General features: G+C 63.7%; 58 protein-coding genes (1 of these 58 running past the window's edge). 31 read left to right on the top strand and 27 right to left on the bottom strand.

Features of this window, described 5'->3' with window-relative positions:
- Positions 1-60: the 5' portion of a flagellar basal body P-ring protein FlgI gene (locus tag BM190_RS37585; RefSeq protein WP_026202627.1), read on the bottom strand. Its footprint begins 1,065 nt before the window's first position; the window shows 60 of its 1,125 coding nt (coding positions 1-60); its start codon is at positions 58-60; the stop codon falls past the left edge of the window.
- Positions 61-344: 284 nt separating this feature from the next.
- Here BM190_RS37585 and BM190_RS37580 point away from each other — a divergent pair, with 284 nt between their 5' ends.
- Positions 345-758 (top strand): flagellar assembly protein FliX, encoded by a 414-nt coding sequence (locus BM190_RS37580; RefSeq protein ID WP_018321841.1) that lies wholly within the window; start codon positions 345-347, stop codon positions 756-758.
- Positions 759-939: 181 nt separating this feature from the next.
- Here BM190_RS37580 and BM190_RS37575 read toward each other — a convergent pair whose 3' ends face one another.
- Positions 940-1,311, bottom strand: coding sequence for a winged helix-turn-helix transcriptional regulator (locus BM190_RS37575; protein ID WP_018321842.1), 372 nt, complete (start codon positions 1,309-1,311; stop codon positions 940-942).
- Positions 1,312-1,460: 149 nt separating this feature from the next.
- Here BM190_RS37575 and BM190_RS37570 point away from each other — a divergent pair, with 149 nt between their 5' ends.
- The 5 genes from BM190_RS37570 to BM190_RS37550 all read left to right on the top strand — a co-directional run bounded on the left by BM190_RS37570 (position 1,461) and on the right by BM190_RS37550 (position 6,609).
- A complete protein-coding gene (locus BM190_RS37570) occupies positions 1,461-2,072 on the top strand; it encodes an NAD(P)-dependent oxidoreductase (protein WP_092262741.1) in 612 nt (203 codons plus the stop codon).
- Positions 2,073-2,287: 215 nt separating this feature from the next.
- Complete coding sequence (gene dksA, locus BM190_RS37565) at positions 2,288-2,653, top strand: RNA polymerase-binding protein DksA (RefSeq protein WP_008554760.1); 366 nt, start codon at positions 2,288-2,290, stop codon at positions 2,651-2,653.
- Between the two features lie 261 nt (positions 2,654-2,914).
- Positions 2,915-3,715, top strand: coding sequence for a phytanoyl-CoA dioxygenase family protein (locus BM190_RS37560; RefSeq protein WP_092262738.1), 801 nt, complete (start codon positions 2,915-2,917; stop codon positions 3,713-3,715).
- A 441-nt stretch (positions 3,716-4,156) separates the two neighbouring features.
- Positions 4,157-4,936, top strand: coding sequence for a 2-keto-4-pentenoate hydratase (locus tag BM190_RS37555; protein WP_092262735.1), 780 nt, complete (start codon positions 4,157-4,159; stop codon positions 4,934-4,936).
- 506 nt (positions 4,937-5,442) lie between these two features.
- Entirely contained in the window at positions 5,443-6,609 is a 1,167-nt protein-coding gene (locus tag BM190_RS37550; protein ID WP_092262732.1) for a PcfJ domain-containing protein, read from the top strand.
- Between the two features lie 133 nt (positions 6,610-6,742).
- On the opposite strand, the gene flgH is transcribed toward BM190_RS37550, so the two are convergent.
- From flgH to flgF, 4 genes are read right to left on the bottom strand one after another with little or no spacing between them, the layout of a single operon-like run.
- The gene (gene flgH / locus BM190_RS37545) at positions 6,743-7,504 is read right to left on the bottom strand and encodes a flagellar basal body L-ring protein FlgH (RefSeq protein ID WP_018321847.1); all 762 of its coding nucleotides are present in this window, start codon (positions 7,502-7,504) and stop codon (positions 6,743-6,745) included.
- Between the two features lie 9 nt (positions 7,505-7,513).
- Positions 7,514-8,650, bottom strand: a complete 1,137-nt coding sequence (flgA, locus tag BM190_RS37540) for a flagellar basal body P-ring formation chaperone FlgA (RefSeq protein ID WP_177237520.1) — start codon at positions 8,648-8,650, stop codon at positions 7,514-7,516.
- Between the two features lie 10 nt (positions 8,651-8,660).
- Positions 8,661-9,449 carry a flagellar basal-body rod protein FlgG gene (gene flgG, locus BM190_RS37535; RefSeq protein ID WP_018321849.1) on the bottom strand — a complete coding sequence of 263 codons (789 nt, stop codon included), beginning with the start codon at positions 9,447-9,449 and terminating at the stop codon, positions 8,661-8,663.
- 16 nt (positions 9,450-9,465) lie between these two features.
- Positions 9,466-10,230 carry a flagellar basal-body rod protein FlgF gene (gene flgF / locus BM190_RS37530; RefSeq protein ID WP_092262724.1) on the bottom strand — a complete coding sequence of 255 codons (765 nt, stop codon included), beginning with the start codon at positions 10,228-10,230 and terminating at the stop codon, positions 9,466-9,468.
- Positions 10,231-10,607: 377 nt separating this feature from the next.
- Here flgF and fliL point away from each other — a divergent pair, with 377 nt between their 5' ends.
- From fliL to BM190_RS37500, 5 genes are all read left to right on the top strand, one after another.
- A complete protein-coding gene (gene fliL, locus BM190_RS37525) occupies positions 10,608-11,108 on the top strand; it encodes a flagellar basal body-associated protein FliL (protein ID WP_018321851.1) in 501 nt (166 codons plus the stop codon).
- Between the two features lie 30 nt (positions 11,109-11,138).
- The gene (gene fliM / locus BM190_RS37520) at positions 11,139-12,341 is read left to right on the top strand and encodes a flagellar motor switch protein FliM (protein ID WP_018321852.1); all 1,203 of its coding nucleotides are present in this window, start codon (positions 11,139-11,141) and stop codon (positions 12,339-12,341) included.
- Positions 12,338-12,775, top strand: a complete 438-nt coding sequence (locus BM190_RS37515; RefSeq protein WP_092262721.1) for a DUF6468 domain-containing protein — start codon at positions 12,338-12,340, stop codon at positions 12,773-12,775. Before fliM ends, BM190_RS37515 begins: the two co-directional genes overlap by 4 nt.
- A 10-nt stretch (positions 12,776-12,785) precedes the next feature.
- On the top strand, positions 12,786-13,550 hold the full coding sequence (locus tag BM190_RS37510) for a MotE family protein (protein ID WP_018321854.1): 765 nt from the start codon (positions 12,786-12,788) through the stop codon (positions 13,548-13,550).
- 601 nt (positions 13,551-14,151) lie between these two features.
- Positions 14,152-14,349: a hypothetical protein gene (locus BM190_RS37500; RefSeq protein WP_018321856.1), complete on the top strand. Its 198-nt coding sequence runs from the start codon at positions 14,152-14,154 to the stop codon at positions 14,347-14,349.
- Positions 14,350-14,370: 21 nt separating this feature from the next.
- On the opposite strand, the gene BM190_RS37495 is transcribed toward BM190_RS37500, so the two are convergent.
- On the bottom strand, positions 14,371-18,513 hold the full coding sequence (locus BM190_RS37495) for a VCBS domain-containing protein (RefSeq protein WP_244550884.1): 4,143 nt from the start codon (positions 18,511-18,513) through the stop codon (positions 14,371-14,373).
- 398 nt (positions 18,514-18,911) lie between these two features.
- Here BM190_RS37495 and BM190_RS37490 point away from each other — a divergent pair, with 398 nt between their 5' ends.
- From BM190_RS37490 to BM190_RS37480, 3 genes are all read left to right on the top strand, one after another.
- Positions 18,912-19,538 carry a FecR family protein gene (locus tag BM190_RS37490; protein WP_312009933.1) on the top strand — a complete coding sequence of 209 codons (627 nt, stop codon included), beginning with the start codon at positions 18,912-18,914 and terminating at the stop codon, positions 19,536-19,538.
- A 104-nt stretch (positions 19,539-19,642) separates the two neighbouring features.
- Entirely contained in the window at positions 19,643-20,545 is a 903-nt protein-coding gene (locus BM190_RS37485; protein ID WP_210310959.1) for a tetratricopeptide repeat protein, read from the top strand.
- Positions 20,546-20,723: 178 nt separating this feature from the next.
- Positions 20,724-24,446 carry a tetratricopeptide repeat protein gene (locus BM190_RS37480; protein WP_177237519.1) on the top strand — a complete coding sequence of 1,241 codons (3,723 nt, stop codon included), beginning with the start codon at positions 20,724-20,726 and terminating at the stop codon, positions 24,444-24,446.
- Between the two features lie 38 nt (positions 24,447-24,484).
- Here BM190_RS37480 and fliP read toward each other — a convergent pair whose 3' ends face one another.
- Positions 24,485-25,243 (bottom strand): flagellar type III secretion system pore protein FliP, encoded by a 759-nt coding sequence (fliP, locus tag BM190_RS37475; protein ID WP_018321860.1) that lies wholly within the window; start codon positions 25,241-25,243, stop codon positions 24,485-24,487.
- On the bottom strand, positions 25,240-26,211 hold the full coding sequence (locus BM190_RS37470) for a flagellar biosynthetic protein FliO (protein ID WP_092262715.1): 972 nt from the start codon (positions 26,209-26,211) through the stop codon (positions 25,240-25,242). Before BM190_RS37470 ends, fliP begins: the two co-directional genes overlap by 4 nt.
- Before the next feature lie 350 nt (positions 26,212-26,561).
- On the opposite strand from BM190_RS37470, the gene flgB reads away from it, so the two are divergent.
- The 10 genes from flgB to BM190_RS37420 all read left to right on the top strand — a co-directional run bounded on the left by flgB (position 26,562) and on the right by BM190_RS37420 (position 35,817).
- Positions 26,562-26,966: a flagellar basal body rod protein FlgB gene (flgB, locus tag BM190_RS37465; protein WP_018321862.1), complete on the top strand. Its 405-nt coding sequence runs from the start codon at positions 26,562-26,564 to the stop codon at positions 26,964-26,966.
- Positions 26,967-27,006: 40 nt separating this feature from the next.
- Complete coding sequence (gene flgC / locus BM190_RS37460) at positions 27,007-27,432, top strand: flagellar basal body rod protein FlgC (RefSeq protein WP_092262712.1); 426 nt, start codon at positions 27,007-27,009, stop codon at positions 27,430-27,432.
- A gap of 16 nt (positions 27,433-27,448) precedes the next feature.
- The gene (gene fliE / locus BM190_RS37455; protein WP_092262708.1) at positions 27,449-27,757 is read left to right on the top strand and encodes a flagellar hook-basal body complex protein FliE; all 309 of its coding nucleotides are present in this window, start codon (positions 27,449-27,451) and stop codon (positions 27,755-27,757) included.
- Positions 27,758-27,849: 92 nt separating this feature from the next.
- Positions 27,850-28,113: a flagellar biosynthesis protein FliQ gene (gene fliQ, locus BM190_RS37450; protein WP_018321865.1), complete on the top strand. Its 264-nt coding sequence runs from the start codon at positions 27,850-27,852 to the stop codon at positions 28,111-28,113.
- A 17-nt stretch (positions 28,114-28,130) separates the two neighbouring features.
- Positions 28,131-28,907 carry a flagellar biosynthetic protein FliR gene (fliR, locus tag BM190_RS37445; RefSeq protein WP_018321866.1) on the top strand — a complete coding sequence of 259 codons (777 nt, stop codon included), beginning with the start codon at positions 28,131-28,133 and terminating at the stop codon, positions 28,905-28,907.
- A 4-nt stretch (positions 28,908-28,911) separates the two neighbouring features.
- Entirely contained in the window at positions 28,912-29,991 is a 1,080-nt protein-coding gene (flhB, locus tag BM190_RS37440; protein WP_092262705.1) for a flagellar biosynthesis protein FlhB, read from the top strand.
- Between the two features lie 155 nt (positions 29,992-30,146).
- Positions 30,147-32,726 carry a cell cycle histidine kinase CckA gene (gene cckA / locus BM190_RS37435; protein WP_092262702.1) on the top strand — a complete coding sequence of 860 codons (2,580 nt, stop codon included), beginning with the start codon at positions 30,147-30,149 and terminating at the stop codon, positions 32,724-32,726.
- Positions 32,727-33,058: 332 nt separating this feature from the next.
- Positions 33,059-34,078 (top strand): Tim44 domain-containing protein, encoded by a 1,020-nt coding sequence (locus tag BM190_RS37430; RefSeq protein ID WP_092262698.1) that lies wholly within the window; start codon positions 33,059-33,061, stop codon positions 34,076-34,078.
- A gap of 144 nt (positions 34,079-34,222) precedes the next feature.
- On the top strand, positions 34,223-34,906 hold the full coding sequence (locus BM190_RS37425; protein WP_018321870.1) for a hypothetical protein: 684 nt from the start codon (positions 34,223-34,225) through the stop codon (positions 34,904-34,906).
- Between the two features lie 203 nt (positions 34,907-35,109).
- On the top strand, positions 35,110-35,817 hold the full coding sequence (locus tag BM190_RS37420) for a glutathione S-transferase (protein WP_092262694.1): 708 nt from the start codon (positions 35,110-35,112) through the stop codon (positions 35,815-35,817).
- 340 nt (positions 35,818-36,157) lie between these two features.
- Here the strand turns inward: BM190_RS37420 and BM190_RS37415 are convergent, their stop codons facing one another.
- The 3 genes from BM190_RS37415 to BM190_RS37410 form a co-directional block, all read right to left on the bottom strand.
- Entirely contained in the window at positions 36,158-36,832 is a 675-nt protein-coding gene (locus tag BM190_RS37415; RefSeq protein ID WP_092262691.1) for a methyltransferase family protein, read from the bottom strand.
- Positions 36,833-36,944: 112 nt separating this feature from the next.
- The gene (locus BM190_RS40865) at positions 36,945-37,118 is read right to left on the bottom strand and encodes a hypothetical protein (RefSeq protein ID WP_018321873.1); all 174 of its coding nucleotides are present in this window, start codon (positions 37,116-37,118) and stop codon (positions 36,945-36,947) included.
- A 343-nt stretch (positions 37,119-37,461) separates the two neighbouring features.
- Positions 37,462-37,935: a hypothetical protein gene (locus BM190_RS37410; protein ID WP_092262688.1), complete on the bottom strand. Its 474-nt coding sequence runs from the start codon at positions 37,933-37,935 to the stop codon at positions 37,462-37,464.
- A gap of 211 nt (positions 37,936-38,146) precedes the next feature.
- Here BM190_RS37410 and BM190_RS37405 point away from each other — a divergent pair, with 211 nt between their 5' ends.
- Positions 38,147-39,802, top strand: coding sequence for a fumarate hydratase (locus BM190_RS37405; RefSeq protein ID WP_092262685.1), 1,656 nt, complete (start codon positions 38,147-38,149; stop codon positions 39,800-39,802).
- Between the two features lie 256 nt (positions 39,803-40,058).
- Here BM190_RS37405 and BM190_RS37400 read toward each other — a convergent pair whose 3' ends face one another.
- From BM190_RS37400 to BM190_RS37375, 6 genes are all read right to left on the bottom strand, one after another.
- Entirely contained in the window at positions 40,059-40,979 is a 921-nt protein-coding gene (locus BM190_RS37400) for an SH3 domain-containing protein (protein ID WP_092262681.1), read from the bottom strand.
- Between the two features lie 14 nt (positions 40,980-40,993).
- The gene (locus BM190_RS37395; protein ID WP_018321877.1) at positions 40,994-41,290 is read right to left on the bottom strand and encodes a hypothetical protein; all 297 of its coding nucleotides are present in this window, start codon (positions 41,288-41,290) and stop codon (positions 40,994-40,996) included.
- A gap of 106 nt (positions 41,291-41,396) precedes the next feature.
- A complete protein-coding gene (locus BM190_RS37390) occupies positions 41,397-41,951 on the bottom strand; it encodes an inner membrane-spanning protein YciB (protein WP_018321878.1) in 555 nt (184 codons plus the stop codon).
- Positions 41,952-41,963: 12 nt separating this feature from the next.
- On the bottom strand, positions 41,964-42,539 hold the full coding sequence (locus BM190_RS37385) for a hypothetical protein (protein WP_092262678.1): 576 nt from the start codon (positions 42,537-42,539) through the stop codon (positions 41,964-41,966).
- A gap of 75 nt (positions 42,540-42,614) precedes the next feature.
- Complete coding sequence (locus tag BM190_RS37380; RefSeq protein ID WP_092262675.1) at positions 42,615-42,887, bottom strand: hypothetical protein; 273 nt, start codon at positions 42,885-42,887, stop codon at positions 42,615-42,617.
- Positions 42,888-42,968: 81 nt separating this feature from the next.
- The gene (locus tag BM190_RS37375; RefSeq protein WP_092262670.1) at positions 42,969-44,366 is read right to left on the bottom strand and encodes a carotenoid oxygenase family protein; all 1,398 of its coding nucleotides are present in this window, start codon (positions 44,364-44,366) and stop codon (positions 42,969-42,971) included.
- Between the two features lie 106 nt (positions 44,367-44,472).
- On the opposite strand from BM190_RS37375, the gene BM190_RS37370 reads away from it, so the two are divergent.
- Together BM190_RS37370 and BM190_RS37365 are read left to right on the top strand one after the other, a co-directional pair.
- Positions 44,473-45,204, top strand: a complete 732-nt coding sequence (locus BM190_RS37370; protein ID WP_092262666.1) for a TetR/AcrR family transcriptional regulator — start codon at positions 44,473-44,475, stop codon at positions 45,202-45,204.
- Positions 45,205-45,252: 48 nt separating this feature from the next.
- Complete coding sequence (locus BM190_RS37365; protein WP_092262659.1) at positions 45,253-45,885, top strand: DUF6321 domain-containing protein; 633 nt, start codon at positions 45,253-45,255, stop codon at positions 45,883-45,885.
- Here the strand turns inward: BM190_RS37365 and BM190_RS37360 are convergent.
- Complete coding sequence (locus tag BM190_RS37360; RefSeq protein ID WP_092262762.1) at positions 45,882-46,487, bottom strand: hypothetical protein; 606 nt, start codon at positions 46,485-46,487, stop codon at positions 45,882-45,884. The genes BM190_RS37365 and BM190_RS37360 overlap by 4 nt on opposite strands.
- A 162-nt stretch (positions 46,488-46,649) precedes the next feature.
- On the opposite strand from BM190_RS37360, the gene BM190_RS37355 reads away from it, so the two are divergent.
- Positions 46,650-47,216: an SET domain-containing protein gene (locus BM190_RS37355; RefSeq protein ID WP_092262759.1), complete on the top strand. Its 567-nt coding sequence runs from the start codon at positions 46,650-46,652 to the stop codon at positions 47,214-47,216.
- 44 nt (positions 47,217-47,260) lie between these two features.
- On the opposite strand, the gene BM190_RS37350 is transcribed toward BM190_RS37355, so the two are convergent.
- Together BM190_RS37350 and BM190_RS37345 are read right to left on the bottom strand one after the other, a co-directional pair.
- Positions 47,261-47,659: a hypothetical protein gene (locus BM190_RS37350; RefSeq protein ID WP_092262655.1), complete on the bottom strand. Its 399-nt coding sequence runs from the start codon at positions 47,657-47,659 to the stop codon at positions 47,261-47,263.
- Between the two features lie 38 nt (positions 47,660-47,697).
- Positions 47,698-47,928 carry a hypothetical protein gene (locus BM190_RS37345; RefSeq protein WP_177237518.1) on the bottom strand — a complete coding sequence of 77 codons (231 nt, stop codon included), beginning with the start codon at positions 47,926-47,928 and terminating at the stop codon, positions 47,698-47,700.
- A gap of 272 nt (positions 47,929-48,200) precedes the next feature.
- On the opposite strand from BM190_RS37345, the gene BM190_RS37340 reads away from it, so the two are divergent.
- Entirely contained in the window at positions 48,201-49,583 is a 1,383-nt protein-coding gene (locus BM190_RS37340) for a tyrosine-type recombinase/integrase (protein ID WP_092262648.1), read from the top strand.
- A 20-nt stretch (positions 49,584-49,603) separates the two neighbouring features.
- On the opposite strand, the gene BM190_RS40085 is transcribed toward BM190_RS37340, so the two are convergent.
- Entirely contained in the window at positions 49,604-49,768 is a 165-nt protein-coding gene (locus BM190_RS40085; protein ID WP_143109171.1) for a helix-turn-helix domain-containing protein, read from the bottom strand.
- A gap of 1,202 nt (positions 49,769-50,970) precedes the next feature.
- Between BM190_RS40085 and BM190_RS41675 the strand changes: the two genes are divergently transcribed.
- Positions 50,971-51,105 (top strand): hypothetical protein, encoded by a 135-nt coding sequence (locus BM190_RS41675; protein WP_283806144.1) that lies wholly within the window; start codon positions 50,971-50,973, stop codon positions 51,103-51,105.
- Positions 51,106-52,191: 1,086 nt separating this feature from the next.
- Here the strand turns inward: BM190_RS41675 and BM190_RS40860 are convergent.
- The 5 genes from BM190_RS40860 to BM190_RS37315 form a co-directional block, all read right to left on the bottom strand.
- Complete coding sequence (locus tag BM190_RS40860; protein WP_177237517.1) at positions 52,192-52,353, bottom strand: hypothetical protein; 162 nt, start codon at positions 52,351-52,353, stop codon at positions 52,192-52,194.
- A 244-nt stretch (positions 52,354-52,597) separates the two neighbouring features.
- The gene (locus BM190_RS37330) at positions 52,598-52,858 is read right to left on the bottom strand and encodes a PepSY domain-containing protein (protein WP_092262643.1); all 261 of its coding nucleotides are present in this window, start codon (positions 52,856-52,858) and stop codon (positions 52,598-52,600) included.
- A 28-nt stretch (positions 52,859-52,886) separates the two neighbouring features.
- The gene (locus BM190_RS37325; protein WP_092262755.1) at positions 52,887-53,069 is read right to left on the bottom strand and encodes a hypothetical protein; all 183 of its coding nucleotides are present in this window, start codon (positions 53,067-53,069) and stop codon (positions 52,887-52,889) included.
- Positions 53,070-53,560: 491 nt separating this feature from the next.
- On the bottom strand, positions 53,561-54,058 hold the full coding sequence (locus tag BM190_RS37320) for a YkgB family protein (RefSeq protein WP_092262639.1): 498 nt from the start codon (positions 54,056-54,058) through the stop codon (positions 53,561-53,563).
- 298 nt (positions 54,059-54,356) lie between these two features.
- On the bottom strand, positions 54,357-54,818 hold the full coding sequence (locus tag BM190_RS37315; protein ID WP_092262636.1) for a MaoC/PaaZ C-terminal domain-containing protein: 462 nt from the start codon (positions 54,816-54,818) through the stop codon (positions 54,357-54,359).
- A 365-nt stretch (positions 54,819-55,183) separates the two neighbouring features.
- Here BM190_RS37315 and BM190_RS37310 point away from each other — a divergent pair.
- A partial coding sequence (locus BM190_RS37310) for a hypothetical protein (RefSeq protein WP_092262751.1) occupies positions 55,184-55,511 on the top strand: 328 nt, incomplete at its 3' end.

The raw sequence follows: 55,511 nt of genomic DNA, 5'->3' as shown, positions 1-55,511 counted from the left end.
CAGCGCCGACAGCGCGGCGCAGGCCACCCCAACAATCCTCACCCAACGAACGCTTGGCATCCTCTGCTCCCCAAGGATCCTCAAAAGGCTCCTCAAATCGGAAGGACCTGCACGACACTCCCATGACGAGCTGGTCCGGCGCTGTCCTTGCGAGGGCTGTGCCAACCCGGGGCGGAAGGGATAGGCCGCTGAATAGGTTGAATAAATCTGTTTCGACCGGTGTCAGCGAGCGTTGTCCCTGAGGAGCGAAACTGCCGCCCGTCGGCAGATTTTGCCGGGCCGTTTACGCGCCGTTAACCATAAGACGGCGAAGGTGACCGCATCGATCACCCGGATTCCCTCCGATGCGCATCTACGGACCGAACGGCACGACGCTTGGAACGCCGGCCAACCAGGCCAGGCGGACCGGCTCCGGCACCTTCGTGTTGCCCGACACCTCGTCGGCGCAGGAGACCCGGAGCGCTGCCGCACCGAAGGCCGCCACCAACATCGACGGGCTGCTCGCGCTGCAAGGCGTCGAGGAGGATCCGGTCGAGCGCCGCAAGCGCTCGGTCACCCGCGGCAGGACGGCGCTCGACGTGCTCGACGATCTCAAGATGGGGCTATTGGCCGGTAATCTCGACGCCTCGACCGTGATGCGCTTGCGCGATGCCGCGGCGAACCTGAAATCGTCCTCGGGCGATCCCGGTCTCGATGCGGTGCTCTCCGAGATCGAGCTGCGCGTCGAGGTTGAACTCGCTAAGGCCGGACGGGCTTAATCGTCATCCGTCACCCTGAGGTGCGCGCCCTGCAATGCAATTGCAGGGCAAGCCTCGAAGGGCGACGGGCCCGCTGAAGCATCTCGGCCGTGCATCCTTCGAGGCTCCCCATGGGACGCGTTGCGTCCCATGCCTCGCGCCTCAGGATGACGGGACTGCTATTGCATCTTCGCCGCACCCCTTACGCCGCTTCCTCCTTCTGCTGCGCGTCGTAGCGGCGCTGGGCGGCGAGAACGTCTTTCAGATTCTGCTCGGCCCAATCGCGCAGCGGATCGACTGCGCCGGCGAGCGTCAGCCCGAGCTGCGTGATCGAATATTCCACCGTGACCGGCACGGTCGCGATGGCATGGCGCTTGATCAGCCCGTCGCGTTCGAGCGATTTGAGAACCTGGCTCAGCATCTTCTGCGAAATGCCTTCGATCGTGCGGCGCAAATGATTGAAGCGCATCGGCTCCTCGCGCAGCAGCAGCAGGATCAGCACCGCCCATTTGTCGCCGATGCGATCAAGGATCTGGCGCGTGGGGCAGTTCGCTGCATAGACGTCGGGTTTCATCGTCGGTCCTCGGAATCCCTGTTCGTCGCTTGCCCTACGCGTGGCGGTTACCCTTGCGTAATCAGGTAAGCACAAAGTGCGCTCTTAACACCAGCATTCTTTGCGATATCTAGTCACTGCTAGTTACCATAGAAGCAAAGGAGCCTTCCATGAAAATCGCAGTTGCCGGCGCCTCGGGTCGGGCCGGGTCGGAGATCACCAAGGAACTGTCCCGCCGCGGCCATGCCGTCACGGCCATCGCCCGGAACCCCGAGAAGATCGCGGCCCTGCCGAACGTCACGCCGACCAAGGGGGACGTGCTCGACCAGGCGGGTCTTGCCAAGCTGTGGGCTGGGCACGACGTCGCCGTGAGTTCCGTGCACTTCCTGGCCAGCGACGCGCGGAAGTTGATCGGTGCGGCGAAGGACGCCGGGGTTGGTCGTTACCTCGTCGTCGGCGGCGCCGGCAGCCTCGAGGTCGCGCCGGGCGTGAAACTGGTCACGACTCCCAGTTTCCCGGCCCAATATAAGGCGGAAGCGGAGGCAGGCTCGGCCTTCCTCGACCTCTTGCGGCAGGAAAAGGATTTGAACTGGACCTTCATTTCGCCGTCGGCCCTGTTCGTCGAAGGGGAACGCACGGCCAAGTTCCGCCTCGGCACCGATCAGCTTCTCGCAGATGCGAACGGAAAAAGCTGGATCACCTTCGCCGACTACGCCATTGCGCTCGCCGATGAGATCGAGCGGCCAGCCCATCCGCGGCAGCGTTTCACGGTCGGTTACTAGGCTTTCGGCGGTCCCCAGGGCCTCCAGGATAAACCTTCCTGTGCAAGGGCTTGGGGGCGCCAGCCGGGGCTTCAGGGAAATATTGTCTGTCACAGGAGGCCACTATATAAGGCCCGGCTCAACGGACCCTGTTTCCGTTGCGAGTCGTTGATTAGACAGATAGGCCGCCCTTGGAAAAGTTGAAAAACTACCGACCGACCGAAAAAGAGCCTTTCATGAACGACCGGCAGAAGGAGTACTTCCGTTTGAAGCTCCTCGCCTGGAAGGATGAGATCCTCAAAGAGTCCAAGCTCACCCTGCAAGCCCTGCAGGAGGAGAACGTGAACCACCCCGATCTCGCCGATCGGGCATCGTCCGAAACCGACCGTGCCATCGAGCTCCGTGCCCGCGACCGCCAGCGCAAGTTGATCGCCAAGATCGACGCCGCGCTCCAGCGTATCGAGGACAACACCTACGGCTATTGCGAGGACACCGGCGAGCCGATCTCGTTGAAGCGGCTCGAGGCCCGGCCCATCGCGACGCTCTCGGTGGAGGCGCAGGAGCGCCACGAGAAGCGCGAGAAGGTCTATCGCGACGAATAGAGCCCGAGCCGCCGCGTGCGGCTCTTTTGTTTTTGGCTCACGGCGTCGCTTGAACGCCGCTGGTACGGCGCGTAGATTCGCGCCGCCATGATGATTTGCACTCTCAACATCGCATCGGTCTTCTTCCTGGGCTGAGCGCAGGCGCCTCCGCCGCGGAGGCATTGCGTCCCGCGAGTTCGACTTGCGGCTTCCCATCCGATTGAGCCAGCCGGTTCCGCAGCGAGCGGACGATGAGGGCTGGCGAGCCTTTGAGAGATCATCATGACTGCCAATCCACGCGCGTTGGACGACGCGCAAATAGCCCAATTCATCCGCGACGGCTTTGTCCGGATCGACAATGCTTTCCCAAGTGAGCTCGCCGAGGCCGCCCGCGCCATCATCTGGCGCGATCTGCCATGCAGCGAGCACGACCCAGCGAGCTGGACCCGGCCCGTGGTGCGGCTGCCCTATTATGGCGGCCCGCCGTTCGGGGATGCCATCAACACCGCCGTGCTCCATGCCGCCTTCGACCAGATCGTCGGGCAGGGGCGGTGGCGGCCGCGACGCGACGTCGGCACCTTTCCGGTGCGTTTTCCGCACCCGGACGATCCGGGCGACGACGGCTGGCATGTCGATCTCAGCTTTCCCGGCGAGGCCAGCAACCCGAACGAGACGCAGGATTTCTCGGCCTGGCGCGTCAACATCACCTCGCGGGGGCGGGCGCTGCTGCTGCTGTTCCTGTTCTCCGATGTCGGTGACGATGATGCGCCGACGCGGATCCGGGTCGGCTCGCATCTGCCGATGGCGCGCTACCTGGCGCCAGCCGGCGATGCGGGGCGGGCGCACATGATGCTGGAGCAGATGGGGGCCGATTGTCCGGTGGCGCTCGCGACCGGTGCGGCCGGCACGGTCTATCTCTGTCATCCCTTCCTGGTTCATGCCGCGCAGAAGCATCGGGGAACGCGACCGCGCTTCCTGGCGCAACCACCGCTGCATCTCGCCGAGCCGTACCGGCTGGAGCGCGGCGATGGCGACTACTCGCCGGTCGAGGTCGCCATCCGCCTCGCGCTTGGACGCATTTGACGGAAGCGATGTCATTGCACGCGGCGTTGTGGCGGGTTCCTGCGCCACAACGCCGCTGTCGTCCGACGCCAATTTCCGGGATCGCGAAAAATGAATCGCGATCAATGGGCTAGAGTCGAATCCTGCATGCTCACGTGAGTTCGCATGAGAAAAAGCCTTCACTTCAGGTGCGGGAAGTTTTGCGAGTCGCATCAAGGAGATCGACCGGCATCTTGAGACGGCGGCGCAGCGGCTTCACGCATCGCTGCAATCAGGGTCTCGTTCCGCGCGGGGCGGGCGGGCCTGGGCGCGTGGCTCCATAAAGACCGGACCAACTCAATATTTCCTTAAGCGGCGGGAGCCCCCGTATTCAGCCCGGCTGAGCGCCGACCAGCGCTTGTCAGGCGCGAACGGGGATGCTGAACTGAGCCGCAATGTTGCGTAGCGTGGGAGGCGGCGCCGATGGATAAGATTCTCGAAGCCGCAAAGGCGATCGCGCTGGCGCGCCGCAACCATGCGCCGCTCGCGGCGCTGGAGCGTCCCCCCATGGATGAGGCCGAGGGCTACCAGGTCCAGCGTGCGGTGCACGATCTGCTGCTGCCGCATCTCGGGCCGCTGGTCGGCTACAAGATCGGCTGCACCAGCCAGGTGATGCAGGACTATATCGGCATCCCGCATCCCTGCGGCGGCGGCGTGTTCCAAAAGGGCGTGCACGACACCGGCGCCAAGCTCGCCGCCTCCAACTATGTCCGGGTCGGGGTCGAATGCGAGATCGCGGTGCGGCTGAAGCGCGACCTTGCCGCCAGCGAGGCGCCGTTCACGGCCGAATGGGTCGGCGAGGCGGTCGAGGCCTATCATCCCGCCATCGAGATCGTCGACGACCGCTACGTGAAGTGGGAGACGATGGGCGCCCCGACGCTGATCGCCGACGATTTCTTCGCCGCCGGCTGCGTGCTAGGTCGGTCGGTTCCGCGCTCGTCGGTGCCGGACCTGAAGGCGGTCAAGGGCCGCGCCATCCTCAACGGCGAGGAGGTCAGCCACGGTACCGGCGCCGACGTGCTCGGCCATCCCCACAACGCGCTCGCCTGGCTCGCCAACCATCTCGCCGCTGAGGGCAAGGGTCTTCACGCGGGACAGCTCGTGCTGACGGGCAGCCTGGTCAAGACGCTGTGGCTGAAGGCCGGCGACAAGGTGCGGATGGAACTGGACGGGCTGGGAGCGGTGGACGTGAAGTTTACCTGAGGGGCACCGGTAGTCCCCGCAGTCATTCCCCGCGAAGGCGGGGAATCCAGTACGCCGCGCTGCACCAGTACAATCACGAATATCTCGGAGTACTGGATCGTCCACCTTCGCGGACGATGACAGAGGGGTGGCTTGAATGCTGTACCCTCATCCACGTCATTGCGAGCGAAGCGAAGCAATCCAGAACCCCTCGCCGGAGCAATTCTGGATTGCTTCGCTTCTGCCTTCGCTCTTTGAGCTTCGGCGGACAAGCCGCTCGCAAGGACCGCATGCGGCGACAGCGTTGCCAAAATGCCGCGAGCCTCTCTCGTGATGTGCAGTTTCTGACTCCATCCGACAGAGACATCTTGCGCCCGCCGGCGATCGGGTCTATGAGCCCCGTCCCATTCAACCTGCGCGTTCAACAATGAGGAGACCAGCCGTGAACAGTCTGTGGCGATCGACACGCTCCGTGCCGACGCTCCCACTGCGTCCGGCTGACAGTCATCCAATCATGTTGAACGACAATGGCACATTCATTGATTCAGCGCCGGCGGGAGGCCGAGCGCGCGCGGGTTGAAGCCTACGAGCTGTCGCTGCGGCATGTGTCGCAGCGGACGCGTCCTCCACCGGATTTCGAGACCGCGATCTACGAGGCCAGGCGTGGCTTCGAGGCCGACATCGTGCGCGATGCCGAGGCCTGGAAGCCGCGGATGAAGACTCGCGATGCCGCGCGTCTTCGTCTTGCCGCGGCTCGCTATCTCTTCGCGCGCTATCCTGTCGCAGAACATCTGGAGCAGATTTGGATCGACGGCGCGGGACTGGGCGCCGGCGAGATCCATTTGCGCAAGCGCTGGTACATCGCGGCGGCCGGCGGCGGTTCGCTCTACACTGCCGGTGCGGCCGAATGGCTGTCTCGCAAGGAGGTCCATGCGTTCCTCAATCCCTTGGGGAGCGTTGGCTTCGAGGCTGCGATCTGGCAGGCGATCGCGCGATCCTATGCGAACGATCCCGCCGTTGCGATGCGGATCGCACGCACCAGGATCACGCAGACGCCGCGCGCTCAGAATCGCTTCTGGCGCGAGGTGGTGCGCTTCTTCTGCGCGCATCCCACCACGGTCGAGGACATGGATGACTTCCACGATTACCTCGCCGATTGCCACCGGCGTGATCCGGAGTACACCCTCAAGGGGCGTTCACTGATCTCGCTTGGTCGGCAGATGCGCGAATGGCATCGCGATCTCGATGCGATCGCTCGTATCGAGGCCGCACGCCGTCGCGCCGAGGCTGCGCGAAACCGTGCGCGTGGGCTGGCAGCAAGCCCCGAGCAGATCGAGGACCGTTGGCTCGGTGCAGCGATCGCGGACTGGTCATGGACCAAGTCGTCCAAGGATCGGGCCAAGCGTGAAGAGTATGTTGTGGTCCAGTTGCGGACCGCAGCCGATCTCGTGGCCGAGACGCGGGGTATGCGCCACTGCGTTGCCTCTTACGCGACAAAGTGCATTGCCGGGCAGGCGTCGATCTGGTCGCTCCGTCGCCGTGCCTCGGGCGACGTCCAGCGGCTGCTGACCATCGAGCTGGATTCCCGTTCCCGGGCGGTTCAGGTTCGCGGGTTTGCAAACCGTCCGCCGCTCGCGGAGGAGAGCAAGATCCTGGAGCGGTGGGCGCAAGCACGCGGGATCATGCTGCTGTGAGAGTTGCCTGCGCCGCTTTCCGCGGCGCAGGCAAAATACATGCGGCCCTCGCCAGGGGAGCTAGCGAGGGCCGCGTAGTACATCGTCGTTCGCGCCTAGGTTCGCAAACACGATGTGGGAGCTCTTGAAGAGGTTAGAAGGGCAGCAGCACGTCCATGACCTGCTGGCCGTAGCGCGGCTGCTGCACGTCCGTGATCTGGCCGCGGCCGCCATAGGCGATGCGGGCCTGCGCGATCTTGCTGGAATCGATGGTGTTGTCGCTCTGGATGTCTTCGGGGCGGACGATGCCGGCGACCACGAGCTCGCGGATCTCGTAATTGACACGGATCTCCTGCTTGCCCTCGACCACGAGGTTGCCGTTCGGCAGCACCTGGGTGACGACCGCGGCGACGTTGGTCTGCAAGGCTTCCGTGCGGTTGACCGAGCCCTTGCCGTCGCTGGAGGCGGTGGAGCCGGCGGTGAGGAGGCTGCCGGGCAGGATCTTGTTGGCCTGCGTGATCGTCTTCGCGCCGAGGAAGTCGGTGACCTGAGAGTTTTCCGAGTTGGTGCGGCTGCGCTGGGTCTCGTTGGCGATGTTGGCCTTGTCGGTGAAGTTGACGGTCACCGTGAGGAGGTCGCCGACCTGGCGGGCGCGCTGGTCCTTGAAGAAGGCGCGGCTGCCGTTGCGCCACAGCGAGTTCGGATTGTAGGAGGCGACTTCCGGCTTCGGCATCGGCATCTGCACCGGCTTGTAGCCCGGCTGCGCCGTCGGATTGTCGATCGCGGACAATTTCGGCTGCTCGCCGATCTGCGACAGGCGGTCGATCGAGGAGCAGCCGCCCAGCGCGCAACTGGCCAGCAGCAGGGCAGAGATCGCGATGCGACGAAGACGGTAAGCCGAACTGAAAGCGGACATGACGAACTCTTACTTGGCTTGAGCTTGCGAGACGCGAGCTTGCGGGATCTGGGCTTGTGCGATCTGGGCCGGCGACGCCGGCGCCTCGATCAGGCTCCGGGCGAGGGCTGCTGCCGCAGCCGCAGGGGCGGGCGCCTCATCGCGCTTGAGCGAGGAAGTCTGCTCGACCGCGGGCGCCATCGGTGCGGACTGGCTCGCGCCCTGGATCGTCACCTGGCCGCGGCCGGTGACGACGCCGGTCAACGTCCGCTTGGATTGCACATTGAGCACGCTGACCGTGTCGCCTTCGGCGCCGCTCTCGATCGCCTTGCCGCGCGAGGTGAGATAGAGGCCGGGCACCTGGTAGATGATGGTGACGTTCTGATCGCGCACCACGAAATCGGGCTTGACGATGTCGGCGGCACGGAGCGGGGTGCCTGCGCGCATCGGCCGGCGCAACTGCATGCCGATGCTGCGGTCGCGCGAGGCGGGCTCGCCGGTGACCTCGGCCTTCGGCCGGCGTTCCAACGTGACATCGGAGGACTTCAGCAGATCGAGACGCTCGATGTCGCGCGTCAGCACGGCCACTTCCACCGTCTCGATCGCGGTCCCGGTGAAGCGCAGCTTGGTCGGGGTCGGATTGCTGTCGTTGGCAATCTCGAAGGCGATGTCGAACCGGCCGCTGCGGGCGTCGTAGCGGGTTGCGACTGGCTGCAGCGTGCCGGAGTTGGAGGCATCCAGCCGCATCTCGGCGACGCCGCGGTCGAAGGTGACGGTGATATTGGCGGCGTCCCCGAGGCCGAAGCGGCGCTCGAGCGCCGAGGCGACGGCGGTTTCGAGATCCTTGTTCGCCAGCGTGCGGGCGAGGCGGGTGACCTGGACCTCCTTGAGGTCGCCGGTCATCACGCCGATCACCTGCTTTGCGCGGAGCACCGACAGCACCTGCGCGACCGTCAGCGTGCCGGTGGTGCCGAGATCGGGCGAGCGGTAGACCGGGATCAGCGCGGCCGAACCGGCATTGTCGATGAGATCGCCGACCCGCACCACGTCCGCGGTCACGGTGACGCTCGCGCGCAGCGTCGGCGAGGCGATGAAGTCGTCCGCGGCCGCTGCCGGCAGGGCCAGCGCGAGCAGGGCGGAGATGGTGGCGAGGGTGGTGCGGATCATCGTCATTGCCTCAGCGGAACAGCGCCGTGGTCGATTGCATCATCTGGTCGGCGGCGCTGATCACCTTGGCGTTCATCTCGTAGGCGCGCTGGGCGGCGATCAGGTCGCTCATCTCCGAGACGACGTCGACATTGGCCTGCTCGAGGCTGCCCTGGGTGATCTTGCCGTAGCCCTCGGAGTTCGCGGTGCCGTCCTGCGGCGGGCCGGACGACGGGGTCTCGGTGAACTGGTTGCTGCCGACCGGCTGCAGGCCCGCCTTGTTGATGAAGCGGGTCACGCCGATCTGGCCGACGATCGTAGAAGTCGACGAGCCCGGCAGCGTCACCGAGACCTGGCCCTGCTCGCTCACGCTGATGCCGGAGGCGTTGTTCGGGATCGTGATGCTCGGCTGCACCGGGTTGCCCTGGGCGGTGACGACGCGGCCCTGATTGTCCATCTGGAAGGTGCCGTCGCGGGTGTACTGGTAGGTGCCGTCGGGCATCAGGATCTTGAAGAAGCCTTCGCCGGACATCGCGAGGTCGAGATCGTTGCCGGTCTGCGACAGCGTGCCCTGCGTCATGCTGCGCGGCGTGCCGACGGTCTTGACGCCGCCGCCGATGTCGACGCCGACGGGCAGGATGGTGCCCTGGTCCGAGGCCTGCGCGCCGACGCGGCGCACGTGCTCGTAGATCAGGTCCTGGAACGCCGCGGTCTGCTTCTTGAAGCCGGTGGTGCGCAGGTTGGCGATGTTGTTGGAGATCACCTGAACGTTGAGTTCCTGTGCCGCCATTCCGGTCGCTGCGGTGTGAAGCGCCTGCATGTCAGTTCTCCCTCAATCAGGCCGGAACGTCGGCGAGCTTCTCGATCGCCGATTTGTGGAGGTCGCTCTGCTGCTGGAGCAGATTGGCGATGGCGGTGTAGCTGCGCATGACTTCGACCATGCGGGTCATCTCGCCGACCGAATTCACGTTCGACTTCTCGACATAGCCCTGGCGCACGCTGCTGGATTTGGCATCGGGCTGCAGGGTGGCGGAGCCGGCGGCATAGAGATTGGCGCCGAGCTTGGTCAGCTTGGTCGGATCGTCGAACGAGGCCATGCGGATCTTGCCGCGGATCGAGTCGGTCTTGGCGGTGCCCTCGAGCACCGTGACGGTGCCGTCGGGCGCGACGTTGATGTCGTGATCGGTCGGCTGGAAGGTGATCGGGCCGCCGGTGCCGAGCACCAGATTGCCGTCCGGGGTGACGAGCTGGCCGGTCGAGTTGAGCGAGAACTTGCCGTCGCGGGTGAACAGCTCACCGCCATTGGCCTGCACCGCGAAATAGGCGTTGCCGTCGATCGCCATGTCGAGCGGGTTGTTGGTCGGCTCCATCGGCCCCTGGCCGATGTCGCGATAGGTGCCGCGGTCCTGCACATAGGAGACACGGCGGTCCGCGCCGATGAAATTGTCCTCACGCGCGTTCGAGTTGAGGTACTCCTCGAACAGCGAATGGTCGGCCTTGAAGCCGTTGGTGTTGGCATTGGCGACGTTGTTGGCGATGACATCCATCTGCCGTTCCAACGTCATCTGCCGTGACAAGCCGATCAGAAGCGCGTTCTGCATCGGAAATCTCCCCTGAGCGGATCTGCCATTTCGCTCTCCCAAGCGCCTTGGCGGACCCCGTGAACGAGACCGTCGGGTTCTCCCAAACCGTCGGGTCTCGGCCCTTTCTCAGCGAAAGCCGTGCCAACCTGGAAAACTTCGAAATTTCAGTGGCTTGCTGATTTTGAAGGGGCACTGGAGGGCGGCAGAAAGGTTCTGTTAGCCATGTCTGCCCGGCAGATTTTTCCTAGTGGAGGCCCAATTGAAAGATTCCGTTAACCATTATTACCGTAGCGTTTGCCATGAAGAGGAGCGCATTGCGCCGGGGCATTTGTATCGCGTCCTTGTCTTAAGGCTTCGCTCTTTCGACCCCTTTGAGAGATCCGGGCGCGGCGACCATGGCAGAGAATGAAGCGGAAGGCGGCGCAGCTGCCGAAGGCGCGGAAGCCGCTCCGCCGAAGAACAAGCTCAAGCTCATCATCATGGCCGTGGGGCTGCTCGCCGTTCTCGGCGGCGGTGCTGCGACCTGGTTCTTCTTCTTCCGGCACGGCGACGACGAGCATCATGCCGAGGCCGCGCCTCCGCCGAAGCCGCCGTCCTTCGTCGACGTCCCCGACATCATGGTCAACCTGGCCGGTGCGCCCGGCGAGCGCGTGCAATATCTGCGGCTGAAGATCGTGCTGGAGCTGAAGGAAGAGAAGCAGATCGAGGCGATCAAGCCGACGATGCCGCGCGTCACCGACATCTTCCAGACCTATGTGCGCGAGCTGCGGCCCTCCGACCTCAACGGTTCCGCCGGCATCTTCCGCCTCAAGGAGGAGCTGACCAAGCGCGTCAACGCGGCGGTCGCCCCGGTCCAGGTCAGCGCGGTGCTGTTCAAGGAAGTCGTGATCCAGTGAGGACGCTGCGGAAGGTGATGGGCTAGCGTCATGGCCGGCAACGAGCAAATGGACCAGGATGCGATTGCCGCCCAGTGGGAGGCGTCGCTCGATTCCGAGGATCCCGCCGAGGCCGCGAAGGCTGCGGCCGAGAACGAGCTGTCGGAGACCATGGCCCTGCAATGGGCGGCCATGGTCGAGGACGGCAGCCGCGATCTCGGCAGCGGCAAGAATTCCGGCGAGCGCGTGCTGTCGCAGGAGGAGATCGACAATCTCCTCGGCTTCACCGTCGGCGACGTCACCCTCGACGACCATTCCGGCATCCGCGCGATCATCGATTCGGCGATGGTCTCCTATGAGCGTCTGCCGATGCTCGAAATCGTCTTCGATCGCCTGGTGCGGCTGATGACGACGTCCCTGCGCAATTTCACCTCCGACAACGTCGAAGTCTCGCTCGACCGCATCACCTCGGTGCGTTTCGGCGATTACATGAACTCGATCCCGCTGCCCGCCGTCCTCACCGTCTTCAAGGCCGAGGAGTGGGAAAACTTCGGCATGGCGACGGTCGATTCCAACCTGATCTATTCGATGATCGACGTGCTGCTCGGCGGCCGCCGCGGCACCAGCCAGCTCCGCATCGAGGGCCGGCCCTACACCACGATCGAGACCGAGCTGGTCAAGCGGCTGGTCGAGGTGGTGCTGGCCGACGCCGAGCAGGCGTTCCGGCCGCTGTCGCCGGTGACCTTCACGATCGACCGGCTCGAGACCAACCCGCGTTTCGCCGCGATCAGCCGTCCCGCCAATGCCGCGATCCTGGTGCGCCTGCGCATCGACATGGAAGACCGGGGCGGCAACATCGAGCTGCTGCTGCCCTATGCCACGATCGAGCCGATCCGGGGCGTCCTGCTCCAGATGTTCATGGGCGAAAAGTTCGGCCGCGACCCGGTCTGGGAAGGCCATTTCGCCACCGAGATCGTGCAGGCCGAGATCGCCGTCGATGCGGTGCTCTACGAGGCCGACATCCCGCTCAAGCAGCTGATGCGGCTCAAGGTGGGCGACACCCTGCCGCTGGACATGCGCGCCGACGCCAACGTCACCGTGCGCTGCGGCGACGTCACGCTGACCGAGGGGCGAATGGGCCGGGTCGGCGACCGCGTCGCCATCCGCGTGACGAAACCCTTGCGCAAGCCAAGTACGACACTTGCGATGTTCGAGAAGGTGGACGAGCAGAACAAGATGATGGAGGCCCCATGAACCACTCCCTGGGAATGGCGATCGAGACGTTGGTGGCTATCCTGCTGATGCTGACGATCGTGTATTGCGTCATGCTCAACAAGCGGCTGACGCGGCTGAAGGCCGACGAGCACTCGCTGAAGGCGGTGATCGGCGAGCTGATCACCGCGACCGAGATCGCCGAGCGCGCGATCGGCGGGCTGAAGCTGGCGGTGCGCGACGTCAACGAGAACCTTGGCAGCCAGCTCGCCGCGGCGACGCAGATGTCGGACCAGCTCTACAAGCAGCTCGGCGAGGCCGACAACGTGGTGCGGCGGCTGTCCAAGATCGCGATCGCGGCGCGCCCTCCGGAAACGGTCGCTGCGCCCGCAGCCAAGCCGTCGACGGCGAAGGCGGTGGCGGCTGCGGCCGAAGCCTTCTCCGAGCGCCGACGATCCAACGGCCTTGCCGCATGAAGTCAGGGGTATGAAGTCCTTTCGTAACATCCGCGTCATCCCGGTCGTCCTGGTTGCCGTCGCAGGCCTCGCCACGCTGAAGGTGGCGGGCCTCGTGATCAATGGCGGCTATGTGTTCGACTACAAGCCGAACCAGGCCAAGAAATCCTGGGCGCAGGAGAATCTGAACTTCCCGACCGGCCGCGAGGAGCCGGAAATCATCACCGGCTCGACCCATGGCGCGCCGAAGGAGGCGCCCAAGCCCGCCGCGCCGGAGACCAAGCCGGAAGGCACCGTGGTCAAGGTCGACGAAGCCCAGCCGCAGGTCTCGGCCTCCGAGCGCGCGATCCTCGAGCGGTTGCAGGCGCGCCGCCAGGAGATCGAGGCCCGCCAGCGCGAGATCGACATTCGCGAGAGCCTGCTCAAATCGGCCGAGAAGCGCATCGAAGGCAAGGTCGAGGAGATGAAGGCGGTGGAAACCCGCATCTCCGCGACGCAGGCCGAGCAGAAGGCCGCCGAAGCCCAGCGCATGAAGGGCCTCGTGACCATGTATGAGGGCATGAAGCCCAAGGACGCCGCACGGGTGTTCGACCGGCTCGAGATGGGCGTGCTGATCGAGATCGCCTCGGCGATCGCGCCGCGAAAGATGTCGGACATCATGGGACTGATGTCGCCGGAGGCCGCCGAGAAGCTGACGGTCGAGATGGCCCGCCGTGCCAATGGCGGCGGCGATCAGTCGGCCTCGGCGGCGGAGCTGCCCAAGATCGACGGCAAGCCGACGCAAAAGCCGAATTGAAGGCGCGAGGCGAACGGCGCTATCGGACCCGGCGCGTTGTCGCGTGGTCGTTCGACTGGCGCCCCGCGAGAGGCCTTGCGGGGTCTAGCTCGCGAAGACTTGTTGCACCCTGCGAACAGGCGGGCGCAACTGCTTCTCCACCTGAGGAAGAGTATCGGCCTGCTGCTTGATCAGCGCTGCCTTCGTGACGCGAGTCACGAGCTGCAGGGTGCTATGGCAACAGGAGCACTCGTATATTTTCAGGGCATATCCTCTGGCGATCGGAACGATCGCTACGACCGCTCTTGCCCTGCTACACACAATGCAACCGGCTTCTCCGCTCATTGATTACCCCCAAAGCTAACCAATGCGATTCGCATCGCCGAGGTCACATCTGAGTCAGAGTCGCGCGCGAACTGCAACGCCCCGAAGGTTGTGAGTGGGCGCGCTCAGCAACTCCTCAATGCGGCAGATCAAGCTCCCGTGGCGGATGCAGTCGAAGCTGGCGGCATCTTCTGAGACTGCGATGAGTTGACGCGCGCGGGTGTGAAGTGGCGTACAGTGGCGTTCAAGGCCCGGTCCTACGCTTGGCTAGTCGCAATCGGCAGCGCAGGAGGAGGCCATGAACTACTCGTCCGCAGCAGAACGCGTCATCGAGGCCCTCAACCGGCTGCTCATCGCGGCGATGACATCGGCGTGGACATCCGCCCTCAGCCATCAGCATGCAGAGCCGCCAGAAGGCGACGACGGCAACGATGATGAATCTTCTCTCGACGAAGACAGCTCCTCGGCACCGGAAGGCGCCGGCAAGCAACATTGAAGCCGCAATCGGCTTGAGCCGTCACACGATCAGATCGTGCGACACATGGCCGTGAACGGTACCTGCCGGGAAAGGTGGATCAACATCGGACGGCGATGCTTCAGGCATGAATGCCGGCTCGGATCCATGGAATTCCCCAGCGTGCTCGTGATGACCGACGAAGTCTGAGAGATGATCCAACACTGCGCCGTGCAGTGAGCCTTGCGACGCGACATCCCTGAACTGGAACGAGTCGCCGAGCTGAAGCGGATTGGCAGGCTTTGATCCAGACGCTTCCAGGGAGGGGTTGTGCTGGTCCGCCCCGCTTGAAAACGAATGGTTGGCACCGCCGGTCGATGACTTCAGGAGGCTTGGGTTCAGCAGGCTTGGGTTGAACGTCGTGTCTGCCGTTTCACCGCTGGTATAACCATGGGCATGAGCCGCCTGGGCGGCGCCTCTTGATGACGCGACGCCGTCATTCCCTGCATCGTGTCCGAGCGCAAGCCCGCTACCGGCGTGCTGTCCGGCGGCGTCGTGGGCAAAATTCAGCATGGCGACGTCAGGCATCTGGCCGCTTGCGGCAACCGCGCCATTTTTGAACCCGGTCGGGTTGTTGAAGACAAAGCTGGCCTCGGTGAGTGGGATCACGTGCTGCACGATCAAAGACAGTCCGCTGGCTGAGGCAGCTGCCGTGTCGCTGCGGAGCGTTTCGGTCGCGAGCGTTTGCGTTTCGTCTGAACTGGACAAGCTGGAATATTCGGCCTGTCCGATCTGGTCCCAGTTCGAATCGAGGCTGTAGGTCGCCTCGGTCGATTGGATGGTCGAACTCTCTGCAGCGAGAAGCGTGCCGTCGGCGCTGCCGGAGTCGGACAAGCCTTCGGAAGTGATCGTCATCACGGCGGTCGCGTCACCCTGCGAGGTTGCGATGAGGTCGAGCAGCTCGCCGGCAACCGCCGTCGCAGGTGCCGCTGCCGGCGCCGTGATGAAGTCCGACGCGTCGATGGTGGCGATGCCCTGCAAATGGATTTCGAGCAGACTGGAATCGCCGACGTGCAGGGTCTGGTCCGTTGAATTGACGTACACGATCGTTTCATTCGCCGCACTGTCATAGAGCCAGGCGATCGTATGTGCCGGCACGGCCGTGCTGGTTGAGCTCAATGCCAATATGGCGAACCCAAGCGCGCCCATGGCGGTCAAGTCGATCTTGTCCGCTCCCGATGCAAAGTCGGTGATGGTGTCGAACTGGCTTGCGTTGGAATCCGCTACGAACAAGTAAGCGAAACGGTCGTTCCCATTGCTGCCGGTGAGCTGGTCCGCACCAAATCCGCCCGTTATGGTGTCGGCGCCGTTGTTGCCGTTGATCGTATCGTTGCCCGAGCCGCCGAAGATGGTGTCATCCCCATCATTGCCTTTGATCGTGTCATTGCCTGATCCGCTGTAGAGAACGTCGGCTTTACCAGTGCCGTTGACGGTATCGCTGCCGGCTCCCGCGTAGATGATCTGACCTGTGTCGCCGCCGCCGGCAATGGTTTCGCTCCCCGGCGTTCCATACACGTTGGGGGGATCGGAGATCACGGCAGATCCGGTGGCCAAATTATCAAAATCGTTCGGGTCTGCGTCGCTGGCGCCATGAATGGCGACGGTCACCGTCTGTGACGTACCGTCGATGGCAGTTATCGAGAAGGTGTCCGTCAAGGTGTCGCCGACATCGAGCGCCTGAACCACGGTGTTGTTGTTATCGAGGGTGTAAGTCCATACGCCGGCTGCGGTCATCGTGAAGGTGCCGTATCCGCCGTCACTCGCAGCCGGCGAAGAGACTGCGGTGAACGTGTTCGGAGCGTTGTCGACGTCCGTATCGGTGAGCGTGCCGGTCGCGATGGGAACGCCGGGTGAGAAAGTTCCCGCCTCCGTCACTGAGCCGGTCGTGGTGCCGGAAATGAGGGCGGCATCGTTGCTGCCCTGAATGGTGATCGTCACCACCTGCGGCGTACCGTCGAGGGTCGTGACAGTGAAGCTGTCGGTGAGCGTGCCGCCGACATTGAGCGCCTGCACCGCGCCGCTGGCGTTGTCGAGCGTGTAGGTCCACACGCCGGCGGCGGTTATCGTAAAGGTGCCGAAACCGCTGATGCTTGCCTTCGGCGAGGTCACTGCCGTGAAGGTATTGGATGGATTGTCGACGTCAGCCGCAAGCAGCGTGCCGGTTGCGCTCGGCGTACCGGGCGTCGCGTTGGCAAGGCCTCCAGCCTCGGTCACCGAGCCGGTCGTCATGCCGGTAATGACGGCAGCATCGTTGGTGCCATGGATGGTGACCGTCACCACCTGAGCGGTTCCGTCCAGCGTGGTCACCGCAAAACTGTCGGTCAGCGTCTCGCCTGAATTGAGCGCCTGCACTGCCCCGTTGGCGTTGTCGAGCGTATAGGTCCACACGCCCGCTGCCGTCATGGTGAAGGTGCCGTAGCCCGCCTCGCTTGCCTTGGGCAAGCTGACGGGCGTAAAGGCGTTTGCGGTGGTGTCGACGTCGACGTCGGTGAGCGTGCCGGTCGCGATGGGTGTGCCGGGGTTTGCATTGGCGGTGCCGCCGGCTTCGATAACTGCACCGGTCGTCTCACCGGAGATGATCGCCGCGTCACTGGTCCCGTGGATGGTGATCGTCACCACCTGTGGGGTGCCTCCGATCGAGGTCACCGTGAAGCTGTCGGTCAACGTCTCGCCGGCATTGAGTGCCTGCACTGCGCGGTTGGCATTGTCCAAGGTGTAGGTCCACACGCCGGCAGCCGTCATCGTGAAGGTGCCATAGCCACCGGCGCTCGCGGTTGGCGAACTTACGGCGGTGAACGTATTGGGCGGATCGTCGACGTCGGTATCGGAAAGGGTGCCGGTTGCAATCGGCGTGCCGGGCGTTCCATTGGCGATGCCGCCAGCCTCGATAATCGAACCGGTCGTGGTGCCGGAGATGATTGCAGCGTCGTTGACACCGTTGATGGTGATCGTGAAGGTCTGGGTGACGGAGGTGAGTCCGTCGGAGACGGTGATAACGAAACCGTCGGTCGTAGGCGCCTTCAGCGCGTTGATTGCGGCATTGTCGGGTACGAACGTATAAGCGCCGCTCGTGCTGTTGACGTAGAGAATCCCGTAGGAACTTGTCTTCGACAGATCGTACGTCACTCCATCCAGAACCGTACTGCCGGCGCTGGCCCCGACGATGCCGAAGGTCAGATTGCCACCGCCGCTGGTGCTACTGGCACTGAAGGTTCCCGTCGTCGCCGTGAATGTGTCAAACACGACCGTATCGAGCTCGATTGGCCCAGCCCCGGTGCTGAGAGTCGGCGGTACAGGGTCCACCAGCGCGAAAGTGATGAGTGGCGACGTGGTCGGCAAGATCTGCAGCGTGGGCGCATCCGGCTGAATGAAATTGATCGGCTGCAGTGGCTGGGGTTTGACGAAGAAAGGCGTGCTCGAGCCACGGGGCCCTTGTTCTCCTAGATTGGCGAGCACATCCTGTTGGGCGGCGCGCAACTCCTCCATGCGAGCCGCCGTATTCGCGACCTGATTGACGCTGATGGTGGATCCCACCTTCTTGATGACGATCGTCTCGCCGGGATCTTCGACGATGATGTGTCGCGGGACCCGCTCCTTGGTCACGAGCTCAAATGCGCCGTGCGCAAGGTCCTTGTAGGTAATGGAGTCGTCATCCAGGAATGTGACATCCGGATCCGCCGCCTCGGCATTCTGCGCGGCCGAGAAAGTCAATGCTGCAAGTGTCAGGATCCCGAAACCGCCCGCGTGGCCCCGGGCGCGAATGCCTGCAATGGGCGTATTCAGCCGGAGCGCTCCGGTTTCCGCCAGCCGGCCCGGTACGAAACCGAAGCTCCCTCGGGTCACGTCGAACAAGGCTGCAGATGGCATGCCTTCGACGTCGAAGACGAACTCGCTCAGCACGACATGAGTGCCGCAGGCGATGTTGAAAAAAGTACCGTCGATGAAGCCAATTGTGATCCGCCCGTCGGCGTCGGTTTCCAGCACGTCGCCCCGGTAGATAGGCGCACCAGCTACCGCCTGTGTGGCGACACCGCTCGCTCGCGTAAGCGCACAGCAACCGACCACGGTATGAATATGGCCGATGAGCTCGACGGGCAGGGCCATGGCGGCCCCGTTATCAGCGTGGATGCCGGATGCAACTAACATGGCTCGACCTCGCCTGGGTGATCGATTCAGGCTCGGCGTGCTGCCATAATCCTGCTCGGGCCCTCGCCAAGGGACAAAATTTCCTGGGCGCTGGCAGCCCGAAGGCTTGCCCGCCGAAATAATCAAGTCTGATCGAGAGAGACGCATTGCGCGGGGGGACGGCGACGCGTACCGCCATTCCCGCCGTGCCCCCTCCCGCCAATGTGATTAAATTGACAAACGGAACGCATTTAATTTGTGGCGCTTGCGTAGCGCCGGAGATAAATTAGGCTGGTTAATAGAATTAAACAACAATTATATTTGCTGTGGCTGCGCTACGCGGTTCAAGAAATGGGCCACCGATAGCGACAAGATCTTCTCAGAAAGGGGGGATCATGTGCAGACCTACGATAGCTGCTTTGGCGATTGGTCTTGTTTTGGCGCTTGCCAATTTCTCGCCGAGCGCGGCTCAAGCGCAGAGCGATTCCGCCAAGCCCGCCGTCGCGGCCTCATCGCCGAAACCGATTGGGAAGGTGGTGGTGGTCTCAGGCTCGGTCACGATCGAACACGCGGGCGCAGTGATTGTTCAGGCGAATGTGTCGAGTGACCCTGGCCGCACCAACACGGGTGATCCCGTATATCTTGGTGACGTGGTGTACACCGGCGCCGACGGCCGCGTCGGCATCAACTTTACCGACGGCAGCTCGTTCAATCTATCGAGCAACGCCCGTATGGTGCTGGATCATTATGTGTATGAGCCGGCCGGCAAGTCCAATGCGACTCTGTTCAATCTCGCCAAGGGAACATTCACTTTTGTTGCGGGCGGGGTCGCAAAGACCGGCGACATGAAGGTCGATACTCCCGTCGCCACGCTGGGGATTCGAGGCACGACGCCGCATGTCGAGATTTCGGACGATGGGTCAGTCAAAATTTCGACCCTGATCGAAGAGGGCAAGAGCAAGCTCTTGAAGAAGCCGTCGACATCCGCGGCGCCGGAGCCCGATCGAAGCCTCAATCGGAGACTCAACATCTGTCGGGGGTGCTGAGAAACTTGCTTGGCCCGAAGCCGCCGCGACGCCGCAGTGCCGGCCGGCACTGAGATCAGGATTGGCGCTTCGTTCGCCGTCGGTGTCGGACACTTGGTGTGGAAATGACCGCAAGAGCCAGTTTCATCAAGGCCGTGATGCTCATTCTTGTCCTTGGGCTGTCCAGTTCGTCGGGCTGGGCACAGAAGAAGGGCAGCTCCCTCAAGAATGTTGAACTGTGTAACGGCTCAGACCGCGTATCACCCGAAGCTCGGATCGATGGCTGCACGGCGTTTATCGATGCGGGCGAGGGAGCCGTGAACGGCTTCGTTATCGCCTACAACAACAGGGGAAATGCCTATAGCGCCAAAGCCGACTACGAACGCGCGATCAAGGATTTCGTCGAAGCGACCAGGCTTGATCCGACTTATGCGAAAGCCTTCAACAACCTCGGCGTGGCCTATCTGAGAACGGGGGCGCGCGATCTGGCGATCGGCGCCTTTGAGGAGGCGCTCAAGCTCAACCCGAACTATGGCGCGGCTTTTGCCAACCGTGCGGCGGCCTACCTGCAGGGGAACGCGTACGACCGCGCAGCGCGGGACTATGACGAGGCAATTCGCCTTGATCCGAAGCTGGAGGCGGCGCGAAGCGGACGCTGTTGGACCCGAGCCGTCCTTGGCGCTCTGCAGGCTGCGCTGGAGGATTGCGATATTGCGCTTCGATCGGGAGCAAACAGCGCGGCAACATACGACTCGCGCGCTCTCATTAATCTGAAAATGGGGCAATTCTCCGCGGCGATGGACGACTACAACTCAGCGCTGCAGTTGGCGCCCAAGCTTGCGAGCGCGCTCTACGGCCGAGGGATTGCCAGATTCAAGCTCGGCGACGCAGTTGGTGGCCAAAGCGATATCTCGGCGGCCAGAAAAATCGACGCTGGGATCGACGAAGCCTTTGTCCGCTATGGGGTGCCCGTGAAGGGACTGGCCGACCGCGACAGCACCGTCTTGCAGGTGTTAACGAAGCCTTAACTATCGGCGTCTCAAATTCACCCAGCGGATCCGCCCACGCTCGATGCGGCACGGCGTGCTGCCTCCAAAGCAAATCAAGATATAGCATTAACAAGTCCTTAATTGGCGGGACCTACAGTCGACGGCATGGCCGGCCTTGATGCCGGCATGGACCGCCGAACCGGAAGAAATGCCGCCAATGGCGCGAAAGGCTGCCGCTGGATTTGTGTCGCGAACCCGCGCCTTGGCGCCGGGGCTGTCGCGTCATGTCCGAACGGCGGGCGCGCTGGCGGCCTGCCTGCTGATCGGTCTCGGTGCGCCTGCCCGGGCGGCCGATCCGATCAGGGGCGAGGCGAGCTTTTCGGCCGGCGGCGGCTTTGCCCGTCTCGTCATCAAGCTCGGCGAGGACGTCCCCTCCGAGGTGACGACCGCAGGCTCCATCCTCATCATCCGCTTCGACCGCGCGGTTGACGTTCCCGTCGACCGCGTTCCCGAAGGCGCGCCCGATTACGTCAACTCCGCGCGCCGCGATCCTGATGGCGGCGCCATCCGCCTGTCGCTGGCGCGGCGCGTCACCGTCAACACCATGAATGCCGGCGAGCGCACCTTCGTCGACCTGTTGCCGGAGGGCTGGAAGGGACCGCCGCCGAGCCTGCCGATGGACGTGGTCAAGGAGCTCGCCGAGCGCGCCCGCGTCGCCGAGCGCGCGCTGCGCGCCCAGCGCGCCGCGGCCGAGACCAAGAAGCGTCCGCAGATCCGCGTGCGGGCCTCGGTGCAGCCGACCTTCGTGCGCTTCGTGTTCGAGATGCCCGACGGCGTCGGCGTCTCCTCCGTGCTCAACGAGCAGAAGCTCACGCTCGCCTTCAACGCCAACCTCAATTTCGATCTGGCGGACGCGGTCGTCGCGGCGCCGCCGAACGTCGCCTCGATCAAGCAGAAGGCCGACATCGATCAGACCAATGTCGAGATCGCGCTGATCGGCGATTCCGACGTGCATTCGTTCCGCGACGAGAAGAACTACGTCGTCGACGTCTCTTTCCAGCCCGACAAGGGCAAGACCGCCGCGACGCCCGAGGCGGCGATCGCGCAGATGAAGCCTGCCGGTCACGGACCGGCGCCCGCGCCCGACAAGCCCGCGGCCGAGAAGCCGAAGGAGGCCCATCGCGAGATCGCGCCGCCGACCTCCGAGACGATCGCGCGCGACGCCAAAATCGACGTCAAGCCCGAGGTGAGGCCGGAAGCGCCCGCCGCGATGCCGCCCGCTGAAGCGCCGAAACCGGCGCCGGCTGCCGCCACTGAGGCTGTGCACGCTCCGGAAGCGCCCAAGGAAATGGCGAAGGAAGCTGCGAAGCCCGCGCCGCCGGTTTCCGAGGCTGCGGCCGCGCCGGCCAAGCCGGTGCCTGCCGAAGCGCCGAAAGAGGCCGTGAAGGAAGCCGCCAAGGCTGCGCCCGCCGAGGCGCCGGCCGCGCCGCAGCCCACCGTCGCCAGCGTCGATGCGCGCCGCGACAGCGACGGCTTGCGCGTGACGTTCCCGATTCAGGTCGCAACACCTGCGGCCGCGTTCCGCCGCGGCGACACGGTGTGGCTGGTGTTCGATACGCCGAAGCCGATCGACGTCGAGGCGATCCGTGCCAGGGGCGGGGCGATGATCGGCGAGGTCGGCCGCATCCCGCTCGACAAGGGGCAGGCGGTGCGTATCCGTCTCACCCGCCCGCTGGTCTACTCGCTGGCGAGCGAGGAGGTCGGCAAGGAGACCAACTGGCTCCTGACGCTCGCCGACAAGATCCAGTCGACGCCGCTTCCGCTGATGATGTCGCGCAACATCACCGACCCCGCGCTCGCCAACATTGCAATCCCCTTCGCCAATCCGGGCCTGCTGCACAGATTCACCGACCCCGACGCCGGCGACGCGCTCTATGTCGTCACCGCGCAGCGGCCGGTGCGCGGCTTCATCAAGCGGCAGGACCTCGTCGATCTCTCGCTGCTGGAATCCGCGCACGGCATCGCGATCCGGCCGAACTCCGACGAGGTCGGCGTCGAGGTCGGCGCCGACAAGGTGATCCTCGGCAAGAAGGGCGGGCTGACGCTGTCGCCGGTCGACATCTCCGCCGAGCGGGCGCCGACCGCAGTGCGCCCGATCTTCAGCCCCGAAGGCTGGCGCAAGGGTCAGTCGGACAACTTCATGACGCGTCAGAGCGACCTGATCACGGCGATCTCCAACGTCGAACCGGCACTGCGCTCGCTGCCGCGGCTCGATCTCGCGCAGTTCTACATGTCGCGCGCGATGTATCACGAAGCCAAGGCCGTGACCGAATTGATGCTGAGCGATCCGCTCAACAAGGAGGAGAGCGGCGCGCTGATCATGCATGCGATCGCCAGCGTCCTGATCGGCCGGCCGGCGCAGGGCCTGAAGGACCTCGCCAATCCCGTGATCGGCAACAGCCACGATTCCCAGCTCTGGAAGGCGCTCGCCTATGCGCGCCAGGGCAAATGGGCCGATGCGCGCGAAAAATTCAAGAACGTCGAATTCGCCATCGCCTCGCTGCCGCTCGACATCCAGCGCATCGTGACGATGGACGCGATGCGCGCCTCGCTCGAGGTGAAGGACTATGCCGGCGCCTCCAAGCGCCGCAGCGAGCTCGAGGTGGTCGGCGTCTCGCCCGAGGCCGCGCCCGGCTTCGCTGTGCTGCGCGGCCGGCTCGCCGAGGCGCTCGGCCACGACAAGGACGCGCTCGACGACTACAAGTTCGCGGCCGCCTCGGCCGATCGGCCGGCTGCGGCCGAGGCCAAGCAGCTCGAGGTCGCGCTGCGGCAGAAGCGCGACGAGATCAGCAAGGAAGACGCGCTGCGCGAGCTCGAGACCCTGTCCATGACCTGGCGCGGCGACGCGATCGAGGTCAAGACGCTGCAGATGCTGTCGCAGATGTTTGCCGAGAACGGGCGCTACCGCGACGCGCTCACCGCCGCGCGCACCGCGACCAGGCTGCAGCCGAACGCCGAAGCCTCGCGCCAGGCGCAGGATCTCGCCTCGGACCTGTTCACCAAGATCTTCCTGGGACCGAAGGGCGACGAGCTGCCGCCGGTCGAGGCGCTCGGGATGTTCTACGAATTTCGCGAGCTGACGCCGATTGGCCGGCGCGGCGACGAGCTGATCCGCCGTCTCGCCGACCGTCTCGCCTCGATTGACTTGCTCGACCAGGCCGCCGAGCTGCTGCAATATCAGGTCGATCACCGCCTCGAAGGTGCTGCGCGCGCCCAAGTCGCCGCGCGCCTGTCCATGATCTATCTCGCCAACCGCAAGCCCGACATGGCGATCACCGCGCTGCGCGCGAGCCGCATCAGCGATCTCTCCGGCGAGCTCAGGCAGCAGCGCCTGCTGCTGGAAGCGCGCGCGCAGAGCGACGTCGGCCGCCACGATCTCGCGCTCGACATCGTCTCCAACGTCTCCGGGCGCGAAGTGCTGCGCCTGCGTTCCGACATCTTCTGGGCGGCACGGCGCTGGCGCGAGTCCGCCGAGCAGATCGAGCTCTATTACGGCGAGCGCTTCCGCGACTTCAAGCCGCTCAACGCGGTGGAGAAGAGCGACATCATCCGCGCCGCCGTCGGCTATGCGCTCGCCGACGACTCGATCGGCCTGTCGCGCTTCCGCGAGAAATACGCGCCGCTGATGAGCGAGAGCGCCGACCGTCTCGCCTTCGACATCGCCAGCAAGCCGGCCGCGGCCTCCAGCGCCGAATTCGCCGAGATCGCCAAGTTGGCTGCCAGCGTCGACACGCTCGACGGCTTCCTGCGCGAGATGAAGCAGCGCTTCCCCGACGCCACCGCCCGCGCCCCTGGCTCACCGCAGGCCAAGGAACAAGCCGACCACACCGGCTCGCTGCCGACGATCCCCGTCGTGCGGCAGATCAAGATGACGCGGTAGGACTGCTGCCCGCGCGAAGCGCGGCCCGCAACTCCGTCTCACCCCCCGTAACTCTGCACCAGGCTTCCGGCCACCAGCGACCAGCCGTCGACCAGCACGAAGAAGATCAGCTTGAACGGCAGCGAGATCGTTGCCGGGGGCAGCATCATCATGCCCATCGACATCAGCACCGAGGCGACGACGAGGTCGATGATCAGGAAGGGCAGGAACAGCAGGAAGCCGATCTCGAAGGCGCGCTTCAGCTCGGAGATCATGAAGGCGGGGACCAGGATGCGCAGTGCGAGGTCGTCTGGGGTGGCCGGCGGTGCCTCGCCCGAGAGATCCAGGAACAGCTTGAGGTCCTTTTCGCGCACGTTCTTCTGCATGAAGCCGCGCAAGGGAACGGAGGCGCGCTGCAGTGCGTCCTCGACGCCGATCTGGTTGGCGACGAGCGGGCGGATGCCGTCATCGTAGGATTTTTGCAGGACCGGCCCCATCACGAAGAAGGTGAGGAACATCGCCAGCGCGATGATCACCGAGTTCGGCGGAGCGGTCGCCGTGCCCAACGCCGTGCGCAGCAGAGACAGCACGACCACGATGCGCGTGAACGACGTCATCATGATCAGGATCGACGGCGCGATCGACAGCACTGTGAGCAGCGCGATCAGCTGGATCGCGCGCTCGGTGACGCCGCCGCCGCCAGCGCCGCCGCCGAGATTGATGCTGATGTCCTGCGCATGCGCCGGCATCGCTGCCGATGCCGCGCCGATCAGGACAGAAAGAAAAAATACTCTACGCGGGAGGGACGGCAGCCTCACGAAGACGGCTTCGGACGGCCAAGCAGGGAGGCCATCTCGTCTTCGAGATTTTCAAAGCTGGTCTTTTCCGTGGCCGGCTTTGCGGGCGGGGCCGGTGGTGCCGGCGGCTCACTGCGTGCGGCGCGGGGCGGCGGCGCAGGAGGTTCGGGCGCAACCGGAGGCGCGACCGTCTCGCCGGCCGGGCGACGCAAGGCTGCCTCCAGCCGCTGCGCCATCTCGGCGAGATTCTGCTCGGCGCTGGAGGGGGACGCGGCGGGAGCCGGCGGCGGAACAGGCGGAGCCTGCGGCACCGGCGGAGGAGGCGGCGGGGCAGGTGCGCGCTCGGCGCGCACCGGCGGCATCTTCGGCGGCTCACTCTGGCGCGGCGGCCGCGGCATCAGTGGCGGTTCGCTGCGCGGAACGCGCGGCGGCAGCGGCTCGGGCCGCGGTTCGCGCTCGGGGCGCGGCGCGATCGGCTCGGCCGTGAAGCCGGCGAGGGGATCGCTGCGGCGTTCGGCCAGCGCGGGAGCGGGCCGGCGCACCTCGTCGGCGAAGGACGGGCGCGCGGGCCGCGGCGGCGGCTCGGGCATTTGCGGCTCGGGATGGTCGAGCAGTTCGGGCCGCGGTGCTTCGTCGGCCCAGCTGCTGGTATCCGGCATGGGCGCAAGCCGCGGCGGTTCCGCGGCGTTCGGACGCTGCGGAAGCTGGTCGCGGCCGGGCGCGGCGCGAACGATATTGGGTTCGACGACGATATCGGTGGGCCCACCGATCATCAGGAGATGCTCGACATTGTCACGCCGGACCAGCACCAGGCGGCGCCGACCGTCGACCGCGGCAGCGTCGATCACCGCGAGCCTGGGCATCCTGCCGCGCTGGGTGTTGGCGCCGACCCGGCTGCCGGCGAATCGGCGAACCAGCCAGGCAGCGACGCCGATCAACGCCAGAACGACGATGAACGCGACGATGAAGGTGATAGGGCTGCCTTGCATACTTGTCCCCGACAAATGGCGCTGTTCTCGTGCCCATGGTCAGACGCGCCAACCACCGGCTTAACGATGCCCCAAACTGCGATCTCTTAACGTCCCACGGCAAGTTTTGCCGTCCCCAACTCTTAATAACCTATGAATCGCCCGATCCAAAACGACTTCTTGGCCCGTGCATGCGCCGCCAAATGGTTGGGTTAATGCCATTTTTGGACGCGTAGAATCACGGGGCGCAAAATAGTGTCCCGCCCGGGGACACGCCGCGAGGGCGTCCTTAACCAGCTATTAACCATACACGCGGCAAATTCTGCCTAGTTGGACCTCAAGGTTCGCAAGAGGCGGAAGGAGCCGCGACGATGTCCATCAACGACCTCCCGGTACTGTCGGCGCTTCGCACCAAGATGCAGTGGCACCAGGAGCGCCAGCGCGTCCTGTCCGAGAACGTCTCCAATTCCGACACGCCCAAATTCCGGCCGCGCGACCTGGTCGAGCCGAAGCTCGACAAGTCCGGGGCGGTCACCGGCTCGATGGGCCCCCTCGCGCTCGCCCGCACCAGCGGTTCTCACATGACGCCGTCGGGGGCTGCTTCCGGATTCGACCAGAACAGGAACGCGGGGTTCGAGACCCGCCCCGCGGGCAACGCCGTCAATCTCGAAGAGGAGATGATGAAGGCGGCCAGCAACCAGATGGACTACGCGGCGGCGACCTCGCTCTATTCGAAGAGCCTGCATCTGCTCAAGACCGCGATCGGCAAGGGCTAGCCGCATGATCCGGGAACAGAACAGCTAGAGGAGGCGCATCATGGCCAATGACAGCAGCGACTTTGCCCGCTCGATGGCGATCGCGACCTCCGGTCTGCGGGCGCAAGCCGGCCGCATGCGGGTGATCTCGGAGAACATCGCGAACGCGGATTCGACCTCGCAGACCGCCGGTGGCGATCCCTATCGACGCAAGGTTCCGACCTTCTCCTCCGCGCTCGACCGCACGCTCGACGCGCAGGTCGTCACCCTCGGCAAGATCAAGCCCGACCAGTCGAGCTTCCGCGTCAAATACGAGCCGAACAATCCGGTCGCCGACGCCAGCGGCAACGTCAAATACCCCAACGTGAACTCAGTGGTCGAGATGACCGACATGCGCGATGCGCAGCGGTCCTACGAGGCCAATCTCAACATCATCAGTGCGACGCGCCGGATGATCCAGCGCACGCTCGACATCCTCAAGAGCTGAACAGGACAATTGAGCCATGGCATCACCGACAATCGCGGCCAACGCTTATGCCAACCTCGCCCGGGTGCTGGAGAACAGCGGTGCCGACAAAGCCACCGAGGCCGGCGGGCAATCCTTTGCCTCAATGCTGAAGGACGCCGTCGGCAGCGTCATGGAGTCCGGCCGCAAGTCGGATGCGCAGACCGTGGCGATGGCCTCCGGCAAGGCCAACGTGATGGACGTGGTGACTGCGGTGGCGGACACCGACGTCGCGGTGTCTACCCTGGTCTCGGTCCGCGACCGCGTGATCGCGGCCTATGAAGACATCATGAAGATGCCGATCTGATTTTGGCGGATGGTGAGTAGCGAATGGGGACGTCTCCGATTCGCCATTCGCATTTCCCGGCACGTCAGACAACCAATAGCGAGTATCAAACAATGACCGGACCCGAGACCCTCGACGTTGCGCGCGATGCGATCTGGACGATCGTGATCGTGTCCTCTCCCCTGATGGTGGTCGGTCTGGTGGTCGGCGTCATCGTGTCGCTGTTCCAGGCGCTGACGCAGATCCAGGAGCAGACGCTGATCTACGTGCCGAAGATCCTCGCCATCTTTGCCACGATGCTGCTGGCGCTGCCGTTCATGGCCGACGCGCTCCACGCCCACATGCTGCGGATCTCGTCGCGAATCATCGGCGGCTGAGGCAAGATGCGTCAATTATGCGCATCGACGTCTCGCTGCTGCCGGCGCTCGCCGCTTCCTTCATGCTCGCCTTCGCCCGGGTCGGTGCGATGGTGATGCTGTTGCCGGGGCTGGGCGAGACCAATATTCCGACGCGGATCAAGCTGTCGATCGCACTGCTGCTCACGCTGATCATCCTGCCGCTGCATCGCAACGCCTATCAGGTCGACATGGGTTCGCTCGCGCCGCTCCTGGTCCTGATGCTGCATGAGATCGCGATCGGAATCGTGCTGGGCGCGACCGCGCGCGTGACGCTCTCGGCGCTCCAGGTTGCGGGATCGGTGATCGCGCAGCAGATGGGGCTCGGTTTCGTCACCTCGGTCGACCCGACGCAGGGCCAGCAGGGCGTGCTGGTCGGCAACTTCCTGACCATCCTCGGGGTAACGCTGCTGTTCGCCACCGACAGCCATCATCTGGTGATCGCGGCGTTGAACGACAGCTACACGATCTTCTCGCCGGGTGAGACCATATCAAGCGGCGATGTGGCCTCGCTCGCGACGCGCGCCTTCGCCGCCGCGTTCCGCCTGGGCCTGCAGCTCTCGGGGCCGTTTCTGGTGTTCGGCCTGGTCTTCAACATCGGCCTTGGCGTGCTGGCGCGGCTGATGCCGCAAATGCAGGTCTATTTCGTCGGTGTGCCGCTCTCGATCTTCGCGGGCTTCCTGGTGCTCGCCGTGGTGCTCACGGCGATGATGGGGACGTATCTGGATTACTTCATCGGTGTCATGCACCAGTTGATGCCGCTGAGGTCACGGTAGATCGATGGCAGAAGACAAGGACCCAGAGAGTCAAACAGAAGACCCGACGCAAAAGCGTCTGGACGACGCGCTCGAACGCGGCGACGTCGCCAAGAGCCAGGAGATCAACACCTGGTTCATGATGGCGGGCGGCACGCTCGTGGTCTCGACCTTTTCGGGCTCGGTGGGCAGCGGGCTGCTGACGCCGATGCGCAACCTGCTCGCCAATTCCTGGATGATCAAGACCGACGGCAAGGCCCTGCTCGCGCTGATGCAGCAGATCGAGTTCGCCCTGCTCGCGGCGATCGGCGTGCCTCTCTTCTTGCTGATGCTGGCGGCGATTGCCGGCAACATGCTGCAGCACCGCCTGGTCTGGTCGACCGAATCCCTGACGCCGAAGTTCAGCAAGATCTCGCTCGGCGCCGGCTTCCAGCGCATCTTCGGCAAGCAGGCGGCGGCCAATTTTCTCAAGGGCATCGGCAAGCTGGTGCTGCTCGGCGTGGTCATGACCATGATCCTGTGGCCGGAGCGGCATCGCATGGAGGCGATGGTCAGGCTCGATCCGGCCGCCATGCTCGGCGCCAGCACCAGCATGACGATCCATCTGCTCGGTGCGGTGGTCGCCGCGCTCGCGATCGTCGCCATCGCCGACTATTTTTTCCAGTACAGAAGCTGGTTCCAGCGGCAGAAGATGTCGCTCCAGGAGATCAAGGAAGAGTTCAAGCAGTCCGAAGGCGATCCGCACATCAAGGGCAAGATCAGGCAGTTGCGGCAGCAGCGCGCCAAGAAGCGCATGATGGCGGCGGTTCCCAAGGCCGCGGTGATCATCACCAACCCGACCCACTATTCGGTGGCGCTGTCCTACGAGCGCGGCATGACGGCTCCGATCTGCGTCGCCAAGGGCGTCGACAATCTCGCCTTCAAGATCCGGGAGATCGCGCGCGAGCACGACATCCCGATCGTGGAGAACGTGCCGCTGGCACGCGCGCTCTATGCCACCGTCGAGATCGACCAGGAAATCCCGACCGAGCACTACCATGCGGTCGCCGAAGTCATCGGCTACGTCATGCGGCTGAAGCGCGGATTCAGCGCCGGGCGAGGATAAAACACCCGAAAAGTACCGGAAATGGCCGTAATCTGGGAATCAGCGTACCTTTCGTCCCCGCTGCCCTTGCACCTCAGGGTCCGATTCAGGCAGGGAGGACCCCACGCGCCCCGTAGCGCGTTGATTCTCTGCCGACAGGCTGCGCCAGCTCGAGAATGACCGCCGAGACCGACCACGACCTCACCCGCGAGCCCGTTGCGACGCACGAGCCGTCGCCGCGCTCGGGCAGCATTGCGCTGGTGCTGCTGGTGGCCGCCGGCCTCGTCGCCGTCGCCGTCGGGCTGATGACGCTCGGGCGCGCGCAGGCGCAGCCCTATATCCTCGGCATCCTCGCCGTGCTGGCGATGGTCGGCCTGTTCAACCTGTTCGCCTTCGCCGCCGGGATCATCCGTTTCGCCGACCGCGGTCTTGATGACCCGGTCGTGGGCCGCATCGCCGATCACGGGTTCGACGGCCTCGCCGTGACCGATGCGCGCGGCCACGTGGTCTATTCCAACGCCGCCTATCTGACGCTGACCGGCGCGACCGGTCCGCAAGACGTGCGCCCGGTCGAGCGTGTCTTCATCGGCAACCCCGACGTCTCCGAAGCCGTGTTCCGCCTGCTCAAGGCCGCGCGCGAAGGCAAACGGCAGCAGGAAGAGGTCCGCATCTCCGGCCAAGACGGCAGCCAGGGCCGCTGGCTGCGCATGCGGGTGCGCCCGCTCGGCACCGGCAAGCGCGAGGCGAAATACGCGGTGTGGTCGATTGCCGATATCACCCGCGACCGCGAGCGCCAGGAGGACGTGTTCCAGGAGCTCCAGCACGCCATCGAATATCTCGATCACGCGCCGTGCGGCTTCTTCTCGGTCAATCCGGCCGGCGAGCTCGCTTACGTCAACGCGACGCTGGCGAACTGGCTCGACTACGACCTCGCCGAGATCGGCTCGGGCGGCCTGAAGCTGACCGACATCGTCTCCGGCGATGGCGCCTCGCTGCTCACCGCGATCGTGGCGGTGCCGGGCGAGGTGAAGACCGAGGTCTTCGACATCGACCTGCGGATGCGCACCGGCAAGACCATGCCGGTGCGGCTCTATCACAAGCTCGCCTTCGGCGCCGACGGCGCGCCGGGGCCGTCGCGCACGCTCGTCATCAGCCGCGCCCGCGACGAGCGCAGCGATCCCGATCGCGCCGCCGAAGTGCGCTTCATGCGCTTCTTCGACCATACGCCGATGGCGATCGCGACCGTCGACCGTGCCGGCAATGTCGTGCGCGCCAATGCGCGCTACGCCAAGCTCGGCCAGGCGCTCGGGCTCGACAGCGCCTCCAAGTCGATCTTCCGCGCGGTCAATTCGCGCGACCGGCACCTCCTGATCGCGGCCATCAACCAGGCCGCCGACGGCCAGGCCGACATCGCCCCGGTCGAGGTGGCGCTGGAAGGGACCAAGGAGCGCTGGGGCCAGTTCTTCGTCACGCCGGTCGATGCGGCCGAGAACGAGGCGGAAGCCGCCATCGTGCACATGCTCGAGACCACCGAGCGACGCGCGCTGGAGAACCAGATCAACCAGTCGCAGAAGATGGAGACGGTCGGCCAACTCGCCGGCGGCATCGCCCACGACTTCAACAACGTGCTCTCCGCCATCATGATGGCGAACGACTTCCTGCTGAACGCGCACAAGCCGACCGACCCGTCGTTCCAGGACATCATGCAGATCAAGCAGAACGCCACGCGGGCCGCGACCCTGGTGCGGCAGTTGCTGGCGTTCTCGCGGCGGCAGACGCTGCGGCCGCAGGTGCTCGATCTCGGCGATGCGCTGTCCGATCTCGCGATGCTGCTGCGCCGCCTGATCGGCGAGAAGGTCAAGCACGAGACCATCCACGGCCGCGACCTCTGGCCGGTCAAGGTCGACGTCTCCCAGTTCGAACAGGTGATCGTCAACCTCGCTGTGAACGCGCGCGATGCCATGCCCGACGGCGGCAAGCTGATCATCCGCACCGCCAACGTCACCGCGGAACAAGCGGCCAAGCTCGCCTACAAGGGGATGCCGGCCGCGGATTATGTCCGGATCGAGGTCGCCGACACCGGCACCGGCATTCCCGCCGACATCCGCGACAAGATTTTCGAGCCGTTCTTCTCGACCAAGGAAGTCGGCAAAGGCACCGGTCTCGGCCTTTCCACGGTCTACGGCATCGTCAAGCAGACCGGCGGCTTCATCTACGTCGATTCGGAGCCGGGCGAGGGCACCTCGTTCCATATCTTCCTGCCGCGTCACCATGCCGAGCCTGAAGCGCAGGTCGAGCTGCCGGCGGCTGTGGTCAGCGCGACCAGCGGCGCCGGCAAGGACGCCGCGGCGGCCGAGGCCAAGCCGCGCACCGATCTTACGGGGCAGGGCACCATCCTGCTGGTCGAGGACGAAGAGGGCCTGCGCGCGCTGAACGCACGCGGATTGCGCTCGCGCGGCTACACCGTGGTCGAGGCCGAGAACGGCGTCGAGGCCATGGAAGTGCTGGAGGAGCAGAGCGGCGCGATCGATCTCGTCGTCTCCGACGTCGTTATGCCCGAAATGGACGGCCCGACCTTGCTCAAGGCGATGCGGGAGAAGAACCCCGACATCAAGTTCATCTTCGTCTCCGGCTATGCCGAGGATGCGTTCGAGAAGAGCCTGCCCGAAGGCCAGCAGTTCGACTTCCTGCCGAAGCCGTTCACGCTCAGCCAGCTCGTGGCGGCGGTCAAGGAGACGATGGCGAAGCAGGGGTGAGGGTCGGCGGCGCACGCCGTTCGCCCCCTCCGTCATTGCGAGGAGCCCGCGACAAAATTGCGGAGCAATTTTGCGCTGGTGCGACGAAGCAATCCAGGGTCCTTCCGCGGAGGCAGTCTGGATTGCTTCGCTACGCTCGCAATGACGGGGAAAGAGCGGAAATCTCGGCCCAAAACCGCCGGTATCCCGCGACCACGGTTCCCCGACGCACCCGGCCAAGCCCCCGCCAAATATGGGCTTTTGCCACATCCCCGCGACTGAGGGCCGCAGCCATAGGTTCCGAAACCGGCTTCACTTTTCGGGAAGTCTGCCCATCTTAGGCGCACGTCCCCATGCCGGGGATTTGGGAAACGCACATGAATTTCTCGCTACGCTCCCGCAGTCTCTTCAAGACGATCGCTGTCGTGCTGGCGCTTGCGCTGCCGACTGCGCTGGCGATCTCGTCTGCCGACGCGCGTGTCGGCGGCGGCGGCTCGTCCGGTTCGCGCGGCTCGCGCACCTATTCGGCCCCGCCCCCGACCACGACGGCGCCCGGCTCGACCTCGCAGTTCAACCGCACCTACACCCAGCCGGGTGCAGGCATGAACTCGGCTGCTTCCGCGCCCGCGCGCGGCGGCCTGTTCGGCCGCGCCGGCGGCTTTATGGGCGGCCTCGCGGCTGGCTTCCTCGGCGCCGGCCTGCTCGGCATGCTGTTCGGCGGCGGCCTGTTCGGCGGCCTCGGCGGCCTGTCCTCGATCCTGGGCCTGATCATCCAGATCGCGCTCGTGGTGCTGGTGGTGCGGCTGGCGATGTCCTGGTGGCAGCGCCGTCACACGCCGCAGGCGGCCTATGCCAATGCCGACGCGGGCGCAGGTTCCGGACCGCAGCCGAACCAGCGCGGCGGTCTTGGTGGTGGTCTTGGCGGTGGTCTTGGCGGCTTCGGCTTCGGCGCGAACGCCAATAACGCGCCGCTTGAGATCAAGCCGGACGATTACGAGGCGTTCGAGCGCCTGCTCGGCGATGTCCAGACTGCATGGTCGAACGAGGACGTGGCCAAGCTGCACACGCTCGCGACGCCGGAGATGGTCTCCTATTTCGAGCAGGACCTCGCCCAGAACCGCGCGCGCAACGTCGTCAACAAGGTGACTGGCGTCAAGCTGCTGCAGGGCGACCTCGCAGAAGCCTGGCGCGAAGGCGAGACCGACTACGCCACGGTGGCGCTGCGCTTCGCGCTCACCGACAAGACGCTCGACCGTAACAGCGGCACGGTCGTCGCCGGCAGCGAGCAGCCGGGCGAAGTCACCGAAGTCTGGACCTTTGCCCGACGGCCCGGCAGCGGCTGGGAATTGTCGGCGATCCAGCAGACCAACTGATTGCAAAGCGATTGAAGACAAGGGCGTCGTGCTTCCCGCACGGCGCCCTTTTCTTTTGTACCCCTTTCATCGCGGCATCGGAATAAGTGGGGGCGCATCGGGTTGAAATCAGGCGGCCAACGACAAACACAACGGGAGGACAAGATGATCCGTATCAAGAGATCCGTGACGATTTCAGCGCTCGCTGCGGCCTCGCTTGCATGCCTTGCGGCGCCAGCCGTGCAGGCACAGTCGGCCGACATGACGTTCTTCGTGACCTCCAATGGCCCGGGCAAGGGTGCCGATCTCGGCGGCCTGGAGGGAGCCGATGCGCAGTGCGCGAGGCTCGCTCAGACCGCCGGCGCCGGTGCGAAGACCTGGCGCGCCTATCTCTCGACGCAGGCCGCCGACGGAAAACCGGCCGTCAACGCGCGCGATCGCATCGGCAAGGGACCGTGGCAGAACGCCAAGGGCGCGGTCATTGCCAAGGATGTTGCCGAACTGCACGGCCCCGCCAACAACCTCACCAAGCAGACCGCGCTCAGCGAGAAGGGCGAGGGGATCAACGGTATGGGTGACCAGCCGAACCGGCACGACGTCCTCACGGGATCGCAACCAGACGGCACCGCGTTTGCCGGTCCGGACGATCGCACCTGCAAGAACTGGACGTCGAGCACGCAAGGCACCGCGATGGTCGGCCATTTCGATCGCCGCGGCCTGCGCGACGACGAACCGTCAAAGTCCTGGAACAGCTCGCACCCCTCGCGCGGTCCCGATGGTGGCTGCTCGCAGGCTGATCTGAAGAGCACGGGCGGCGACGGCCTGCTGTATTGCTTCGCTGCGAATTGAGTTTGGACGCAACTCTCTCCACCCGTCATTGCGAGCGCCGCGAAGCAATCCAGAATCTTTCCGCGAAGGCGGTCTGGATTGCTTCGTCGCTTCGCTCCTCGCAATGACGGAGTGTTTGGTGGCGCCGTTCCGTCTCACCCTGCCGGAACTCCGAGCCACATGCTACATTGGTCCGTACGTGTTCACGCTCACGGACCTCTCTCATGAAATACGAGCTCTACTACTGGCCCGAGATCCAGGGCCGCGGCGAATATGTGCGGTTGGCGCTGGAGGAGGCGGGGGCCGCCTACGTCGATGTCGCGCGCGGGCCGCGCGGCACGGCTGCGATGATGAAGATGATGGACGCACACAAGGACACGCCACCCTTTGCGCCGCCGTTCCTGAAAGCCGGCAAGCTCGTCATCGGCCAGACCGCCAATATCCTGCTCTATCTCGGCGCCCGCCATGCGCTCGCGCCGAAGACGGAAGCCGGCAGGCTCTGGGTGCACCAGCTTCAGCTCACCATCACCGACCTCGTGGTCGAGATCCACGACACCCATCATCCGCTCGGACCCTCGCTCTATTACGAGGACCAGAAGCCGCCGGCAAAGAAACGCACGGCCGATTTCTGGGAGGAGCGGGTGCCGAAATATCTCGGCTATTTCGAGCAGCTTCTCACCGAGAATGGCGGCGCCTATGTCACTGGCCGGCGGCTGACCTATGTCGATCTCTCGCTGTTCCAGATCGTCGCGGGGCTGCGCTATGCCTTTCCCAAGCGCATGAAGGCGTTCGAGACAGACATTCCGGGCCTCCTCGGCCTGCACGACCGCATCGCTGCGCGGCCGAACATCAAAGCCTATCTGGCAAGCGAGCGCCGCATTCCCTTCAACGAGCAGGGCATCTTCCGCCGCTATCGCGAACTGGATGGCTAAAGCGTTTTCGAGCGAAGTGGATACCGGTTCGCGTCAAGAAAACGCGTCAAAAGAAGAACTTTAGCCGGTCCGGAGGGAGGCTGGCGGCAGCCCCCGTTCCGGACCGGCCGCTTCGGGCGCGATCAATCGCCCGAACGCGTCGTGGCCGGTGGGCGTCTGTAGACGCTGCGGCCCAGAGCGGTCGTCTGAATCATCGGGCAGAGGCGAGAGGTCATGCTCGTCGGGGCAGGGCGGCTTGCAGAACATCGTCGCGTCTTTCGTTGCGTTGCGTGCCACCGCTGTCTAGCGAAGTCCGCATTCCCAGGCGTCAGCCGTTCGGAGGAGGCAGCGCGATGCGCGCTCACCAAACGCCCGGCATCAGGCGATAGCGCACCCGTTCCGCGTAATCGGCATAGCCCGCCAAGCCATCGCGCAAGGTGCGTTCCTCTATGCCGATGCGGATCGCGAACAGGAGGACCAGGATCGGGACCATCACCAGTCCCCACCACGAGCCCAGCAGCAACGGCACGCCGGCGAAGAACAGGACCATGCCGCTATACATGGGATGACGCACATGGGCGTAGGGGCCGGTCGAGATCACGCGCTGCGCGCGCTCGGCTTGCAGCTTCACCACGGGAGCAGCGAACGAGTTTTCGCGGAACACCCACATCGTGAACAATGTCGAGGCCAGAAACAGCGCGAGGCCGAAGGCCTGAAGCGCGACCGGCATGTCGGACGATTGAAGGCGCCGGTCGACGCCTATCAGCACCAGCCAGGCCAGCATCGCGACGACGAAGACGCTCATGAACAATTTGTCGGCGGCGGGCTGATCCTTCTGCAGCACCGGCCGCAGCCGCTCGGCGAGCAGCGCCGGATCGATCCGGTAGAGCCACCAGCCGCAGAGCGGGCCGAGCAGGGTGCAGGTCGCGAGGAACACCCAGGCCGAGGGCCAGCGCAGCGTCCCTGCGGAGGCGAACAGCAGCGCGCCCATCGCGGCGGTGGTGATCGTGTTCTGCAGCAGCAGTCTGGCGATCATGCGCGGCTCCCCCGGCAATCTCGCACGATGTTGGCTTTGCTATCCGGCAAAGATAGGGCCAGACGTACGAAAGGCCCGATCGACCGGATCGGTTCAGCCTAGGCAAACCTGATCAGGCGAGCTGATCGATCCGCGTGCCCTGACCCGGCGGCAGCGGCGCGGGCGGCTGCGGCTTGTAGGTGGGGTCGGCGTCCTTGGTCTTGGTCTGATCGTCCTGCTGCTTGGTCGTGTCGTAGCTCGGAACCACGATCGCGATCGGCGGCGGCGCAACGGTGGAAACCTTCATCCGCAAATCCTCACACATGGAAGCAACTGACCCTGCGCTGCGAGGAGCGAAAATTCCTTCAAGGCAATCGATAAAATGCGAAGGATTGGTGTGGCGGGAGGGCCGTGTTTGCGTCTCATCCGCGCGCTGCCAAAGGAGGCGACGAACCTCTCCCCGTCATGGCGAGGAGCCCTTGTGACGAAGCAATCCAGAATTTTTCCGCGGAGGGATTCTGGATTGCTTCCGCCTTCGCCAAGGCTTCGGCGGACAAGTCGCTACGCTCGCAATGACGGAGTATGTGGCCAAGTGCGTCGAACCAGACGTGTACCGTGTCCGCAGCAGTTACGAAGGAGGGCAACCCCGCCTATTCGTCCTTGCCGCGCGTGATCGCGATGGACGCATCCTTCTTGGTGCGGGTGCATTCCATGTTGAGTCGCCGATATCGCATGCTGATCTTGTCGCCGCGCAGCAGACCCATCCGCTTGAGGCAGCGGGTTGCGCCCGTCGTGGTGTCGTCCTTGGTCACGGTGAAGACGATCGCCGCCATCGATCCCACCAGCGCATAGAATTCTGGCGTCGGCTTGCGATCGCCCTTTGCATAGAGCTCGATGGAATATTTGTCGCCGCGGCAACCCACGGACAGCTCCTTGGCCGCCGGGTGCGTCAGGTAAACAACGTTGGCCGCCCGGAAATTCACCTTGAGGCGATCGACCTGGTTCGCCAGCTCCTTGGCACTGTCGTCGCAGCGGTCGGCGCGTGCGGGCGAAATGAGGGTCACAAGGCCGGTGATGGCGGCGGCGACCAGGATCGCGCCGCGGACGTTCAAGTTCAATGTCATGATGAAAAGCCCCTTAGGGCGCGCATTCAAGCGTCGTCGGGCGCGAAGTGCAAGGGTGGGAACGGGCATTTCCACGTGCTGCGCCAATGCCTTCCCGAGCCCTGGCCGCGCGCTCTCATGCGTATCGGTCCCTTCCTTTTCCGTCCAAAATGGGCTTAGAACGCTTCTACGCGAGGGCCCGCGCGTGGCCCCAAACCCCGAGATTCGCCCCATGAACGCTCCCACCGCCTTCCCCGACCCGTCAAAGCCCGTTCCGCCCTACAAGCACACCCCGCTGTTCCCGCTGGGCAAGGACGAGACGCCCTACAAGAAGATCACGGCCGAGGGCGTCAGGGTCGAGAAGGTCCTGGGCAAGGACATGCTGGTGGTGTCGCGCGAGGCGCTGCGGGCGCTGTCGGAGGCGGCTTTCGGCGACATCAATCATTACCTGCGCCCCGGCCATCTGAAGCAGCTCCGCGCGATCCTGGAGGACGGCGAGGCCAGCCCGAACGACAAGTTCGTCGCGCTGGACTTTTTGAAGAACGCCAACATCGCCGCGGGCGGCGTGCTGCCGATGTGCCAGGACACCGGCACCGCGATCATCATGGGCAAGAAGGGTTGCAACGTCATCACTGACGGCGACGACGAGGCGGCGCTGTCGGAAGGCGCGCGCGATGCGTACCTGCGCCGCAATCTTCGCTACTCGCAGGTCGCGCCACTCTCGATGTACGAGGAGAAGAACACCGCCAACAACATGCCGGCGCAGTGCGAGATCTACGCCGAAGGCGATGACGCCTACAAGTTCATGTTCATGGCGAAGGGCGGCGGCAGCGCCAACAAGAGCTTCCTGTTCCAGGCGACGCCCTCGGTGCTGACCAAGGACCGGCTGCTCGCTTTCCTTAAGGAAAAGATCCTCACCCTCGGCACCGCGGCGTGCCCACCCTATCATCTTGCGATCGTGATCGGCGGCACCTCGGCCGAGCTCTGCATGAAGACGGTGAAGCTCGCCTCCGCGCGCTATCTCGATGCGCTGCCGCCCCACGGCTCGCCGGACGGCAACGCCTTCCGCGACGTCGAGATGGAGAAGGAAATCCACAAGATGACGCAATCGCTCGGCGTCGGCGCGCAGTTCGGCGGCAAATATTTCTGCCACGACGTCCGTGTGATCCGCATGCCGCGTCACGGCGCATCGCTGCCGATCGGGCTTGGCGTGTCCTGCTCGGCCGATCGACAGGTGCTGGGCAAGATCACCAGGGACGGCGTCTATCTCGAGGAGCTCGAGCACAACCCGGCGCAATATTTGCCGCAGGTCGAGCAGGCGCTCGGCGGCGAGGTCGTCAAGATCGACCTCAACCAGCCGATGAAGGACATTCTGGCGACGTTCTCGAAGTATCCGATCAAGACCCGGGTCTCGATGACCGGCACCATGATCGTGGCGCGCGATAGCGCCCACGCCAAGCTGCGCGAGCGGCTGGAGAAGGGCGAGCCGCTGCCGGATTATTTCAAGAACCACCCGGTCTATTACGCGGGCCCCGCCAAGACGCCCGAGGGCTACGCCTCTGGCGCGTTCGGTCCGACCACCGCCGGCCGCATGGATTCCTTCGTCGACCAGTTCCAGGCCGCCGGCGGCTCGATGGTGATGGTGGCCAAGGGCAACCGCGCGCCGGCCGTGCGTGAGGCCTGTAAGAAGTACGGCGGGTTCTATCTCGGCTCGATCGGCGGCGCCGCGGCGAACCTTGCCGAGCACTGCATCAAGAAGGTCGAGGTGCTCGAATATCCCGAGCTCGGCATGGAAGCGATCTGGCGCATCGAAGTCGTCGACTTCCCGGCGTTCATCATCATCGACGACAAGGGCAACGACTTCTTCAAGGAGTTGAATTTGGGCTAGCCCTTTTACCTCGCCCCGCATGCGGGCAGGACAATCGCATGCGTGAGCGATTTCGCCTGTGGCCATCCTTCGAGACGCCCGCCGTTGGCGGGCCCTCAGGATGAGGACCGACTGCGCGGCTGTAGTTTCAACGAGCACGGATGCTGCTTAGCCTCATCCTGAGGAGACCGCGAAGCGGTCGTCTCGAAGGACGAGGCGCGCTCTCGGGACTCGCAAAGCGCCATTGCTCTGCCGCTTGCGTGGCGAGGGAGAATACTCAGCTGCAGTTCGTTACCTGATTGGAGCACAGCGCGCGCCACCAGCCGCGGACGCCGTCATGGCTCTCGACCAGACCCCAGAAGCCGCTGCAGGCGAAGAGGCGCTTCGGGCCGCCGTCACCATCGATCGGGCCACCGAGCTCGCGCTGGGCCGGCATCCATTTGGCATCAACGAAGGGAGCCTGGAACAGCCCGCCCGCGCGTGTGTAGCCGTTGGCGTAGCTCGCGCCGACCTTGTTGGACGCAACCCAGCCGCGCCCGGCATAGGGTTTGGGAGCGCTCCGCGGATATCTCTTCTCGTCCTCGTAGTCCTTGCCCGGCGGCTTGGCACCTTCGATCAGAAACCAGCCGTTCTTGAAGCCGATGATGCGGAATTCGGTGAGCCAGCCGCCGTCGGGCGTGTTCTCGGCGCCGCCTAACTTCAAGCGGTAGGGCGGCGGCAGCGTGCCGAGCACACGCGCCGTCGCTGACGGCTCGGCGCGCACGTTGAGGCCAGCAGGGTCCTTGTCGACGGACCAGGCGCCGAGACTGCAGGGCTCGGTGCCCTCGGGCAGCTTTGCACGTCCGGCGGCGAGATCGGCGTGCAGCTTTGCGAAATCGGTCTCGTCATTGTCGGGATCGGGCTCCGCGCGCGGCTTCAACTCGGCTGACACGGCGCGTGTTGCATCCGGCGTCAGCGTGACCACGAGGGCCTGGCGCGCAGCGAACACACTTGCCGGTGTTTTCGGATCGTTCGACGTCGCCGGATAGACCGCGAGATATCCCATCGAGCCATCGGTTCGATAAGCGGCGCCGGCGACATAGCCTGCCGGGAGCAGGGCGAGCGCGCTTGCGCGCCACGCCGGTTCGGTGTCATCCGCGCGCGCCGCTTGTGTCGCGACGCACAGCATCGTCGCCGCGATGAGACGAAGCACGCGCATGATGCTGCGCGGCCTTAGGCGCGGGCGCCGGTGAACGGGAAGCTGCCCATCGGGCCGATGCCCATCTCGCCGTTGATGCTGTCGCCGGAGACGGTCCCGGTGAATTCGAGCGTGAGCGGCATCGGTTTGTCGATCGAGACCTTCCAGGAGACGTTGTCGCCGGAGACGGTGCCGTCGAAAATTTCGGTGGTATTACCTTCCGCCTGCTGCGTGCCGGTGAGCGTGCCGCCGGCGGCCTTCAGGCTCAGCGTGGTCTGGCGCTCGCCCATCGGCGTCGTCATGGTCAGATTCCAGTTGCCGTCTACGGCCATTCCCGTCTCCCGAACAAATCCCGGCGGACCGCGACGATCCGCGGCCAGTCCTTAAGCGAGCCTATAACCCAACTCGCAGCTCCTGCCTAACCCCGCGATAGGGCATTTAAGCGCGGGCTGCAGCGCGCCGGCGGCTGGTGACGATGAGCCTTAGAACGACATACTGCACGGCAAAGGCGAGGATCTTGGCGCCGCCGGCGACCACCGTGAGATAGAAGGCCCACAGCTTCAGATCGCCCGTGGAAGCGACCACGATCATGCCGACGCCGATGACGAACATCAGCAGCGCCCAGGCATAGCCTGCAGCCGTCACATATTCCGGAACGGTCTCGACGACGATCGGCGGCATGTAGCGCAGCATCCAGCCGCGCTTCAGCATGATCGCGCCGATGGCGAAATGCGCAATCGAAGGCTTTGCCATCATGAAGCGGGGATCATTGGTCAGCAGTGTGATCCCGCCCAGTCCGACGACGAGCGCGAGGCTCGCATACGTCATGTAGTTGAGTTGCTGGCCCTTGATGCGGGCGTGGATCACCTGCGCGATCGCGCCGGCGATCGCCACCGACGTCGCCAGGATGACGTTGTCGGTGACGAGATAAATGACGAGGAAGAGGATGGCGGAGAAGAGATCGGAGCCGAGGCGGGCGAATACGTCCTTCATCGTCAATCCTGTTCAGTGGGCGTTGGGCAATGCGCGGGCAGGCGTACCGTACTTGATCTGGCGATACTCGGGATACCATTTTGTGAAGTAGATGGCGCTGTTGCGGGCTGCGAAGGCGACTGCAAGGCTCGACCAGAGCGGCAGGCCGGGGACGTAGAGCAGCACGAGATTGCCAGCCGCCATCAACAGCGCGGCCACGGTCCAGGCGCCGGTGATGACGTAATTGGCATAGAGAAAGCCGGGCATCGCCGCGGTCTCGGCCGGCACTGCTTCAAGCGCATATTGCAACGTGAAGGGACGGCGGACCAGCAGCGAGCCGAGCGAGATGACGAAGATGCCGATATCGACCGACAGCTTGACGCCGAGCGTTCCGAGCTGCGGGTCGAGCAGCACGAGGTAGAGGCCGATTGCGGCGAACACGATCGCCGAGCCTGCGGCCAGGGTCTTCACCGAGCGCCCGCGCGCCACATCGATTGCGACGGTGCCGAGGCAGATCGCGGAGGCCACGAACACGCTCATCGCGGCCGACGTCACCAGCATCAGGAGGCTGTAAGCGCCGTAGGGCGCAAGGATCAGGAAAATCGCCATTGCCTATCTCGTCAGGCCGATCTTTACGATGTAAAGATCAATAATTCAGAGGCGAAGTCGGGTCAAGGGAAATCTTTACAGTGTCAAAATAACGTAGGCAACCTCCAAAAGATGAAGGGCGGCAACGGCCTGGTCGGACGCCTCGTCGGCCAATTCCGCCCAGGGCAGGCGCGACAGAATGGGGAGCGCGCAGGCGATCGCGAGGCCAAGGGCGAGCAGGATGCCGCCGTTGAAGATGCCGCCGTTGAAGATGACTTGGCCGCTCCGCCGCAGATGGATCACTTCGAATGTGAGCGCGACGCAGACCAGGGCGAGGATGGCGAGGAAGCCTGCGGTGATTGAGGGCATCTGGATACGGGCCTCTTTGGTGACACGTCCGTGCTGTGGCTCCGGGCGCGCGCCAAGTGGCGCGCCCCAGAAGGACGGGAGTTACTGCGCTCCCACCCAATTGCCGTGAAAGCCGTCGGGCACGCGGTGGCCGAGCTGCACCAGCGCGACGGGACCCGCTTCGACATCGGTGGCATTGAACACGGCGAGGTCGCTGCGGTTCTCCCGCGCCCGCCAGACCACGGCGAGCAGCCAGCCATCGCCCTCAGCCGCATCCTTCGATCGCTCGACGAACACTGGCTCGGAGATGGTGTCGCCGGCGGGCAGCAGATAATGGCCGAGACGCCTTCCGTTGCCGTCGACATGGACGACGCCGGAGAGCGCGCCGAACATCGGCTGGCGCGGATTGGCGCATGCGTACCAGCCGTGGCGATTTTTCAACCCGGCGTGGCGGTCGTCGATGCGCGGGAATTCGCCGGTGAGATCGTCGAGATAGGTCTGCTGGAAGCGATCGGTATTCCCTGAGAGATCGAAGGTCCAGCGGCAGTGCCGGGCGCGCGACTTCTCCGGATCGGTCGGCCGGCCGTCGGGATGCGGAAACAACGGCGCTTCCTCGAACTGCATGACGTCGGCGATGATGCGGTTGTCGTCCTCCCACGCGTTCATGATGTGGAAGACGTAGCAGGCTTCACCGCGAAACCAGACGATGTCCTTTGCCGCGCCGCTCCGCTTCATCACGCCGACATAGGCGCCCTTGTCCGGCTCCCAGGCATAGGGCGGCTGCCCGCGCATCGCGCGCTCCATGCTGCCGGTGATCGGCAGGATCGGAAACAGCACATGGTTCGCGGTGACGATGAAGTCGTGCACCATGCTGGCATAGGGCGCCTCGAACCGCTCGAAGCGAGTCGCCTTGCCGGCGGCATCGATCGAGCCGTAGGAGAGGGCAGGCGTCAGCGGCCCCGCCGCGTTGTAGCCGAAGAACACGAGCTCGCCGGTCACAGGATCGATCTTCGGGTGCGCCGTGAAGCTGCCGGCGACGCGGCCCTGGTAGTTGTGATAGCCGCGCGTCGCCAGCGTGCCCGGCTCGATCTCGGTCGGCAGATGCGCTTCTTCCAGCGCCAGCAGCTTGCCGGCATGGAAGATGATGTTGGTGTTGGCGACGCCGCCATCGGTGAGATCAGCCGGCGCGTCCGGCAGCTTGCGGCCGAAGCCGCCGAACAAAGCGCGGCCGGCATCGTGCTCGGCGAGCCATTTCGGCGTGCGGACCCAGCGGTTGCGATAGCTGGCGCGGCCGTTCTCGAGATGGAAGGCGTGCAGCATGCCGTCGCCGACGAACCAATGCGCGCCGGGGGAATCGAATTGCGGATTGGGACCGTTGCGATAGAGCACGCCGTGCAGCTCGCGCGGCAATTCGCCGATGATCTTCAGGAATGGCGCGTCCGCTTCAAACGGGATCGGCGCGATGTTGTTGCGGCGCTCGGCGACGGCGTCGTGCTGCACGGCGTATCCCTCCTAATCTTTACATCGTAAAGATCAGATAGCGCCGATTGCCGCATCGGTCAAGCGAAATCTTTACACTGTCAATATTGCGTCATATAGCTTGCAAATGGCCAAGACTGATCCCAAGAGCGAAACGGCGCGAAGCGCGCGTGCCCCCAGCAAGACAACGTCGAGTGCGGCATCGCGCCCAAGGCGCGGCTCGGCGAGCGCGAAGACCGAGTCGCCGTATCATCACGGCGCCCTGCGCGAGGCGCTGCTCCAGGCCGCCGAACGGGTGCTGGAACGCGACGGGCTCGCCGGTCTCACATTGCGCGCGGTGGCGCGCGAGGCGGGCGTCTCGCATGCCGCGCCGACCCATCATTTCGGCGATCTCACCGGCCTGCTCAGCGAACTCGCGGCCGTGGGCTTCCGCCAGTTCAACGCCGCGATGGCCTCGTCGTCCGACGCCGCCACCACGCCGCTCGCGCGCGCGCTGGCGCGGCCGAAGGCCTATGTCGCCTATGCGCAGGCGCATCCCGGCATGTACGGCATCATGTTCCGCACCGAGCGGCTGGATTATTCGAGACCCTCGCTGCACGAGGCCGCCGAAGCCTCCTTCGCGGGCCTTGCCAACGCCATTGGCATGATGCGGCAGGAGCAGATCAGCGAAGACGCGCTGACGCTGAACCAGGGCGCCGCGATCGCGCGCGCCTGGTCGATGGTGCACGGTTTCACCATGCTGCTGCTCGATGGACGGCTCGAGGACATCCTCGGGCGGCTGCCCGAGGGGACGACGGCCGAACGCCTGCTGGAGGCGATGCTGACGGCGCCCATCGCGGCGAAGCCGCCCGGCACCTGATCGCCACCGCGAAACGCAACCCTTGCCGTGGTCAGGCGTTGACGCCGCATGGCAAGAACACCGCGCGCGCCCTGGAAACGCTCGAATCCCCGCAAGCGGGCAGGCAAGGCCTCCAAGCATCTCAGTCCCGCGCAGAAATCGGCGGCGAAGGCGCGCGCCCGCCGCGCCGGCCGCCGCTATCCCAACCTCGTGGACAACATGCGCATGGCAGCGAAGAAGACTTCAAAGAAGAAGACCGCGAAGAAGAGCTCAAAGTCCAAAGCGTCAAAAGCAAAGTCGAAGGCTTCGGCGAAGAAGACGCGCAAGCGCACAGCGAAGAAGGCCAAGTCCCGGAAGCGCAGCGTATCCAGCCGCGAAAAAGATCCGCGCGGCGGCCTGACCGCGACGGGCCGCAAGGCGTTTGCGCGCAAGCAGGGCGCCCATTTGCGGCCCGGCGTCACGAAGAAAGAGTCGGAGATGACGCCACAGGAGATGCGGCGGAAAGGGAGCTGGGCCGTGCGCTTCTATGGTCGCACGAAACTGCCGCCGCTGGTCGATGCCAAGGGGCAGCCGACCAGGCACGCGCTGTCAGCGCATGCCTGGGGCGAGCCGGTTCCGAAGACGGTGGCGGCGGCACGGCGCATCGCGGCGAAGGGAGAGCGGCTGCTGGCGCGCTATCGGCATGCCAAGGCGAGAGGCTAGCGCATCGTCGCCAGCTCGACGGCGCGGCCGCGCGTGCCGATGATCTTCACCTCGTCCTTGCCGCAGGTAAAGCCTTGGGCGAAATCGTCCGCAGCCTTGCGCGCAAGCTCGTTGGCGGTGGGATTGGCGATCGCATCGACATAGGCGACGTGACAGACCGGGCCCGGCGGCAGCCGGGTCACGACCAGCATGGCCTTGGTGTTGGGCCGGCCCTGCTTGTCGGGATCGGCGTTATCGGCGATGTGCCAGCGCTGGATGATCGCAAACGGCTTTGCGCCCACGGCGCGCCATTCGATCGTGGTCTCCGACGAATTGAACGGCGCGAACCAGACCTTGGCTGCCGGTTCCTCGGCCGCTTGCTTGCGATTGCGGCCGACCGAGACGATTTCGCGAAGATCGTCCTCGGCAATCAGCACCAGGAGGCCGTTCTTGCCCGGACAGATGCGCGTCGTGCTGCCGTCGAGCTCGTTGGGCTTGCCGATCTGGCGGCAATCCTTGGGCGCGGTCGAGGTGTATGTGCTGCCCACGGATTGGGCGACGGCGCTGTTCAGGCCGATGCAGATCATCAAGACAGCCAGGCCTATGCAGGTGACGCGGTTCATCATGAGGCTTCGATCGTAGGGAACTCCGTACCATCAGACGTCTTCATTGTGGGCAAGGTTCAAACAGGGGTGGGATAGACCTGACAGCGGCGCGGAATCGTTCTAGAAGAGCGGCTTCGCTTGGGCTCTTCCAGCCTCGTTCGCGTCCTCCTTTACTTGATCATGCCAGCCATCTCCTCGCAAAAACCCTATCGCGTCGGCCGCTCCAAGACCGGGCTCGGCCTCTTCGCCACCAAGCCGATCAAGAAGGGCACCCGGATCATCCGCTATTTCGGACCTATCCTGGATTCGCGGATCCCCGAGCAGGACGACATCGAGAACAAGTACCTGTTCGAGCTCAACGGCCGCTGGACCATCGACGGCTCGGTGCGCAAGAACCTCGCCCGCTACATCAACCATTCCTGCCGGCCCAATGCCGAGTCCGACGTCCGGCCGCGCGAGCGCAAGGTCTTCATCCGCGCCATCAGGAACATCGAGCCGGGTGACGAGATCAACTACGATTACGGCACCGACTATTTCAAAGCCTATCTGAAGCCGATCGGTTGCAAGTGCGAGTCTTGCGAGAAGAAGCGCAAGAAGGTGCGCGCCGAGGCGCGGGCCGAGCGCGCCAAGGTGAAGGCGCGCACGGAGCGCAAGGCGCAGAAGGCGGGCGCGAAAACCGCGTCCGTGAAAAAGAAGAAGCTGAACGGCAAGCACTTTGCCGGCAAGGTCGGCCGCGCCAAGGCGTAGCCGAGGCGCGATGGCCGCGACTGATGCGCGGCCAAGCCCGGGCCTCAAGCCGCCACAACGCTCGCACTTCTCCGCAATCCCACATACTGCAGCTCGGCGAACACGCCGGTGGCGATCGCCTGCGCGACGACCATGAGCGCGCCGGCAAGGTTCGGCGACACCGCGCTGGAGAGCAGCAGCGCAATGCTGCCGACGGTCCAGGCCGCATTGCCGATCACGACCAGCAGCACGAGCGCCTTCGCCACCGAGGCCCGTGATGCCAGCCACCCGACCAGCGCGGCGTAGGCGATCAGGAACAGGCCGGTCTCGCGCAGCAGCACTTCGGGCAGGTGGAACAGAGCAGCGAACGCGCTCGCGCCGAAAGTGAAGCCGAGGGCGGCAACGCCGCTGAAGATGGCGTCGGCCAACAGGGCGCGGCGCAGGAAGGTGGAAGCGTCGATCATCAGAGGTCTCCATGGTTGGGGTGGGCTCGGGGTGAAACTCAGTGCCATGCGCGCCACCAGGCGCGGAGCAGGCGGGCGATGCGGAACGGACAAAGGCTCCTGCCGACGCCGTGCTCGAAAGCCGTGACCTGCGCGAGCACATAGTCGCCGGTCGAATGCACCAGCGGCTCCGGCATGTTGAGGCTGCGCGCCAGCATCCGCGTTGCGAAGGCCGTGGCCCAGGGAACAAGGTGGTCTGCGACGGTCCGGTAGAGCAGCAGCGCGATCATGGTCATCTCCTGTTGCCACTGAAGATGCGCCGGCCCGAGGGCCAATTCGATTACCTCGTGGGTAAGAAAGGCGCCTATTCAAGACGGTTCTAAATTGTTCGACGCTATTCGCGAGGTGCACAAAATCCCTTGAAAAACAATTGCTTCTGCGTACATCGGTGTTCGTCACTGTTTGTTCTCATACGCCCCTAGTCATCCGATTTGTTGGCACTTTTGTTGGTATCTGTTGGTACGGGAATTCGATATTCCGAATAAAAGGAAATCCAAAGCAGATGGCACGCAACAAGGAGGAGCACGCCGCTCCCGAACAGATCAGGACCGATGTCGACTGCCGCGTCGCCCGACCGAAGTTTGAGAACGGCGCGTGGAGAGCCACCAAGATTTCGGACGTGACTGGCGGCGGTCTCTATCTCTTGATCACGCCAGACCCGAACAGGCCGGGCAAGGCCGGCTCCAAGCTCTGGCGGATGGCCTATCGCTTTCACGGCAGGCAGAAGACCTACTCCATCGGGTCTTACGGAAACGGCAACGATGGCACCGTCTCGCTCGCCACAGCCCGCCAGAAACGTGACACCGCAAAGGCCCTGCTCGCACAAGACAGGCCGGTCGATCCCTCAATCGAAAAGCAATTCGAACGGCATCGCCAGGCAGCTGAACGCCCATTCGGCGCGTGGATCGACGAATGGCTTGCCGAGAAGAAAACCGAGAAGATCAAACGTGGCAGGCTTGTCACCGTGCGCAGTCCCGAAACCATCGCGCTACTCGAAAGATGGGCCGGCTACCTGAAGGATCGTTTCGGCAAGCTCTACCGGCCGGACATCAAGCGTCCTGACGTGCTTGCCTTCTTTCGGGCGATGCAGGCTGAGGGTAGGTTAGAGACCCGTGACCGGGTCCACAGTATCGGTGAGCAAGTCTGCGACTACGCCGACCTCGAAGGCGACGGCTACAATCCGTTTCGTGCCTGCAAGAAGCAACTCAGTGTCCACGTCTCGACACCACGCCCTGGCGTCACTGAGCCGCAGGATGTGGTTCGTCTCTTCAGGCTAATCATGCCGCCTTGGGAGAAGACCAGATTTGGCGATGTGGTCGGTGATGCCCTCCGGGTCGATGCGTTGACGGTCCCTCGACCCGGTATGATCAACGACATGGAATGGACCGAAATCGATTGGGATGCCAAGCGCTGGACCATCCCGGCGGCAAAAATGAAAACCGGATGGGACCATGTCGTGCCGCTGTCGCGGCAAGCCTTCACGATCCTACAGCGCGTGCAGCAGATCACCGGCAGTCGGCGCTACGTTTTCGCTTGTGCCAAAGACACACCGCTGTCCAGCAGAACGCTCTGTCATCGGCTGCGAACGCTCGGCATCGACACCAAGACCGAACATTGCGCCCATGGCTTCCGCACCACGTTCTCGACCCTTTGCCATCATGAGGAGGTCAATGAAGCCAAGGCGTGGGACAGCGATGTCATCGAACTACAGTTGGCGCATCTCGAAAGCGACTCTGTAAAGGCGACTTACAAACGGCATGGACCGCTGGCATTGATCGGTCCACGCACCAAGCTGATGCAGCATTGGGCGGACCGGATCGATAGCTTTGCTGATCCAAAAAAGATTGTACCGATCGAGGTAACCCATGAAAGATTGGCGAACTAGCTAGGTTAGAGCGCATCTCTTCATCCGCTCGGCTCGATGCGAGGGAGGCTCATATGATAGGCCTCGATCGAAGCGGCATCAACCATGGTCTGGCCCTCCATTTTGTAGGCGATGATTTTTCCCTTCTTGATGAGCTCGTAGGCCTTGGTCCGACCGAAACCGCCGCGCTCCAACGCCTTCTTCAACGGAATTAGAGTCCTTTTCTGAGGGGGCCCGTCTGTCGTTGTCATTGAAACCTTCCTCGTGTTCGACTGTTCATCCTTGTCCGCCGCCCAAGTCGGGACCGACATCGCGGTTCGCGCAAAAGCAAGCCGTCATCGTGCTTTGGAGCAGCGCGCCTGTCGTCCGCCTCTGTGAACTGGGTTTCGACAGCCAGGTTCGCGATCGCAAGAGATGACGAATCCAACGGAAGAAGGCTCTGCGTCAATTCATGCAATCACAGCGTTGGCTCGTCATTCTAGTGAAAGTAGAGAAAGCTTCGAGCATTATGAGGTAACTGAAGGAGCCGAGCCTCATTGTGAGCCAGTGAGAATAGGAGAAGAAGAGAGGGATCATTTTCCGGTGACTGGCTTTTTGCGTCATCTATTGGTGTGACCAATTTAGTTGAACGCGCATCAAATCGCCCCTTTGTTGCATTAGGTTGCTCAAGCTTGGCCAATGATGGATCGGGCTGGTGGACAATCGATCACGTTGTGCGATGTGTAACTAAGTATGCATATTTGGCTCAGCACGCCGGTCGCCTGTCCGTATTCTCAAGCGAACGTTGCGGCAGTATGCGAAACTCGGATCTAGAACGGGTTTGGTAGCGAAGAGCATGATCGAGATTTCGTCGATGTCCGTGCAAGGCCTTGAAACATCGAGAGCCAGACCGCCAGCGGCCGCGCGATGCAGGCTGCCGCCCGAATGCTCTTCGCAAATGATCGGGCAGGATTGACGCAACGAATCTTCATGCGCAGCTTTGAGAAATCGCCCTGAATGGGTTTTTCAACCGATAGCCGTGCACGCATCTTGGAGACCGTTACATACGATGGGCTTTGAGTTGGTCGACGCCGTGCCATTCTCCGCGGAGAGCGCATCATTGCATTTTAGAGCGCAGTTCCGGCTTTGCCTATCGCTGCGAGGTTGGCGGAGAAAACGCAGTCGCCCTTGCGTGCGCGCTCCGCGGAGATTCGATGCTCCAAATGATTTTGATAATGTTCGGGGTCGGGACCATGCTGGTCGGCAGCATTGTCCTTATATTCGAGTGGCGCGCACTGGTAGGTTATTGGCGCTTGAAGAGGCGATAACCCGCAAATTTCCCAATGGACGTGAAGTATGCCGCCTGAGTTACCTTCCTCTCTTTGATCTAGCTCAAAGGGTATCGGCGTCCGCGGCGGTCCATCGGACCATGACTGAGCCCGACAAACAGACCGAGGGTAAGGAAGCCAAGCCGTCACGGTTGGACGAGGCGCGGCGCGTCATCGAGGAGTACGCCGCCAACCTCCGCGAGATCATCAGGAAGCTACGCCAGAAGATGAACTAGGGCTTCGAGCCCTTGAGGGAGTAGGAACAACTGGATCAAATGGGGAAGCCGAATTGATTTTCTATTAGGAGCAACCCTTCGGCCCGTCGAACGTCGGGAACCATTACCGCACGGATCGTGGCTTTTATCGGTGATGAGAACGCCGGTTTGCGCTCCCGCCTTCCTCTCATGGAAAGGAGCAGCGCCGTGCAGAAGCGACGTCGTTTCAAACAAACCAAATCCCTCGAAAGTGCCTTGCTGAAGAAGCAACCGGGCTGCGCAAGGTGGCGGCAACGCTTGCCCCTGGTCCGAGCGCGATAGCGTGCTGCGGAAGGCCCGCCAGGACGTAACCGCCGCGCACGTGACCGAGTGGCTCAATTCGCCCGGCCTCAAGCCGCCGACTTAAGCGCTGCCGTTGTGCGGAAAGAGCTGATCGAGAGATGCCGCAAGAGAGCGAAAGATCGCCGCTCAAACGCTAGGTACGCCCGATGCGACTTTGATGAAGCTGCGTGGCTGGACCTCGCTGACGACTGGACCAGACTGGTGGAAGCCCTCGAGCACGAGGACGATCCCAAGTGGACCAACTGAACGACGGCTAATCGGACCTCTGACAGCCAGTGGAGCACGGTTATGCCGATCTTGCGTCTGATCGCGAACACCAATTTCACTCCCAAGCAACAACCCATCTTCAACTGGCCTTCAATCATGCCTTCAGGAAGCTCGGCCTGATAGATCGTAACGATCCCGTTTGTGAACTTGTCGCCAGGGAATGATTGAACTTCACAAGCGCGGCGTCACTAGCGCCCCTGCGTTAGCCGAACTGACAGTCCGAGAAGTCGGGCCGGGTGGAGAGTGACACTCTAATCGTCCCACACGCGCTCTCCACAACTGCAGCTAAACAGGCGAACGGACCGGCCCTTGCTAGGATCGAGGACCGTTTGGACTAGCGTAGGGATGGTCCGGCACTTAGCGCACTTTGGTTCTGGGATATTCTTTTCAGATTCTGGGTGATTATTTTCAGCTTCTGACATCGGCGGTGTGTAGCACGATCGATCCCCTGAGTGGAGTGGACGGTTAGCGCCCTTTGAGGCTAGGCTTCGGAACCTTTCAGGAAAGCACAATGCAACCTTTTCCATCGTCTTCTTCGGTTGGCTCGGCGGCCTGGCTGCCTTCATTGTCCTCGAAGGTTGCCTGCTTGCGATCGATTGGCTGGTACCGAGCAAGGACGATGCTGCGGCCGTTGTCCGCTGACTTGACGAAACCGAACATGCGGCACAGAGGGAGTGAACATGTCGTTTTTGCTCCCCTTTCGGTGAAGGCCTGATTGGTCCGCTTCTAGCCCTTAGCTGACTTTCGCTCTTGGTCTCGCACTGTCCGCTTTCGAGAGTTGAGCCGATATTGGCGATGCGAGCTGCCGAGGGCGGCTTGTGGCCTTCAGTGACATTGGAAGATTGCTGCTTCTCCCCCGCTGATCGGGCTTGAGCGGACATCAGGCGGCGGCCGAGTACACGGCCTAGTCATCCAGTTTCTCGGACGTGATCGCGCCGGTCTTGGCGTCGGCGTGAAATTCCATTCTCTGGCCATTCTTGACGCCTTCACCTTCCCATCGGCCGTCGTCGGCTTCTAATTTGGTCACCTGCGTATAGCCTGACTTGAGAGCCTTCTCGATCACTTCCTGAGCTGGCATCCAGTCCGGTCCCGGCTGATCGGCTCTCGCGAAATCCACCGCACCGAAGGAAAGGGTGATGGCAAAAATAGCAGCCGCTCTATTCATGACAAAAATCCTGTTGTCTTACCGAGCCTCACTTCTTGTTCGATTTTTTCTTGGCTTTCGACTTTTCCTTAGCCTTGAGCACGTCCGCTTGGTTGCGATAAGCCTTGGCCATATTTAGGAAGTTCTGCGAGAGTTCGGCATCAGAGTAGGCCAGCGCCATACGCTCAGCCGTTTCTGCCTGTTTCCGGAAAAACTTGGCTTGCTTCACCATCGCGCGCTCCGCCCCTCGCAGGAGTTCGAGAAAGCTTGTTGAGGCCGGGATCAATGGCACGATACCGCAGAAATCATAACACCAGGACGGGCCGAATGGGAATGGGATTATTTTCCGGAGGTGTAGCCTGCCATTTTGTCAGCTTTGGCAGACGAGGGCGGGCAGCAATCCGAGTATCGGATGACGATCAAAAGCCGCAACAGCTGCAATGCCGAACGACTCGCTAGTCATTTGCGTGGCCTGCCGGAGGTTGTTGAGTTTCGCATTACGTCCACCTGCGACGAGGACCCTTGATCCGTTCCGGCGCGGTCTGGATGTCAGCTATTAGCCCCATGGCCATGCATTGTCCGCTTCCGGGCGGTGAGTGGAATAGCATCGTGGAGTTGCCCAGGGTCAGCCTTTGACCCGTAGCGGAACTCGCGTTTCCTGTGTTCGCCGAGCCTGTTGTGCTCACCGATAGGCGCGTTGTGACGCAAGCTCGCATCTGACGCCTACGGCGACGGATTGCTGCTCAACCACATCCTCGCTCTGGGCAGCGATGCAAGAAACAGCACGATGCAGACACACAACAGGACGATATCCTTGAACAGGAACTCGCCCGCCAAATTCCAAGCCATCGGATCGGACGACAGGCTCCACGTTACCACGCCGGGTGTCGTGAAGAAGAATGACCACGTGATGGCAAACGTAACAATGCCAAAAAACGAGCCAACAGCCGAGAGCATTGGATTGAACGCACCTGCCACGAGCAGTGCCGCAATCACAAACTCCGTTACGCCAAGGAAATAAGCCTCACCTCTCAAGCCGAGCACGGATAGCCAGGAGATGAAAGGACTGTTGATGATGAATTCGGCGATACCTTGTGCTGACTGAGGTGTAAACTTCTGCATTCCAAACGAAACGAAGATGACCACCATGACCCATCGCAAGAGGGCCAGCACCTTGTATGGTCCCGAACCGGTCTCGGCAACATTGAACGCTTCCTTCATCTATCCCTCGCATTCGATCAGCGCGTTGTGATCTTCCTCGTCACAGGCTACTGGCTAATACGCAGGCTCGATTGGCTCGTTACGCGCGGGTCGTTCGACGAAGGGTCACGATTTTGTGCGGATCAGGTGGGAATAGAAGTACGCCACGACCCGTAGAGCGGACCGCTTCTGGGCCCTTAGCCGAACCATGGTAATCACGTCGTGATGTCCGTTATCGTCGGTAGAGCAGACGTGGGGCCGCTCTCGCCCGACGATCGCTTGTGACCCATAGCAGACAGCCGACCAAGCCGACAAAGGCCTACTTGGCTGCTTTCTCATCCGGGCGCCTCGCAACGAGAATGTTGCCGATCGCCTGCAATACGATTTCGCGTCTTTGATTACGCAAGCGGACCTGGTTGCGCACGATGCCCCGATCCGGCTTCGACTTCGACTCCCGTTTCTCCAAAGCGGTCACTTCAAGATCTAGCTCGTCTCCTGGGCGTACCGGATTCGGCAGCCGCAGCTCGTCCCAGCCCATTCCGGCAAGGACACGGCGCGGAGGCTGCAACTTGTTGGTTAACGATATGAAAATCGCGAACGTGTGGGCAGCGGATGCCGACAGTCCCGCAAAAACTGAACGAGCCGCAGCTTCCTCATCGAGGTGGAACGGCCGTGGATCGAACTGCTTTGCGAACTGTATTATTTCGTCCTTGGAGACAAAATAGGGGCCAGCCTTGAAGCTGTCGCCAACTTCGATTTCTTCAAAATACCTGCTGGTCATTGGTCAATCCTCCTGCACCATGACCGCAATCCAACACCGCGGTAGATTGTAAGACGGTTCAGACGGCGGCACCAAATGGACTTTGGCAAGGAGGCTCGGGATGTCGCTTATTGGCCCCAAGCTGCCGCTCGCTGTAACTCCCCGTTGGGTCTTCTCTTCGGAGAGCGGACTCACGAGAGGGACGGCACCACCGCCGGTTTTGACCCGAAGCGGACCTGATGCTTTAAGCTTCCGAGGCCACTCGAGCAGCAATGTCCGAGTTAATAGTTGTAGATCAGGCGACCTTTCCTCTCTCCTGCGACAGATGTCGCGAGGTTGGTGCCCGGCTGGTCTCAAGTCCGATAGTAGACGCTGGAGAGATTAAAATGAATTGGATCGGACCGGTCATCGGCGGGGCGCTGTTTGTAGCTGGTTTGCTAACATCAGCGGGACCGGGGCTGGCGGCAGGGAGCGATGACGGTTTCACAACGTTCTGGACGCAGTTCAAAGCTGCAGTCGGCAAGAGCGACCAGAAGGCCGTATCGGACATGATTAAATATCCCGTCCTCTACCAGGATCTGCGGCGAGCAGCGGAGTTTCCTGTGATCTGGAAGGGTGCTTTCAGACCTGCGCATCGGGCGTGTCTTGCCAAGCAGAAGCCTGTCAAGGACACATCCCCCAAGGGGGTGGTTACTTACTCTGCCTTTTGCGACT

This window comes from Bradyrhizobium sp. Rc3b (assembly GCF_900114915.1).
Lineage (GTDB): Bacteria > Pseudomonadota > Alphaproteobacteria > Rhizobiales > Xanthobacteraceae > Bradyrhizobium.
Note: the sequence above shows the minus strand (reverse complement) of the source record. Positions and strands in the feature narration are given on the sequence as shown.

Excerpts from the sequence above, each read along its gene's own strand:
- fliQ (WP_018321865.1), top strand. The coding sequence starts at position 27,850 with ATGACCGGACCCGAGACCCTCGACGTTGCGCGCGATGCGATCTGGACG.
- BM190_RS37415 (WP_092262691.1), bottom strand. The coding sequence starts at position 36,832 with ATGATCGCCAGACTGCTGCTGCAGAACACGATCACCACCGCCGCGATG.
- BM190_RS37395 (WP_018321877.1), bottom strand. The coding sequence starts at position 41,290 with ATGGCCGTAGACGGCAACTGGAATCTGACCATGACGACGCCGATGGGC.
- BM190_RS37315 (WP_092262636.1), bottom strand. The coding sequence starts at position 54,818 with ATGACCAGCAGGTATTTTGAAGAAATCGAAGTTGGCGACAGCTTCAAG.
- BM190_RS37345 (WP_177237518.1), bottom strand. The coding sequence starts at position 47,928 with ATGATCGCGCTGCTGCTCTACCGGACCGTCGCAGACCACCTTGTTCCC.
- BM190_RS41675 (WP_283806144.1), top strand. The coding sequence starts at position 50,971 with ATGACTGAGCCCGACAAACAGACCGAGGGTAAGGAAGCCAAGCCGTCA.
- BM190_RS37485 (WP_210310959.1), top strand. The coding sequence starts at position 19,643 with ATGACCGCAAGAGCCAGTTTCATCAAGGCCGTGATGCTCATTCTTGTC.
- flgF (WP_092262724.1), bottom strand. The coding sequence starts at position 10,230 with ATGCAGAACGCGCTTCTGATCGGCTTGTCACGGCAGATGACGTTGGAA.
- BM190_RS37510 (WP_018321854.1), top strand. The coding sequence starts at position 12,786 with ATGAAGTCCTTTCGTAACATCCGCGTCATCCCGGTCGTCCTGGTTGCC.
- BM190_RS37325 (WP_092262755.1), bottom strand. The coding sequence starts at position 53,069 with ATGGTGAAGCAAGCCAAGTTTTTCCGGAAACAGGCAGAAACGGCTGAG.
- BM190_RS37515 (WP_092262721.1), top strand. The coding sequence starts at position 12,338 with ATGAACCACTCCCTGGGAATGGCGATCGAGACGTTGGTGGCTATCCTG.
- BM190_RS37380 (WP_092262675.1), bottom strand. The coding sequence starts at position 42,887 with ATGCCCTCAATCACCGCAGGCTTCCTCGCCATCCTCGCCCTGGTCTGC.
- BM190_RS37430 (WP_092262698.1), top strand. The coding sequence starts at position 33,059 with ATGCCGGGGATTTGGGAAACGCACATGAATTTCTCGCTACGCTCCCGC.
- flgG (WP_018321849.1), bottom strand. The coding sequence starts at position 9,449 with ATGCAGGCGCTTCACACCGCAGCGACCGGAATGGCGGCACAGGAACTC.
- BM190_RS37580 (WP_018321841.1), top strand. The coding sequence starts at position 345 with ATGCGCATCTACGGACCGAACGGCACGACGCTTGGAACGCCGGCCAAC.
- BM190_RS37420 (WP_092262694.1), top strand. The coding sequence starts at position 35,110 with ATGAAATACGAGCTCTACTACTGGCCCGAGATCCAGGGCCGCGGCGAA.
- BM190_RS37470 (WP_092262715.1), bottom strand. The coding sequence starts at position 26,211 with ATGCAAGGCAGCCCTATCACCTTCATCGTCGCGTTCATCGTCGTTCTG.
- BM190_RS37365 (WP_092262659.1), top strand. The coding sequence starts at position 45,253 with ATGGCAAGAACACCGCGCGCGCCCTGGAAACGCTCGAATCCCCGCAAG.
- BM190_RS37405 (WP_092262685.1), top strand. The coding sequence starts at position 38,147 with ATGAACGCTCCCACCGCCTTCCCCGACCCGTCAAAGCCCGTTCCGCCC.
- BM190_RS37385 (WP_092262678.1), bottom strand. The coding sequence starts at position 42,539 with ATGGCGATTTTCCTGATCCTTGCGCCCTACGGCGCTTACAGCCTCCTG.
- BM190_RS37550 (WP_092262732.1), top strand. The coding sequence starts at position 5,443 with ATGGCACATTCATTGATTCAGCGCCGGCGGGAGGCCGAGCGCGCGCGG.
- BM190_RS37480 (WP_177237519.1), top strand. The coding sequence starts at position 20,724 with ATGGCGCGAAAGGCTGCCGCTGGATTTGTGTCGCGAACCCGCGCCTTG.
- BM190_RS37360 (WP_092262762.1), bottom strand. The coding sequence starts at position 46,487 with ATGAACCGCGTCACCTGCATAGGCCTGGCTGTCTTGATGATCTGCATC.
- flgA (WP_177237520.1), bottom strand. The coding sequence starts at position 8,650 with ATGATCCGCACCACCCTCGCCACCATCTCCGCCCTGCTCGCGCTGGCC.
- BM190_RS37340 (WP_092262648.1), top strand. The coding sequence starts at position 48,201 with ATGGCACGCAACAAGGAGGAGCACGCCGCTCCCGAACAGATCAGGACC.
- BM190_RS37495 (WP_244550884.1), bottom strand. The coding sequence starts at position 18,513 with ATGTTAGTTGCATCCGGCATCCACGCTGATAACGGGGCCGCCATGGCC.
- cckA (WP_092262702.1), top strand. The coding sequence starts at position 30,147 with ATGACCGCCGAGACCGACCACGACCTCACCCGCGAGCCCGTTGCGACG.
- fliR (WP_018321866.1), top strand. The coding sequence starts at position 28,131 with ATGCGCATCGACGTCTCGCTGCTGCCGGCGCTCGCCGCTTCCTTCATG.
- BM190_RS37560 (WP_092262738.1), top strand. The coding sequence starts at position 2,915 with ATGACTGCCAATCCACGCGCGTTGGACGACGCGCAAATAGCCCAATTC.
- BM190_RS37355 (WP_092262759.1), top strand. The coding sequence starts at position 46,650 with ATGCCAGCCATCTCCTCGCAAAAACCCTATCGCGTCGGCCGCTCCAAG.
- flgC (WP_092262712.1), top strand. The coding sequence starts at position 27,007 with ATGGCCAATGACAGCAGCGACTTTGCCCGCTCGATGGCGATCGCGACC.
- BM190_RS37330 (WP_092262643.1), bottom strand. The coding sequence starts at position 52,858 with ATGAATAGAGCGGCTGCTATTTTTGCCATCACCCTTTCCTTCGGTGCG.
- BM190_RS37390 (WP_018321878.1), bottom strand. The coding sequence starts at position 41,951 with ATGAAGGACGTATTCGCCCGCCTCGGCTCCGATCTCTTCTCCGCCATC.
- fliL (WP_018321851.1), top strand. The coding sequence starts at position 10,608 with ATGGCAGAGAATGAAGCGGAAGGCGGCGCAGCTGCCGAAGGCGCGGAA.
- BM190_RS37400 (WP_092262681.1), bottom strand. The coding sequence starts at position 40,979 with ATGCGCGTGCTTCGTCTCATCGCGGCGACGATGCTGTGCGTCGCGACA.
- BM190_RS37575 (WP_018321842.1), bottom strand. The coding sequence starts at position 1,311 with ATGAAACCCGACGTCTATGCAGCGAACTGCCCCACGCGCCAGATCCTT.
- BM190_RS37425 (WP_018321870.1), top strand. The coding sequence starts at position 34,223 with ATGATCCGTATCAAGAGATCCGTGACGATTTCAGCGCTCGCTGCGGCC.
- BM190_RS37320 (WP_092262639.1), bottom strand. The coding sequence starts at position 54,058 with ATGAAGGAAGCGTTCAATGTTGCCGAGACCGGTTCGGGACCATACAAG.
- fliM (WP_018321852.1), top strand. The coding sequence starts at position 11,139 with ATGGCCGGCAACGAGCAAATGGACCAGGATGCGATTGCCGCCCAGTGG.
- dksA (WP_008554760.1), top strand. The coding sequence starts at position 2,288 with ATGAACGACCGGCAGAAGGAGTACTTCCGTTTGAAGCTCCTCGCCTGG.
- BM190_RS37370 (WP_092262666.1), top strand. The coding sequence starts at position 44,473 with ATGGCCAAGACTGATCCCAAGAGCGAAACGGCGCGAAGCGCGCGTGCC.
- BM190_RS37410 (WP_092262688.1), bottom strand. The coding sequence starts at position 37,935 with ATGACATTGAACTTGAACGTCCGCGGCGCGATCCTGGTCGCCGCCGCC.
- flhB (WP_092262705.1), top strand. The coding sequence starts at position 28,912 with ATGGCAGAAGACAAGGACCCAGAGAGTCAAACAGAAGACCCGACGCAA.
- BM190_RS37570 (WP_092262741.1), top strand. The coding sequence starts at position 1,461 with ATGAAAATCGCAGTTGCCGGCGCCTCGGGTCGGGCCGGGTCGGAGATC.
- BM190_RS40860 (WP_177237517.1), bottom strand. The coding sequence starts at position 52,353 with ATGTTCGGTTTCGTCAAGTCAGCGGACAACGGCCGCAGCATCGTCCTT.
- BM190_RS37500 (WP_018321856.1), top strand. The coding sequence starts at position 14,152 with ATGAACTACTCGTCCGCAGCAGAACGCGTCATCGAGGCCCTCAACCGG.
- BM190_RS37350 (WP_092262655.1), bottom strand. The coding sequence starts at position 47,659 with ATGATCGACGCTTCCACCTTCCTGCGCCGCGCCCTGTTGGCCGACGCC.
- fliE (WP_092262708.1), top strand. The coding sequence starts at position 27,449 with ATGGCATCACCGACAATCGCGGCCAACGCTTATGCCAACCTCGCCCGG.
- BM190_RS40865 (WP_018321873.1), bottom strand. The coding sequence starts at position 37,118 with ATGAAGGTTTCCACCGTTGCGCCGCCGCCGATCGCGATCGTGGTTCCG.
- flgH (WP_018321847.1), bottom strand. The coding sequence starts at position 7,504 with ATGTCCGCTTTCAGTTCGGCTTACCGTCTTCGTCGCATCGCGATCTCT.
- BM190_RS37555 (WP_092262735.1), top strand. The coding sequence starts at position 4,157 with ATGGATAAGATTCTCGAAGCCGCAAAGGCGATCGCGCTGGCGCGCCGC.
- flgB (WP_018321862.1), top strand. The coding sequence starts at position 26,562 with ATGTCCATCAACGACCTCCCGGTACTGTCGGCGCTTCGCACCAAGATG.